The sequence below is a fragment of the Thermasporomyces composti genome (genome assembly GCF_003386795.1).
In the GTDB taxonomy this organism is placed as follows: Bacteria; Actinomycetota; Actinomycetes; order Propionibacteriales; family Actinopolymorphaceae; genus Thermasporomyces; species Thermasporomyces composti.
The window spans coordinates 2,414,563-2,470,262 of sequence record NZ_QTUC01000001.1; the positions used below are offsets into that span (position 1 = coordinate 2,414,563).

General features: G+C 69.8%; 56 protein-coding genes and 4 tRNA genes (2 of these 60 only partly in view). 36 read left to right on the forward strand and 24 right to left on the reverse strand.

Annotation, left to right across the window (positions count from 1 at the left end; all coding sequences use genetic code 11):
• A protein-coding gene (locus DFJ64_RS10365; protein ID WP_245941296.1) for a GNAT family N-acetyltransferase crosses the window boundary here: on the reverse strand, positions 1 to 731 show its 5' portion. 322 nt of this gene lie to the left of the window's left edge; only the first 731 of its 1,053 coding nucleotides appear in the window; its start codon is at positions 729 to 731; its stop codon lies beyond the left edge, outside the window.
• 146 nt (positions 732 to 877) lie between these two features.
• On the opposite strand from DFJ64_RS10365, the gene DFJ64_RS10370 reads away from it, so the two are divergent.
• The 3 genes from DFJ64_RS10370 to cysN all read left to right on the forward strand — a co-directional run bounded on the left by DFJ64_RS10370 (position 878) and on the right by cysN (position 3,960).
• Positions 878 to 1,657: a GNAT family N-acetyltransferase gene (locus DFJ64_RS10370; RefSeq protein ID WP_115850278.1), complete on the forward strand. Its 780-nt coding sequence runs from the start codon at positions 878 to 880 to the stop codon at positions 1,655 to 1,657.
• Between the two features lie 147 nt (positions 1,658 to 1,804).
• Complete coding sequence (cysD, locus tag DFJ64_RS10375; RefSeq protein ID WP_211310561.1) at positions 1,805 to 2,710, forward strand: sulfate adenylyltransferase subunit CysD; 906 nt, start codon at positions 1,805 to 1,807, stop codon at positions 2,708 to 2,710.
• Positions 2,710 to 3,960, forward strand: a complete 1,251-nt coding sequence (gene cysN / locus DFJ64_RS10380; RefSeq protein WP_115850280.1) for a sulfate adenylyltransferase subunit CysN — start codon at positions 2,710 to 2,712, stop codon at positions 3,958 to 3,960. The genes cysD and cysN overlap by 1 nt, the downstream gene beginning before the upstream one ends.
• Before the next feature lie 158 nt (positions 3,961 to 4,118).
• On the opposite strand, the gene DFJ64_RS10385 is transcribed toward cysN, so the two are convergent.
• The gene (locus DFJ64_RS10385) at positions 4,119 to 5,291 is read right to left on the reverse strand and encodes a glycine C-acetyltransferase (protein WP_211310814.1); all 1,173 of its coding nucleotides are present in this window, start codon (positions 5,289 to 5,291) and stop codon (positions 4,119 to 4,121) included.
• Between the two features lie 23 nt (positions 5,292 to 5,314).
• Positions 5,315 to 6,373, reverse strand: a complete 1,059-nt coding sequence (gene tdh / locus DFJ64_RS10390) for an L-threonine 3-dehydrogenase (protein ID WP_115851978.1) — start codon at positions 6,371 to 6,373, stop codon at positions 5,315 to 5,317.
• Between the two features lie 168 nt (positions 6,374 to 6,541).
• Between tdh and DFJ64_RS10395 the strand changes: the two genes are divergently transcribed.
• Entirely contained in the window at positions 6,542 to 6,898 is a 357-nt protein-coding gene (locus tag DFJ64_RS10395; RefSeq protein ID WP_115850281.1) for a hypothetical protein, read from the forward strand.
• Positions 6,899 to 7,396: 498 nt separating this feature from the next.
• On the opposite strand, the gene DFJ64_RS10405 is transcribed toward DFJ64_RS10395, so the two are convergent.
• Positions 7,397 to 9,028 (reverse strand): serine hydrolase domain-containing protein, encoded by a 1,632-nt coding sequence (locus DFJ64_RS10405; protein WP_245941055.1) that lies wholly within the window; start codon positions 9,026 to 9,028, stop codon positions 7,397 to 7,399.
• Between the two features lie 109 nt (positions 9,029 to 9,137).
• On the opposite strand from DFJ64_RS10405, the gene purF reads away from it, so the two are divergent.
• Both purF and purM read left to right on the forward strand, forming a co-directional pair.
• Positions 9,138 to 10,625, forward strand: coding sequence for an amidophosphoribosyltransferase (gene purF / locus DFJ64_RS10410; protein ID WP_115850283.1), 1,488 nt, complete (start codon positions 9,138 to 9,140; stop codon positions 10,623 to 10,625).
• A gap of 86 nt (positions 10,626 to 10,711) precedes the next feature.
• Positions 10,712 to 11,773, forward strand: a complete 1,062-nt coding sequence (gene purM, locus DFJ64_RS10415; RefSeq protein ID WP_115850284.1) for a phosphoribosylformylglycinamidine cyclo-ligase — start codon at positions 10,712 to 10,714, stop codon at positions 11,771 to 11,773.
• Positions 11,774 to 11,793: 20 nt separating this feature from the next.
• On the opposite strand, the gene DFJ64_RS10420 is transcribed toward purM, so the two are convergent.
• Entirely contained in the window at positions 11,794 to 11,997 is a 204-nt protein-coding gene (locus DFJ64_RS10420) for a DUF3073 domain-containing protein (protein ID WP_115850285.1), read from the reverse strand.
• 452 nt (positions 11,998 to 12,449) lie between these two features.
• Between DFJ64_RS10420 and DFJ64_RS10425 the strand changes: the two genes are divergently transcribed.
• Both DFJ64_RS10425 and DFJ64_RS10430 read left to right on the forward strand, forming a co-directional pair.
• Positions 12,450 to 13,235 (forward strand): NAD-dependent epimerase/dehydratase family protein, encoded by a 786-nt coding sequence (locus DFJ64_RS10425; protein ID WP_115850286.1) that lies wholly within the window; start codon positions 12,450 to 12,452, stop codon positions 13,233 to 13,235.
• 93 nt (positions 13,236 to 13,328) lie between these two features.
• Positions 13,329 to 13,997: a ThuA domain-containing protein gene (locus DFJ64_RS10430; RefSeq protein WP_170152569.1), complete on the forward strand. Its 669-nt coding sequence runs from the start codon at positions 13,329 to 13,331 to the stop codon at positions 13,995 to 13,997.
• Positions 13,998 to 14,319: 322 nt separating this feature from the next.
• On the opposite strand, the gene DFJ64_RS10440 is transcribed toward DFJ64_RS10430, so the two are convergent.
• A complete protein-coding gene (locus DFJ64_RS10440) occupies positions 14,320 to 14,757 on the reverse strand; it encodes a RidA family protein (RefSeq protein ID WP_245941056.1) in 438 nt (145 codons plus the stop codon).
• 115 nt (positions 14,758 to 14,872) lie between these two features.
• On the reverse strand, positions 14,873 to 15,979 hold the full coding sequence (locus DFJ64_RS10445) for a Glu/Leu/Phe/Val family dehydrogenase (RefSeq protein ID WP_115850289.1): 1,107 nt from the start codon (positions 15,977 to 15,979) through the stop codon (positions 14,873 to 14,875).
• A gap of 131 nt (positions 15,980 to 16,110) precedes the next feature.
• Between DFJ64_RS10445 and DFJ64_RS10450 the strand changes: the two genes are divergently transcribed.
• From DFJ64_RS10450 to DFJ64_RS10515, 13 genes are all read left to right on the forward strand, one after another.
• On the forward strand, positions 16,111 to 16,944 hold the full coding sequence (locus DFJ64_RS10450; RefSeq protein WP_115850290.1) for a DUF8083 family protein: 834 nt from the start codon (positions 16,111 to 16,113) through the stop codon (positions 16,942 to 16,944).
• Positions 16,945 to 17,184: 240 nt separating this feature from the next.
• A complete protein-coding gene (locus DFJ64_RS10455) occupies positions 17,185 to 17,412 on the forward strand; it encodes a BldC family transcriptional regulator (protein ID WP_115850291.1) in 228 nt (75 codons plus the stop codon).
• A 414-nt stretch (positions 17,413 to 17,826) separates the two neighbouring features.
• The gene (locus DFJ64_RS10465; RefSeq protein ID WP_115850293.1) at positions 17,827 to 18,816 is read left to right on the forward strand and encodes a DUF4129 domain-containing protein; all 990 of its coding nucleotides are present in this window, start codon (positions 17,827 to 17,829) and stop codon (positions 18,814 to 18,816) included.
• Complete coding sequence (locus DFJ64_RS10470) at positions 18,813 to 19,412, forward strand: hypothetical protein (RefSeq protein WP_115850294.1); 600 nt, start codon at positions 18,813 to 18,815, stop codon at positions 19,410 to 19,412. Before DFJ64_RS10465 ends, DFJ64_RS10470 begins: the two co-directional genes overlap by 4 nt.
• On the forward strand, positions 19,409 to 20,398 hold the full coding sequence (locus DFJ64_RS10475) for an AAA family ATPase (protein ID WP_115850295.1): 990 nt from the start codon (positions 19,409 to 19,411) through the stop codon (positions 20,396 to 20,398). The genes DFJ64_RS10470 and DFJ64_RS10475 overlap by 4 nt, the downstream gene beginning before the upstream one ends.
• The gene (locus DFJ64_RS10480; protein ID WP_115850296.1) at positions 20,398 to 21,921 is read left to right on the forward strand and encodes a DUF58 domain-containing protein; all 1,524 of its coding nucleotides are present in this window, start codon (positions 20,398 to 20,400) and stop codon (positions 21,919 to 21,921) included. Before DFJ64_RS10475 ends, DFJ64_RS10480 begins: the two co-directional genes overlap by 1 nt.
• Entirely contained in the window at positions 21,918 to 22,496 is a 579-nt protein-coding gene (locus DFJ64_RS10485; RefSeq protein ID WP_115850297.1) for a hypothetical protein, read from the forward strand. Before DFJ64_RS10480 ends, DFJ64_RS10485 begins: the two co-directional genes overlap by 4 nt.
• A gap of 298 nt (positions 22,497 to 22,794) precedes the next feature.
• Positions 22,795 to 23,664 carry a S1C family serine protease gene (locus tag DFJ64_RS10490; protein WP_245941057.1) on the forward strand — a complete coding sequence of 290 codons (870 nt, stop codon included), beginning with the start codon at positions 22,795 to 22,797 and terminating at the stop codon, positions 23,662 to 23,664.
• A 71-nt stretch (positions 23,665 to 23,735) separates the two neighbouring features.
• Entirely contained in the window at positions 23,736 to 24,389 is a 654-nt protein-coding gene (locus DFJ64_RS10495) for an HAD family hydrolase (protein WP_115851982.1), read from the forward strand.
• Between the two features lie 138 nt (positions 24,390 to 24,527).
• Positions 24,528 to 25,577, forward strand: coding sequence for an MASE1 domain-containing protein (locus DFJ64_RS10500; protein ID WP_170152570.1), 1,050 nt, complete (start codon positions 24,528 to 24,530; stop codon positions 25,575 to 25,577).
• 237 nt (positions 25,578 to 25,814) lie between these two features.
• Positions 25,815 to 26,945: an acyltransferase family protein gene (locus DFJ64_RS10505; protein ID WP_211310562.1), complete on the forward strand. Its 1,131-nt coding sequence runs from the start codon at positions 25,815 to 25,817 to the stop codon at positions 26,943 to 26,945.
• 42 nt (positions 26,946 to 26,987) lie between these two features.
• Complete coding sequence (locus tag DFJ64_RS10510) at positions 26,988 to 27,743, forward strand: SDR family oxidoreductase (RefSeq protein WP_115850299.1); 756 nt, start codon at positions 26,988 to 26,990, stop codon at positions 27,741 to 27,743.
• A 234-nt stretch (positions 27,744 to 27,977) separates the two neighbouring features.
• Positions 27,978 to 29,369 (forward strand): glycosyltransferase family 39 protein, encoded by a 1,392-nt coding sequence (locus DFJ64_RS10515; RefSeq protein ID WP_115850300.1) that lies wholly within the window; start codon positions 27,978 to 27,980, stop codon positions 29,367 to 29,369.
• Between the two features lie 66 nt (positions 29,370 to 29,435).
• Here DFJ64_RS10515 and DFJ64_RS10520 read toward each other — a convergent pair whose 3' ends face one another.
• The 11 genes from DFJ64_RS10520 to DFJ64_RS10570 all read right to left on the reverse strand — a co-directional run bounded on the left by DFJ64_RS10520 (position 29,436) and on the right by DFJ64_RS10570 (position 36,058).
• The gene (locus DFJ64_RS10520; protein WP_170152571.1) at positions 29,436 to 30,077 is read right to left on the reverse strand and encodes a potassium channel family protein; all 642 of its coding nucleotides are present in this window, start codon (positions 30,075 to 30,077) and stop codon (positions 29,436 to 29,438) included.
• Positions 30,078 to 30,334: 257 nt separating this feature from the next.
• Entirely contained in the window at positions 30,335 to 30,718 is a 384-nt protein-coding gene (locus tag DFJ64_RS10525; RefSeq protein ID WP_115850302.1) for an SHOCT domain-containing protein, read from the reverse strand.
• Positions 30,719 to 30,847: 129 nt separating this feature from the next.
• Entirely contained in the window at positions 30,848 to 31,087 is a 240-nt protein-coding gene (locus DFJ64_RS10530; protein ID WP_115850303.1) for a LapA family protein, read from the reverse strand.
• A gap of 196 nt (positions 31,088 to 31,283) precedes the next feature.
• Entirely contained in the window at positions 31,284 to 32,198 is a 915-nt protein-coding gene (locus tag DFJ64_RS10535) for a cation diffusion facilitator family transporter (protein ID WP_115851984.1), read from the reverse strand.
• Positions 32,198 to 32,962, reverse strand: coding sequence for a cation efflux transmembrane domain-containing protein (locus DFJ64_RS10540; RefSeq protein ID WP_211310563.1), 765 nt, complete (start codon positions 32,960 to 32,962; stop codon positions 32,198 to 32,200). The genes DFJ64_RS10535 and DFJ64_RS10540 overlap by 1 nt, the downstream gene beginning before the upstream one ends.
• Positions 32,962 to 33,294, reverse strand: a complete 333-nt coding sequence (locus DFJ64_RS10545; protein WP_342768120.1) for an ArsR/SmtB family transcription factor — start codon at positions 33,292 to 33,294, stop codon at positions 32,962 to 32,964. Before DFJ64_RS10545 ends, DFJ64_RS10540 begins: the two co-directional genes overlap by 1 nt.
• A 27-nt stretch (positions 33,295 to 33,321) precedes the next feature.
• Positions 33,322 to 33,549: a hypothetical protein gene (locus DFJ64_RS10550; RefSeq protein ID WP_115850304.1), complete on the reverse strand. Its 228-nt coding sequence runs from the start codon at positions 33,547 to 33,549 to the stop codon at positions 33,322 to 33,324.
• 389 nt (positions 33,550 to 33,938) lie between these two features.
• A tRNA-Phe gene (locus DFJ64_RS10555) sits at positions 33,939 to 34,012 on the reverse strand.
• Positions 34,013 to 34,053: 41 nt separating this feature from the next.
• Positions 34,054 to 34,127 (reverse strand) — tRNA-Asp (locus tag DFJ64_RS10560).
• A 36-nt stretch (positions 34,128 to 34,163) separates the two neighbouring features.
• Positions 34,164 to 34,236, reverse strand: a tRNA-Glu gene (locus tag DFJ64_RS10565).
• A gap of 211 nt (positions 34,237 to 34,447) precedes the next feature.
• Entirely contained in the window at positions 34,448 to 36,058 is a 1,611-nt protein-coding gene (locus DFJ64_RS10570; RefSeq protein ID WP_147304671.1) for a metallophosphoesterase family protein, read from the reverse strand.
• A 332-nt stretch (positions 36,059 to 36,390) separates the two neighbouring features.
• Here DFJ64_RS10570 and DFJ64_RS10575 point away from each other — a divergent pair, with 332 nt between their 5' ends.
• Positions 36,391 to 36,741, forward strand: coding sequence for a metallopeptidase family protein (locus DFJ64_RS10575; protein WP_115850306.1), 351 nt, complete (start codon positions 36,391 to 36,393; stop codon positions 36,739 to 36,741).
• Positions 36,742 to 36,900: 159 nt separating this feature from the next.
• On the opposite strand, the gene DFJ64_RS10580 is transcribed toward DFJ64_RS10575, so the two are convergent.
• Positions 36,901 to 37,374 carry a GreA/GreB family elongation factor gene (locus DFJ64_RS10580; protein ID WP_170152572.1) on the reverse strand — a complete coding sequence of 158 codons (474 nt, stop codon included), beginning with the start codon at positions 37,372 to 37,374 and terminating at the stop codon, positions 36,901 to 36,903.
• 258 nt (positions 37,375 to 37,632) lie between these two features.
• On the opposite strand from DFJ64_RS10580, the gene DFJ64_RS10585 reads away from it, so the two are divergent.
• Positions 37,633 to 38,205, forward strand: a complete 573-nt coding sequence (locus DFJ64_RS10585; RefSeq protein WP_115851987.1) for a flavin reductase family protein — start codon at positions 37,633 to 37,635, stop codon at positions 38,203 to 38,205.
• Positions 38,206 to 38,261: 56 nt separating this feature from the next.
• On the opposite strand, the gene DFJ64_RS10590 is transcribed toward DFJ64_RS10585, so the two are convergent.
• The gene (locus DFJ64_RS10590) at positions 38,262 to 39,767 is read right to left on the reverse strand and encodes a dihydrolipoyl dehydrogenase family protein (RefSeq protein WP_115850308.1); all 1,506 of its coding nucleotides are present in this window, start codon (positions 39,765 to 39,767) and stop codon (positions 38,262 to 38,264) included.
• 234 nt (positions 39,768 to 40,001) lie between these two features.
• Positions 40,002 to 43,421 (reverse strand): MFS transporter, encoded by a 3,420-nt coding sequence (locus DFJ64_RS10595; protein WP_147304672.1) that lies wholly within the window; start codon positions 43,419 to 43,421, stop codon positions 40,002 to 40,004.
• Positions 43,422 to 43,720: 299 nt separating this feature from the next.
• On the opposite strand from DFJ64_RS10595, the gene DFJ64_RS10600 reads away from it, so the two are divergent.
• The 4 genes from DFJ64_RS10600 (at position 43,721) to DFJ64_RS10615 (ending at position 46,220) form a co-directional block, all read left to right on the forward strand.
• Positions 43,721 to 43,796: transfer RNA gene (locus DFJ64_RS10600), tRNA-Lys, on the forward strand.
• Positions 43,797 to 44,036: 240 nt separating this feature from the next.
• Positions 44,037 to 44,180, forward strand: a complete 144-nt coding sequence (locus DFJ64_RS19440; RefSeq protein ID WP_170152573.1) for a hypothetical protein — start codon at positions 44,037 to 44,039, stop codon at positions 44,178 to 44,180.
• A gap of 242 nt (positions 44,181 to 44,422) precedes the next feature.
• Positions 44,423 to 45,850, forward strand: a complete 1,428-nt coding sequence (locus DFJ64_RS10610; protein ID WP_115850311.1) for a hypothetical protein — start codon at positions 44,423 to 44,425, stop codon at positions 45,848 to 45,850.
• Positions 45,819 to 46,220, forward strand: a complete 402-nt coding sequence (locus tag DFJ64_RS10615; protein WP_245941298.1) for a tetratricopeptide repeat protein — start codon at positions 45,819 to 45,821, stop codon at positions 46,218 to 46,220. Before DFJ64_RS10610 ends, DFJ64_RS10615 begins: the two co-directional genes overlap by 32 nt.
• Before the next feature lie 77 nt (positions 46,221 to 46,297).
• On the opposite strand, the gene DFJ64_RS10620 is transcribed toward DFJ64_RS10615, so the two are convergent.
• Positions 46,298 to 46,471: a hypothetical protein gene (locus DFJ64_RS10620; protein WP_115850313.1), complete on the reverse strand. Its 174-nt coding sequence runs from the start codon at positions 46,469 to 46,471 to the stop codon at positions 46,298 to 46,300.
• A 275-nt stretch (positions 46,472 to 46,746) separates the two neighbouring features.
• On the opposite strand from DFJ64_RS10620, the gene DFJ64_RS10625 reads away from it, so the two are divergent.
• Complete coding sequence (locus DFJ64_RS10625) at positions 46,747 to 47,289, forward strand: dihydrofolate reductase family protein (protein WP_115850314.1); 543 nt, start codon at positions 46,747 to 46,749, stop codon at positions 47,287 to 47,289.
• A 169-nt stretch (positions 47,290 to 47,458) separates the two neighbouring features.
• Here DFJ64_RS10625 and DFJ64_RS10635 read toward each other — a convergent pair whose 3' ends face one another.
• Positions 47,459 to 48,697: a DUF418 domain-containing protein gene (locus DFJ64_RS10635; RefSeq protein WP_115850316.1), complete on the reverse strand. Its 1,239-nt coding sequence runs from the start codon at positions 48,695 to 48,697 to the stop codon at positions 47,459 to 47,461.
• A 142-nt stretch (positions 48,698 to 48,839) separates the two neighbouring features.
• On the opposite strand from DFJ64_RS10635, the gene DFJ64_RS10640 reads away from it, so the two are divergent.
• The 6 genes from DFJ64_RS10640 (at position 48,840) to DFJ64_RS10660 (ending at position 53,144) form a co-directional block, all read left to right on the forward strand.
• Complete coding sequence (locus tag DFJ64_RS10640; protein ID WP_115850317.1) at positions 48,840 to 49,619, forward strand: TetR/AcrR family transcriptional regulator; 780 nt, start codon at positions 48,840 to 48,842, stop codon at positions 49,617 to 49,619.
• A 31-nt stretch (positions 49,620 to 49,650) separates the two neighbouring features.
• Positions 49,651 to 50,337, forward strand: a complete 687-nt coding sequence (locus tag DFJ64_RS19445; RefSeq protein WP_170152574.1) for a YbaB/EbfC family nucleoid-associated protein — start codon at positions 49,651 to 49,653, stop codon at positions 50,335 to 50,337.
• Positions 50,338 to 50,380: 43 nt separating this feature from the next.
• The gene (locus DFJ64_RS10650; RefSeq protein ID WP_147304673.1) at positions 50,381 to 50,671 is read left to right on the forward strand and encodes a hypothetical protein; all 291 of its coding nucleotides are present in this window, start codon (positions 50,381 to 50,383) and stop codon (positions 50,669 to 50,671) included.
• Between the two features lie 10 nt (positions 50,672 to 50,681).
• Positions 50,682 to 51,713, forward strand: a complete 1,032-nt coding sequence (locus tag DFJ64_RS10655; RefSeq protein WP_115850319.1) for a hypothetical protein — start codon at positions 50,682 to 50,684, stop codon at positions 51,711 to 51,713.
• Between the two features lie 8 nt (positions 51,714 to 51,721).
• A complete protein-coding gene (locus DFJ64_RS19450; RefSeq protein WP_170152575.1) occupies positions 51,722 to 52,009 on the forward strand; it encodes a hypothetical protein in 288 nt (95 codons plus the stop codon).
• A 295-nt stretch (positions 52,010 to 52,304) separates the two neighbouring features.
• Positions 52,305 to 53,144 carry a phytanoyl-CoA dioxygenase family protein gene (locus DFJ64_RS10660; RefSeq protein WP_245941058.1) on the forward strand — a complete coding sequence of 280 codons (840 nt, stop codon included), beginning with the start codon at positions 52,305 to 52,307 and terminating at the stop codon, positions 53,142 to 53,144.
• Here the strand turns inward: DFJ64_RS10660 and DFJ64_RS10665 are convergent.
• Positions 53,128 to 54,801, reverse strand: coding sequence for a DUF4855 domain-containing protein (locus tag DFJ64_RS10665; RefSeq protein ID WP_115850321.1), 1,674 nt, complete (start codon positions 54,799 to 54,801; stop codon positions 53,128 to 53,130). The genes DFJ64_RS10660 and DFJ64_RS10665 overlap by 17 nt on opposite strands.
• A 295-nt stretch (positions 54,802 to 55,096) precedes the next feature.
• Between DFJ64_RS10665 and DFJ64_RS10670 the strand changes: the two genes are divergently transcribed.
• Entirely contained in the window at positions 55,097 to 55,327 is a 231-nt protein-coding gene (locus DFJ64_RS10670) for a tautomerase family protein (protein WP_115851988.1), read from the forward strand.
• 13 nt (positions 55,328 to 55,340) lie between these two features.
• Positions 55,341 to 55,700: the 5' portion of a hypothetical protein gene (locus DFJ64_RS10675; protein WP_115850322.1), read on the forward strand. 228 nt of this gene lie beyond the right edge of the window; 360 of the gene's 588 nt are visible here — the first part of the coding sequence; the start codon lies at positions 55,341 to 55,343; its stop codon lies beyond the right edge, outside the window.

Here is a 55,700-nt window from a genome sequence, read left to right on the forward strand (position 1 = left end):
CGCAGGAAGATCGCCGCGCTCGCCACCTCGCCGTCTGGCTTGCGGGCCACCCACAGCTCCGCGTGCTCACCGAGCTCGGTCAGCATGCGCCGCACCCGGGCCTCGTCGAGCAGGTAGGAGTCGGCCGCGTTGTGCTTGGCCATCGTCTCCAGGTAGCAGGTGGTGAAGCCGGTGACGGCTGACGCGCTGTGGTCGCGGACGAACGTCAACCCGTGCTGCGCCGACTTGCGCAGCGCCCGCCGATGGTGCGCCGACGCGCGCGCCAGCCGCTCCTCTCGGCCGAGGGTGAGGTCGACCGCGACGGTCGGCGTGGCCGAACGCGGCACGAACGGCCCGGTCGTGAACAGGCCACTGGCGTCCAGCAGTGGGTTGGTGCGGACGAACACCGAGAGGACCGAGAGCTCGGCGCAGACCTTCGTGAACCAGTCCGCGAACGCCCGTCGCCACTCCTCGCCGAGATTGTCCGCCGGGACGTCGCACACCGGACCCGGGTAGCCGTAGACCGACGTCGCGTCGTACTCGTAGCCGGTCGCTCGTCGGACCTCGGCCGGTAGCGGTCGAAGCGTCAGGGGCAGCGCGACGTGCACGCCCTCGGACTCGTACGTCAGCAGAACCGACGTACACCCGTCGGGTGTGGCGAGCCGCTGGTAGGCGGGCAGGTGGTAAGTGTCGTACCCGCCAGCCGACTCCAGACCGGCGAGCCAGGCCGACTCGTCGTCGAGCGTGATCACAGTGCTCAAACCGATGTGTCCAGGGTTCAAACCGATGTGTCGAGAGTCCATGCCGATGTGGGAGTGGAGGGCCGAAGGATGGTAGGCGACAGCGGCCTGGGCAAGCCTAGAGGTCGTCGTCCCATGCGCGTGGCCGGGTGAGGCGGATGGGGCCTGCCGACCTCGTGGTCCGCGACGTCGAGGACGGGTTCGAGGAGGCGGCGGCGCTGCTCCGACTCGTCGTCCCGACTCCGTGCGCTGGGCTCACGCCGTATGACAGCGACCGGTTCGGACGCTTCCTCGCCGCGGCCCACGCGGTGCCGAGACCACACCGCACTCTGCTGCTGCGCGGGACGTTCGCGAACGACGACCTCGCGGGCGTAGCCGACTGGCGCGTGCTCGGATCCAGCCTCTTCCTCAACGGGGTGGCGGTGGCTCCTGCCTGGCGGAGGAACGGCGTAGGACGACGGTTGCTCCTCGACGGCGTCGCCCTGGCACGCCGTCTGGGCTGTGGCGCGATCGAGCTGGACGTCGCCAGTGACAACGCCGCGGCGGCCGCCTTGTACGAGCGGCTGGGCTTCACGGAGGTGGGCGGTTCGAGCTGGGTCTCGCTCGGTGAGCCGAACGCGGGAGAGGCGCCGGCGGGATCGTCGACCTGGCGGCTCGCAGACTGGCCGGCGTTCGCGGCCCACCACGCCGCCTACGGCTTCGGCGACCTGGGAGTACGACGAGCTGACGCGACCCTGACGGTGCGGGTGCTGCCCGGCGGCTGGCGGCTTGGCGCGGTACCTGGCCCGGGTGAGCTGGCCGCCCTGGTCAGGGACCTGTCGGACGTCCTGCCGGCACCCGAGCGGATGTTCGTCGTCGACGAGTCGGCCGACGTGGACGGCACCCGGCTGGCAATCTTTCGGCGGCTCCGCCTCGAGGTGAAACCTTCCCCCAGGTGAACGCCTCCCGAGCTCCGGCTCGAGGTGCACGCCAGGTCGGGCGCGCTGCCGGGTGCGGTCCAGTCCACGGCAAGGTCGCGGGCTTGTGGCGAAGCCCAGGTAGCATCGCTGGCGACTGTTCGTCCGATTGCCCTACCAGGTGGTGTGATGCCCGTCGATTACCGGTTGTCGAACCTACGGGCGCTCGAGGCTGAGTCGATCCACATCATCCGGGAGGTCGCGGCCGAGTTCGAGCGGCCGGCGCTGCTGTTCTCGGGTGGTAAGGATTCCTGCGTCATGCTCCGGCTCGCGGAGAAGGCCTTCTGGCCGGCGCGGATTCCATTCGCGGTGCTCCACATCGACACCGGCCACAACTTTCCGGAGGTCCTGGAGTTCCGCGACCGTCGGGTGAAGGAGCTCGGCCTGCGCCTGGTGGTGGGCTCGGTCCAGGAGGCCATCGACGCCGGACGGATCCGCGAGCGGCCAGGCCAGAGCCGCAACCGGCTGCAGACCCAGGTGCTCCTGGAGACGGTGGAAAAGCACGGTTTCGACGCGCTGCTCGGCGGGGCACGCCGCGACGAGGAGAAGGCGCGCGCCAAGGAGCGGGTCTTCTCCTTCCGGGACGAGTTCGGGCAGTGGGATCCGAAGAACCAGCGGCCGGAGCTGTGGAACATCTACAACGGCCGTATCCATCCCGGCGAGTCGATCCGAGCGTTCCCGCTGTCGAACTGGACCGAGCTGGACGTCTGGCAGTACATCGCCGAGGACGGCCTCGAGATCCCGTCGATCTACTTCGCCCACCAGCGCAACGTCTTCTACCGCGACGGCATGCTGCTGGCCGAGTCCGACGTCCTGCCTCGCCGCGAGGGTGAGGAGGTGTTCTCCGCGACGGTCCGCTACCGCACGGTCGGTGACATCTCCTGTACGGGCGCGGTGCTGTCCACCGCGTCGACGGTGGAGGAGATCATCGCCGAGGTCGCGACCAGTCGGGTGACCGAACGCGGCGCGACGAGGGCGGATGACCGGTTCAGCGAAGCGGCCATGGAAGATCGCAAGCGCGAAGGGTACTTCTAGTGGATCTGTTGCGATTCGCTACGGCGGGCAGCGTCGACGACGGCAAGAGCACGCTGATCGGGCGGCTTCTCTACGACTCCAAGGCGATCTTCGAAGACCAGCTGGAGGCGGTTGAGCAGACCAGCCGCGCCAAGGGGTACGACTACACCAACCTCGCGCTGCTCACGGACGGTCTGCGCGCCGAACGCGAGCAAGGCATCACCATCGACGTGGCCTACCGATACTTCGCCACGCCGAAGCGGAAGTTCATCATCGCCGACACGCCCGGCCACATCCAGTACACCCGGAACATGGTGACCGGGGCGTCGAACGTCGACCTGGCGCTCATCCTGGTCGACGCGCGCAACGGGATCGTCGAGCAGACCCGTCGCCACGCGTTCCTGGTCTCGTTGCTGCGGGTCCCGCACCTGGTCCTGTGCGTCAACAAGATGGACCTGGTGGGCTACGACCAGGTCGTCTTCGACAAGATCAAGCAGGAGTTCCTGGGCTTCGCCACCAAGCTCACCATCCCCGACCTGGAGGTCATCCCGATCTCCGCGCTCGAGGGCGACAACGTCGTGCAGCGCTCGACGAACATGCCGTGGTACGACGGGCCGTCGCTCCTGCACCACCTGGAGAACGTCCACATCGCCAGCGACCGGAACCTGGTCGACGTGCGCCTGCCGGTCCAGTACGTCATCCGGCCTCAGTCGAACGAGTTCCACGACTACCGCGGGTACGCCGGCCAGATGGTGGGCGGTGTGCTCAAGCCGGGCGACGAGATCATGGTGCTGCCGTCCGGGATGACGTCGCACGTCTCCCACATCGAGACCGCGGACGGGCCGGTCGAGGAGGCGTTCCCGCCCATGTCGGTGACCGTCCGACTCACTGACGACATCGATGTCTCCCGGGGCGACATGATCTGCCGGCCGCACAACGCCCCCCGCTCCGCCCAGAACATCGACGCGATGGTGTGCTGGATGGTCGACGAGCCGCTCCGGCCAGGTCAGCGGATCCTGGTCAAGCACACCACCCGGTGGGCGAAGGCGATCGTCAAGCGGCTGCACTACCAGCTCGACGTCAACACGCTGCACCGCAACATGTCGGCGGAGGAGCTCAAGCTCAACGAGATCGGCCGGGTCAGCCTGCGGATCGCGCAGCCGCTGTTCGTCGACGAGTACGCACGCAACCGGCTGACGGGCGGGTTCATCATCGTCGACGAGGCGACGAACGTCACCGTCGGCGCCGCGATGGTGGTGGACGCGAGCTGACCCCGTTCCAGGCAGCACCGCCCAGGCAGCACCGCCCAGGCGGCGCTGCCAAGGAAGTAAGGAAGTAAGGAAGTACTGCCAAGGAAGCCCTGCCAAGCAAGCACCGTCTCGAGCCAGCACGGTCCCAGCCAGCGCGGACTCAGCCCAACGTCGAGCGCTCAGCCCAGCACGATCGCCCGAGCCTCCGCGAAGGCCTGGGCTGCCCGCTCGAGGTCGTCCCGGGTATGGGCGGCCGACATCTGCGTGCGGATCCGTGCTGTCCCGCGCGGGACGACCGGGTAGGAGAAGGCGGTGACGTAGACGCCGAGGTCGAGCAGGGTCGCCGCCATGCGGCTGGCGACCACGGCGTCGCCGAACATCACCGGGACGATCGGGTGCTGTCCGGGCAGCACGTCGAAGCCCAGCTCCACCATGCGGCTCCGGAAGAAGGCGGTGTTGTCCCACAGGCGCTGGCGAAGGTCGTCGGAGGTCTCGAGCAGGTCGAACGCGCGCAACGCCGCCGCGGCGATCGCCGGCGCCAGGGCGTTCGAGAACAGGTAGGGCCGGGAGCGCTGCCGCAGCAGCTCGATGATCTCCGCACGTCCGCTCGTGTAGCCGCCGCTGGCCCCACCGAGCGCCTTGCCGAGGGTGCCCGTGATCACGTCCACGCGGTCGCTGACTCCGTGCAGCTCCGGCGTCCCCTTCCCGTGCTCGCCGACGAACCCGACCGCGTGGGAGTCGTCCACCATCACTAGGGCGTCGTACTCGTCGGCGAGGTCGCAGATGTCGGCGAGCGGCGCCAGGTAACCGTCCATGGAGAAGACGCCGTCGGTGGCGATCAGTCGGAACCGCGCGTCGGCGGCGTTCTGGAGCTGCTTCTCCAGGTCGGCCATGTCGGCGTTGCGGTAGCGCAGGCGGCGCGCCTTGCACAGGCGGATCCCGTCGATGATGCTGGCGTGGTTCAGCTCGTCGGATATGACGGCGTCCTCCGGCCCGAGCAGCGTCTCGAACAGACCGGTGTTGGCGTCGAAGCACGAGCTGTACAGCAGCGTGTCCTCGGTTCCGAGGAACGCCGAGATCCGCTGTTCGAGCCGCTTGTGCAGCTCCTGGGTGCCACAGATGAAGCGAACCGACGCCATGCCGAAGCCCCACTCGTCCAGGCCCTTTGTGGCCGCGGCGATGAGGTCGGGGTGGTCCGCGAGACCGAGGTAGTTGTTGGCGCAGAGGTTGAGCACCGGTTGACCACCGGCGACCGCGACCCGGGCGCCCTGCGGTGTGCTCAACGGACGCTCGTTCTTCGTCAGCCCTTCGGCGCGGATCTCGTCCAAGGTGGCGCGCAGGTGGTCGCGCATCCGTCCGTACACCGTCGCTCCTCTCACGGTGTCGCGTCGGCCGGGTGGTCGGGCGTCGGCCTCCAGTCCAGGAGGACCTTGCCGCACTGACCGCTCCTGACCGTCGCGAGCGCCTCTTCGTACTCGGCGGAGGGATACCGGTGGGTGATGACCGGGGTGATGTCGAGACCGTCCGCGACGAGGACGGACATCGCGTACCAGGTGTCCATCATCTGCCGTCCGTAGATCCCCTTGATCGTGAGCATGGACAGCACGACTTGACTCCAGTCGACGCTGACCGGGCCGGACGGCAGGCCGAGCACGGCGATGCGGCCCCCGTGTGCCATCGACTCGACCATGGTGGGCAGGGCGCTGGGGTGTCCCGACATCTCCAGGCCGACGTCGAAGCCTTCCTTCATGCCGAGCTCGCGTTGGACGTCCGCCAACGAGGTCGTCGTGGCGTCCACCGCCTTGGTGACCCCCATGCGCTCGGCGAGCCGAAGCCGGTAGTCGTTGACGTCGGTGATGACGACGAACCGCGCGCCCGCGTGGCGCACGACGGCCGCCGCCATGATGCCGATCGGCCCGGCTCCGGTGATGAGGACGTCCTCGCCGAGCACCGGAAAGGTCAACGCGGTGTGGACGGCGTTGCCGAACGGATCGAAGATCGCCGCCACGTCGAGGTTGATGTCGGGCGGGTGCGTCCAGACGTTGCTCGCCGGCAGGGTGAGGTAGTCCGCGAAGGCGCCCGCCCGGGTCACACCGATGCCCTCGGTCCGCGCGCACAGGTGCCGCCGGCCGGCCATGCAGTTGCGGCAGCGTCCACACACCAGGTGTCCCTCGCCACTGACGATGTCGCCGACGGCGACGTCCTCGACACCGGGACCCAGCTCGACCACCTGTCCGACGAACTCGTGTCCGAGGATGAGCGGGGTCGGCACATGTCGGCGAGCCCAGTCGTCCCAGGCCACGATGTGCAGGTCGGTTCCGCAGATGCCGGTCTGCCACACCCGGATGAGGACCTCACCCGCGCCAGGCGTCGGGTCGGGCACGTCCTCCAGCCACAGACCCGGTTCGGCCTTGGCCTTCACCAGCGCACGCATGGCCATATCTCCCGCCGGGGGATCTCCCGCCGGGGGCCGGCGTGGCCCCCAGGTCCTTCTGCCCAAGGCCCGCCCTCCGACACCACCACCCGTGGGTGGTCCTGGCGAACGTCAGGTCGTGTCGTGGCGCGCTGGTGTGAGCCGGCTCCAGACTGCTAGCATTCGAACATGTATTCGAAACCGCTCGATGAGCCTCGAGCGTCGCTCCCCGAGCTTCTCTCCGAGATCGACCCGATAGCCCTGGGGCAGGCGGGTCTGCAGGCCTTGGCGTTGGCGGGCACCGCCATCCTGGCTCGTCACGTTGCGAGTGGCGACTCGGTCGGCACCATCACCGACCTGCGCTCGGTCCTGCCGCGTCAGCAGTGGAGCATCCTTCTGCGGGCGCTCGGCGCTTTCGCGGATCCGCGGGACTGGCCTCCCGATGCCGACCGTCGTCGGGCGGAGGCGGCGACGGTCATGTGCCTGCATGCCCGCGCGACGTTGACGCGTCCGAACCGTACGACCTCCCGCCGGGGCGTCGTCTGAGAGGTGGTGCGAACACCCGAGTGGAACGCGCGTGTGCCACGTATGGCACGCGGATAGCGCCATACGTGGCATGCTGTCCACGAGACCCAGCGAGTCACGAAACTCCGTCCGTCCGCGCTGTCGAGCTCCCCGGCATGCTCCAGCCACGACGTCGGCGGCCCACGGGAGTGGTTCGTCCTTTCTCCGCTTGTGCTCCACGTGCAAGACCGCGCCGCCCCTGAGCGACAGCATGACTTCTCGGGCGTGGTCGAGGTCGACCTCGAACATGGCCGCGCACACCACGGAGACGCCTCCCTCGTCCGCTTCGTCGAAGGACTCGTCCGCCCACGCTCGGCGCGTATCGGTGTGCGCGGCCGCAGGGTAGAGGCCATGATCGACATCCGAGGTGGCTCTGTCGGCCGAGCCGCGTGAGGTCGCCGCCGACACCGACCGCCGGTCGGCGGCAACACCGCGGCCGCCACCGGGCAGCTCGTGGTCGACGGGCGACCTGAGCTCGCGCTATGCCGGCTCGGTCCCTGGCGTGGCCGTGCCGTTCGGTGATTGAGCCGCCCCGCCGCCGGTCCAGCCCTCCTTCGCGACGCCACCGGGAATGGGCGCCGATGGGTCGTACGGCGCCCGGGTGAAGATGAACGACGCGAGATCGAGATGGCTGACTCGACCGTCGGGTCCGCGCACGATCCGGAGCGTCTCGCCGGCGTAGTAGCCGTCCAGGCCGACCCACGTGCCGTCCGGACGTCGGCGGAACCTCGACGCTCGCGTGCCGTGAGCGATCGGCGTCAGCTCCAGCTCGTCGCGGCCGCGAGCCCGCAGGATGAACCCCGTCGGGCCCCAGTACCACGTGCCCACGAGGTCGAGGAGCCCGTCGGGCGGCGATGGCAGGGGCGTCCACTCGTCGGGAAGCCGGGGCTCGTGCTGGAGCAGGATCTCGATCAGATCCGACGCGACGGGGCCCAGCCCTGAGGTGGTGTTCGCCAAGGCGACCGCCCCCACGGCCTCGTCCACGTCGACCCACAGCTGGGCCAGGAATCCCGGCATGGAGCCGCCGTGGCCGACCAGCGTGCGGCCGTTCCGCTGCTGGATCTGGAAGCCGAGGCCGTAGCCCGAGACCCATCGCGGGCCCTGCTCGACGATGTTCGGCTCCCGCAGCTCGGCGAGCGTGTCGGCGGAGAGGACGTCACCGGTGTCGCCGGCGACGAACGCCGCCCATCGGCCCAGGTCGGCGACCGTCGACCAGAGCTGCCCCGCCGCCGCCATCGCGCCCGCGTCGTGGGCGGGCTCGGGGAGCAGGACGTCGGCCCAGGGATGCACGGCGAACCCGGACGCGTGCGGTGGCTCGGGCAGGTACGTCGTCCGGCGCATGCCCAGCGGGTCGAGGATTTCCGCGCGGAGGGACTCCCACCAGGAGCGACCCCGGTGCCGCGCCACGACCTCCCCGAGGATCGCGAAGCCGACGTTCGAGTAGTGGTGACGGCGGCCGGCCCGGTGCCGGAGCGCCTCCGGCCTGAGCTGCGCGGCCAGGTCGGACCAGGGTCCCCCGGGCGTGCGCTCCCACCACGGCCCCTCGGTCTCCGCCTGGAGACCAGATGTATGCGACAACAGCTGGGCGATGGTGCGGTCGCCGAGCGCGGTGCCAGGCACGTGCCGATCGAGCGGGTCGGCGAAGTCGAGCCGGCCCTCGTCACGGAGCCGGGCGACGAGGACGGCGACAAAGGTCTTGGTGATCGACCCGATCCGGTACTGCGTCGAGGGGGTCGGTGGCGCGTCGCCGACCCGGCCGCGTCCGGCCGTCCAGACCAGCGCTCCGTCTCGAACCACGCCCACGGCCAGGGCGGGGATCCGAGAGTCGGCTTGCTCGCGCGCCACCCGGTACAGCAGGGCTCGCCCAGTTTCTGGCAGCACGCTCTCTGGCAGCACGGTCTCTGGCAGCACGGTCTCTGCCGGCACGGTCTGTGGCGGCACGCCTGCGGGCGTCATGGTGCCGTCGTCCCGGCCGTCGCTCGTCCTGACGCTCCTCCTCGAGGCGTCGACCTCCCGCTCCGCCGGGTGCTCGGCCGAGGAGGAGGTCGAACGAGCGCTGGCCGGATCGGTCACCTGGTCGATGTGTCCGGAAGAACCGGTCCCTGGAGGCATGCGGGCAGCGTAGACAGTCACGCGCGGTGCCGCAGCCGGACACTCGCCGGTTCGCGGCGGTGCCCCCGCGGCGTGGGCATGGTGACGACCGCCACGTACACTGCGATGCGTGCCGGCACGCGGCGACGGACGTCTTTCCCACGACCTCGACCCCGCCGACCACACGCCGAAGGACGCCTGCGGTGTCTTCGGTGTCTGGGCACCAGGGGAGGAGGTCGCCAAGCTCACCTACTTCGGCCTGTACGCGCTGCAACACCGCGGGCAGGAGTCCGCGGGCATCGCGGTCAGCAACGGACAGCAGGTCCTCGTCTACAAGGAGATGGGCCTGGTGTCGCAGGTCTTCGACGAGGCGGTCCTGGAGTCCTTGCAGGGTCACCTCGCGATCGGGCACTGCCGCTATTCCACGACTGGGTCCAGCGTCTGGGAGAACGCGCAGCCGACATTCCGGCCCACGCCACGCGGAGGGCTCGCGCTCGCCCACAACGGCAACCTGACCAACTCGGCCGAGCTGCTCGACCTGGTCGACAAGCGAGCGGCCGAGGTGGGCCTCATGCCCCTCCCCGCGCGTGGTGAGCGGGGCACGACCGACACCGACCTGCTCACGAGCCTCCTCGCCTGTCACCAGGACGGTTCGCTGGACGACGCGGCCGCCGACGTCCTCCCTGAGGTGCGTGGCGCGTACTCGCTGGTGTTCATGGACGAGACCACGCTGTACGCCGCGCGTGACCCGCAGGGCATCCGGCCGCTCATGATCGGTCGGCTCGCGTCGGGTTGGGTGGTGGCCAGCGAGAACGCCGCCTTGGACATCGTGGGCGCGACGTTCGTGCGGGAGGTCGAGCCAGGCGAGCTGGTGGCGATCGACGATCAGGGTCTGCGGTCGCGACGCTTCGCGCCGGCGGATCCCAAGGGCTGTCTCTTCGAGTACGTCTACCTCGCTCGACCTGACACGAAGATCGCCGGACGCTCCGTCCACGAGAGCCGGGTCGAGGTGGGGCGGATGCTCGCTCGGGAACATCCCGCCGACGCGGATCTCGTCATTCCCGTGCCCGAGTCCGCCACCCCGGCCGCGATCGGATACGCGGAGGAGAGCGGCATCCCCTACGGCCACGGCCTGGTGAAGAACAGCTACGTCGGTCGGACGTTCATCCAGCCGACCCAGACGATCCGGCGGCTCGGCATCCGGCTGAAGTACAACCCGCTGCGCGAGATGATCGAGGGCAAGCGGCTGGTCATGGTCGACGACTCGATCGTGCGCGGCAACACCCAGCGGGCGCTCGTTCGGATGCTGCGAGACGCCGGAGCTCGTGAGGTGCACGTCCGGATCTCCAGCCCACCGGTCAAGTGGCCGTGCTTCTATGGCATTGACTTCGCCTCGCGATCGGAGTTGATCGCCGCCGAGCGTGAGGTCGACGAGATTTGTGGGGCGATCGGCGCCGACTCTCTCGGTTTCATCTCGCTTGATTCGCTGATCGCCGCCAGCGGCCAGCCGCGAGAGCGGCTGTGCCGCGCATGCTTCGATGGCGCCTACCCCATCGAGATCCCGCAGAGCACCCGCAGGGGCAAGTTCCATCTCGAGGTGGCGATCTCCGGCCGGTGAGGGGTCGGGGTGCCCAGCACCCCGACCCTCCGGCCGGACGAGCGCCACCGGACTGATCCCCCGTCCCCAAGGAAGGACGCCGAGACGTGACGGAGCCGACCAAGCCGATCTCCTACGCCAGCGCGGGGGTCGACATCGAGGCCGCCGACCGCGCCGTCGCCCTCATGCGGAGCTGGGTGGAGAAGACCCGGCGGCCCGAGGTGGTCGGCGGAATCGGGGGCTTCGCCGGGTTGTTCGACGCTTCCGCGCTCCGGGACTACCGGCGGCCGCTTCTGGCCACCACGACGGATGGGGTCGGCACGAAGGTCGCGATCGCCCAGGCACTGGACAAGCACGACACGATCGGCTTCGACCTCGTCGGCATGCTGGTCGACGATCTCGTGGTCTGCGGTGCACAGCCGCTGTTCCTGACCGACTACATCGCCTGTGGGAAGCTCCAGCCGGAGCGGATCTCGCTGATCGTCAAGGGCATCGCCGAGGCCTGTGTGGTCGCTGGCTGCTCGCTGGTCGGTGGGGAGACGGCTGAGCACCCCGGCCTGCTCGAGCCCCACGAGTACGACGTGGCCGGTGCGACCACCGGCGTGGTGGAGGCGGACGAGGTGCTCGGGCCGGATCGGGTGCGTCCTGGCGACGTCGCGATCGCGATGGCGTCGTCCGGCTTGCACAGCAACGGCTACTCGCTGGTCCGGGCGGTCCTGCGTCAGACGGGCCGTCGGCTTGACGAGCACGTCGACGACCTGGGCCGGACCCTCGGGGAGGAGCTGCTCGAACCCACCCGCATCTACGCCAAGGACTGCCTCGCGCTGGCTGAGCGGGTGGAGGTCCACGCGATGGCGCACATCACCGGGGGCGGGCTCGCCGCGAACGCGGCGCGCGTGCTCCCCTCGAACGTCGACCTCGTGCTCGACCGCTCCACGTGGGCTCCGCCCCGGATCTTCACCCTGCTGGGCGAGTGGGGTGCGGTCGAGGACGCCGAGCTGGAGCGCACCTTCAACATGGGCGTCGGCATGCTGGCGCTCGTCGCTGACGAGCACGCAGATGCCGCGGTCGGCCTGCTCGCCGACCGCGGCATCCATGCCTGGGTCGCCGGAAAGGTGCAGCCAGGTGAGGGCTCCGCTGTTCTCGCGGGAAGTTACGAGCGGAGTTGACCGCGAAAGGTCGTCCGCGGTCAGCGGCGACGCGCTACGCGATCGTCCTCGTCGACCCCGTCGTCGTACTCGTCGTAAGGGTCGTCCTCGGCGTGAACGTCACCGTTCTTGCCGCCACGACCGGACAGCTCGCGCTGCAGCGCTTCGAAGTCGGGGTCGTGGGTGCGGTATTTCAGCGCCCGGGCGACCTTCGTCTGCTTGGCCTTAGCTCGGCCGCGCCCCATGGGTCGACCCCCTCGCACAACATAAAGCGGGGCAACACGTCCGAGACGTGCGCCCTCGGGCTCTCGGTTTCATCTGCTCGTGAGTCAACCGTACCGGCTTCTACCTCGATCACGCACGTCGGGTGGGTGTTGAACGCCACACTGTCCGGAAGTTTTCCACAGCTTGTCCACATGTTGTTGACCATGATCGCCCGGAGGTCGTCGCTCCGCGCCCGATCATTCGCGAAACGTAGCGCATAGGACACGCTTAGTGATCAATTGCGGCGGAAAACCCGTCGCGCGGCCAGGTCCGGCAGTCTCGTTCAGCGGACGGAATGCGGCTGCTGATCGCGGTCCAGGTGCGGTAGGAAGGGGGACGCCCGCGCGGCGTCGGGGATCAGGTCGGACCCCGTACACCCTCGGGCCAAGGCCACCGGAAGCGTGGTGGCGCGGACCTCAAGGGAAGCGGTGACATGACGCAGCGCTCGGTGCTCGTCACAGGGGCAGCCGGTCACGTCGCTCGGCTCCTCATGCCGGGGCTGGGTGACTACTCCCTCCGCCTCGTCGACCAGCGGCGTCCCGATCCCGACGTCGCCGACGTCGCCGACGTTCGGCTCGGCTCTGTCGTCGACCGTGCGTTCGTCGCCGAAGTCCTCGACGGGGTGGACACCGTGGTCCACCTGGCCGCCAATCCCTCCCCCACCGCCACGTGGGACGCCCTGTCCGCGCCGAACGTCGACGCCGTGGCGGTCGTGCTGCAGGCCGCGGTGGAGGCCGGCGTCCGCCGGGTCGTGCTCGCCAGCTCGGTCCACGCGATGGGTGCCTACGTGCAACGGGAGCAGCACCCCGTCGATCCGAGCTGGCCGCCGTCACCGTGCTGTCCGTACGGCGCGAGCAAGGCCTTCGGGGAGGCGCTCGGCCGGACCTACAGCTACCGCACCGGGCTGTCGGTCATCTGCCTGCGCTTCGGCGGTGTCCAGCCGCGGCCGTTCTCAGTCGGTGGGCTCGCGAGCTGGCTCGGGCCGGCCGACCTCCGGCAGCTCGTCGTGCGGGCGATCGAGGCTGAGGGTGTCTCCTTCGGGGTCTACCACGGGGTGTCGGCCAACACCCGCTCCGAGTGGGACATCACCAACGCGCGGAAGGAGCTCGGCTACCAGCCAACGTGTGATTCCGAGACCTTCGCGAACGAAGTCCATCCGACGACGACACGAGGTCTGTGCGCGCCAGGTCCCGTGGCCTGGCCGCTCGCGGACCAGTGAGATTCACGACCGACGCACGAGCTGACGAGCGTCGCCAGGGGTGACAGACGACCCCGCTCGCTCCAGAGATCGTTCATGCGGCAGGAGGAGACAGTGGCCGACAAGATCCGCGTGCTGGTGTGGTCCGAGCACACCGCGCCCAAGGAGATGTACCCCCACGACATCAACGGCGCCGTCGCGGACGGGCTGCGCCAGGATCCCGCGAGCTTCGAGGTGAGCACCGCCGAGCTCGTCGACCCTGGCCAGGGTGTGCCGGAGGAGACGCTCGCGCGCACCGACGTTCTCGTCTGGTGGGGCCACCTCCTTCACGGCGCCGTGCGCGACGAGACCGTCGACCGGATCGAACGGCACGTGAAGGAACGCGGCATGGGGTTCCTCGCGCTGCACTCCGCCCACATGGCCAAGCCGTTCACCCGGTTGATCGGGGACGACGGGCGCATCGGTGGCGTCCGGCACAACGCGGGCCCGGAGTCGATCAAGGTGCTCGCTCCCGATCACCCGGTGGCCGCCGGGGTCAGCGACTTCGTCATCGAGGACGAGGAGATGTACGACGAGGAGTTCGGCTGCGGCAAGCCGGACACGGTCGTCTTCCACTCGACTTTCCCGGGCGGACACGAGTTCCGGTCCGGCTGTGCCTACACGATCGGTGCGGGGCGGGTGTTCTACTTCCGGCCCGGCCACGAGGAGAACCCCACCTACTACCGCGAGGACGTGCGCCGCATCATCCGCAACGCCGTCCGGTGGTGCGCCGGTCGCGTCTGACGCGGGTCGTGCCCCGGCGAGGGCGTGTGGGCCGAGGGGCAGACGGGAAGGACAGGGGGTCGGGTGGGGACGACGCCGACCCGACCCCCTGTCTATGTCCAGCACTACCCGCGTCCGCGGCGACGTGACCTCTTCAGGGCCTTGCCAAGAACGGACAGCGGGCCGTCGCACACGCCGCAGGCGCCGTACGACCAGGGTGTCGAGAACGACCAGGGTGTGACGGAAGACCGACTCGCGGGGTTCGGTGTCGAGGAGCTCGGTCGAGGTTGTGATCGCCCCACGACTCGAGCCCCCACCCACGTCGAGGGCCGGGCCTGGGTCGTCAGGTGGAGGAGCTGATGTCGTCGCCTGACACCACGGCTACGGCTTCCACCTCGACGAGGATCTCCGGAGCCGCGAGCCCGGCGACCACGGCCAGCGACTGCGCCGGCCAGTCGCCCTCGGGGAACCACCGGCTGAACGCCTCGCCCAAGGATGCTCGGTAACCGGGCAGGTGCTCGGAACCAGCCACCATGGCGAAGAGCTTGACCAGGTGCTGTGGCTCGGCGCCTTCCGCGCGCAACAGCGTCTCGAGGTTGGCGAGCGCCTGGCGCGTCTGCGCTTCCGCGTCGGCGCCGGCCATCGAGCCGTCGGGCAGCACGCCGATCTGTCCGGAGACATAGAGCGTGCGAGCTCCCGCTGGAACGACTGCCAGGTGGCTGTACCGTCCGACCGGTGCTGCGAGACCCGGCGGGCTCCAGCGGCGGATCGTCCCCGGCACCTCTGTTGTCCTCCCGTCTCGGCGACTCGGTTCGTGCGGATCACCCTAACCGCACCTCGCCAGGACGCACGTCGGTGGACTCGAGCCGGGTACGGAGGCGAGCGATGGCTCCAGGTCACCTCAGTCGGGCGCGGGTGACCCGGACGTCGCGGTCACCGAGCCAGAGCGGACGCAGCCGGCGCGCCTGCGCGATGCGCCGCTCGGCGAGCCGATCGGCGGCCGCGGCCGGCGGGATTCCTTCCGCGGTGGCGATGTCGAGCACTCGCCGGGTGGTGTCGAAGATCCGTGCGGCCCGAGCCTCGGCTCGCTCGAACGAGAACCCATGGAGCTCGTCCGCGACCTGGATGAGGCCGCCGGCGTTGACCATGTAGTCGGGCGCGTAGAGGATGCCGCGCTCGTCCAGCACCTTGTCCAAGCCCGGGTGCGCGAGCTGGTTGTTGGCTGCGCCGCAGACGATGGAGGCACGCAACGCGGACACCGTGGCCGCGTCGAGCGCGCCGCTGAGCGCGCACGGCGCGTAGATGTCGAGGTCGGCCCGAGCCAACGTGGGCGCGTCGGCGACCACATCGACCTGCGGGTAGTGGGCGCGCACCTCCTCGATCGCGGCGGCGCTGATGTCGGTGATCACCACTTCGGCGCCGTCCTCGACGAGGTGACCGACGAGGCGGCGGCCGACCTTGCCGACACCGACCACGCCGACGCGGCGTCCACGCAAACTCGGTGTCCCCCAGCGGTGTTCGGCGCACGCGCGCATGGCCTGGAACACCCCGAACGCCGTCAGGATGGCGGAGTCACCCGACCCGCCTCTATCGGTGGTGCGTCCGGTGACGTAGTCGCACTCCTCGGCGATCAGGTTCATGTCCGACGCTTCGGTGCCAACGTCGCAGGCGGTGATGTAGCGGCCGCCGAGCGACTGGATGAACCGCCCGTACGCCCGAAGCAGCGCCTCGGACTTGTCACGGGCGGGATCGCCGATGATCACCGCCTTGCCGCCGCCCAGGTCCAGTCCGGCCAGGGAGGCCTTGTAGGCCATCGCGACGGACAGGTTGAGGACGTCGCGGAGGGCGGCGTCCTCGTCGGGATACGGGTGGAATCTCGTGCCCCCGAGAGCAGGGCCGAGAGCGGTGGAGTAGATCGCGATGATCGCGCGTAGTCCGCTGGCTTCGTCGGCGCAGAAGACCACCTGCTCGTGGCCGCTGTAGCGGCCAAAGACCTCGGTCACGGTGGTGACTCCTCGTCCGGTCGGCTCGCTGTTGGCGCCCCGGCCACCTCCTCCACGATAGACCGCTTGGCGCCGGGATGGATCTCTCTGGACAGGTGCCGCGAACTTGGGGAGAGGTGCACGATGGGTGTATGCGGACTTCCGTCGTGCCGCCGTACAGCTGCTACCTGCGGGTCTACGAGCCGGTGGCGGCGTTCGGGCGGGACGAGCGGGAGCTTCTCGCGCCGTGGCTGGAGGGCGTCGAGCGGCCGTCCACGGCCGCGTTGACAGTGGCCGAGCAACGGGTCTGGCTCGCGGCCTTGCTGCCGGCCTTTCCCTCCGACGCGATGATGACGGAGCGCCGCGCGTACGTGGTGGAGGTCGACGGCGTTCGCTTCGTCTGTCCCGATGAGCCCGCCTTACGGATCCGTCAGGCGCTTCGCGACCTGGTGTCCGTGCTGTCGGATGACGTGCTGCGGGTGTTGATCCCCGCAGGAGGGCTCGACGGCGTCGACTTCAGCGTCCTGTGCGAGGACGATGCGGGCAAGGATGATTTCCCGCACATTTTGACCGCTCGATGGCACGTTCCGCTGGCCTGGTTCGTCATCTTTAGTGAGGACCAACGCACGGTTCGGACCGAACCAGAGCGTTCACTCCGGTACCTGACGCCGATGGTGGACGCTCGGCGCAGGATCGCGCGTGCGTACCGGTTGCTCCGCCGAACATGGCCGGACTGGGACCTAGGGGCCCTGGTGGACTTGGGACGCTGGTTGGAGGCGTTTCATCCCCATGCGTGGGTGGAGCTCGACTATGGCGGGCTCGTCCACCTCGTGAGCCCTGAGGCTTTGGCCGAGGACCAGTCGGCCAAAGACGTGACTGCCGCGCTTCAGGCGGTCGCAGAGGGTAACGACGAGGAGGCGCTCATCGTCTACCGTCGACTACGGAAGCGATGGTGGTCCGTGCGCGCGAAGGAGCGTGCGTCGTGAGACATCGGATCCGGGCCGGTAGATTCTGGAAAAACTGGGCGCAACGCCTGGGTTGCGAGTTACGGTGAGTCACGTGAGAAGGGGTGGGCCGAACCGGATACGTCACGTGGGGGATGTATGACGCGACGTAGTCGCGGTGTGACGTATCCCGGAGCAGCCCATCCTCCGACCAGATGAGAGCACCAAATGGAGGGTGCGGGACGGACGAGAACCGTCCGATTCTCGTGGAGGAGGCCGCTCATGACGACACGTTCGCCGGAGACGGAGTCTCTGCTGACGCCGGCAGAGGTCGCGGCCATGTTCCGGGTCGACCCGAAGACGGTGACCCGGTGGGCCAAGGCCGGCAAGCTCAGCTCGATCCGGACGCTGGGGGGACACCGGCGCTACCGCGAGTCCGAGGTGCGTGCGCTGCTGGCAGGCGTGCTCCCTGAGCAGCGCGGGGGAACGGGGGAAGCGGAAGGCCGCTGACCAGCGGACCTTCGGTGACATGCTCAGAGACTCGTCACAACGCAGAGACGACGAACACGATGGCGGTCCACCCGATGGTGGACCGCCATCCTCATGTCCGCCACGATCCCTGGCACGTCGTCCCGCCCCACGGCTCCCAGGCGTGGACGACGGAGGTTCCGCTCAGTGAGCCCGAGAGTCTGTCGTTCTCCCCAGGTCTCGGCGCCTCTCGTCTCCGCTCCTGGTGGCGGGTGGCAGGCCGCATGAGCGGACACCTGCGAGGCCGGTGACAGACAGTAGTAGAGAGATCGCAAAGTAGTCACAGAGCGTCGCGATCAGGCGGTCGTGGCCGAATCGGTACCAATCGAGGGCTCCCCAGCACGATCACCACGCCCTACAGTGACCGCCAGGGCGGATCCACGAGGAGGTGCGACCGTGCGTGAGGACCCGCGACCTCGCTGGTTCGCCCGCACGGGGGCCCTCGTGGGTGTCCTCGGGCTGCTCGCTCTCGGAGCGCTCGGGCTGAGCTGGCAGGAGCGGGTCACCGTCGAGGCCGATCGCATCCCCGCGAACGTGCTGGTCGCGCTACTCGGCGTGGTGTTGGGCGTCGGGCTGGTGGTGGTCGTCGTGTCCCTGATCTTGGCGCGAGGCCAGGGTCTCCCGGGTCCCGCGCCGAGGCGCACGAGCCGTTCCGTCCTCATCGCGCAGGGGATCCTGCTGCTGGGTGCGATCTTCCTCCTCTACCACTACCGGGACCGCATGGGCCGTCGAGCCGACGGCTCCGGTGTCCCACCCCCGCCCGTCGCCACGCCCATCCCCGCGCCCCAGGAGGGAGGTCCCGGGACGCGCGCTCCGGGTCTCGAGCCGACCTGGTCCTGGCCGGTGGCGATCGCGGCTGGTGTCGTGCTCGGTCTCGTCCTCCTCGCCGCGGCCTGGGTCCTCCGCAAGACCGCCACCACGACCGAGCCAACCCGCGAGCTGACGGCGGCCGACGTGCGGCGTGTCGTCGCCGCCGGGCGGGCGGCCCTCGCCGAGATCGACGCGCCTCGCGCCGCGGTGATTCGGGCGTACGCCGCGATGGAGCAGGCGCTCCGGGACGTCGGCGTGGAGCGGCGACTCGCCGACACCCCCACGGACCTTCTGCGCAGGGCTGAGGCGGCCGGTCTCCTCAGCGACACCGGGAGCGCGGCGGCCCGTGACCTGTCCCGGCTGTTCCAGCGCGCCCGCTTCTCTCGACGCCCACTACCTCCGGACGCGCGCTGGCAGGCGTCCGCCGCCCTCGAACGGCTGGAAGCCGAGCTCCGCAGGACGTCGGCGGCTGAGGTCGGCGCAGCCGAAGCCTCCGTGGCCGGGTCACGTGTGGCGACGAGTCCGGTGCCGCACGGGGGCGTCCACGGTGAGCGGGAGGGGAGGAGCGGCGGATGACCGAGCTGCGCGGCCTCCTCGGGCTCCTCCTCGTCTTCGCCGTCCTCGCCCAGGGGCTGCGCGGACTGCTGCTCGGCCTCACGATCGTCGCCCTCAACGAGCTGCTACACCAGCTGCTTCGCCTCGAACGACCATGGCGGAGGCCGCGCTCGCCGGGACCGCAGCGAACGTCTCGAGGGCGGTGGCTCCGGCCGCCATCCTGGCTGCGGCGAGCCTGGTCGCGACGACCCCGCTGGCTCCGCCTGCCCTCGTGGCTTCGGCAGGAGCGCTCCCCGTCCCGGACCGGCTTCCCGAGCTACGACCGCATCCTCGGCGAGATCGCTTGGGCGAGCTACTCCCGACGAGACTTCGACACAGGCCTGCGCGTCCGTCTCCTGGACGCCCTCGCCGTCCGGCTCGCCGACGAGCACGGTGTCGACCTCCGCGCACAGCCTGACCTGGCCCGCCAGCGTCTCGGCGACGACGCGTGGGCGCTCCTGGCGCCGGACCGACCGCCCAGCCGAGACCGCGACGCGCCGGGTGTCGACCTGCCGGAGCTGGACCGTGTCGTGACGGCGATCGAGCGTCTGCGACGCACGCACGAAAGGAACGCATGACCACGACCACTCCGACGCTGAACCTCGACCAGACCCGCGAGCGCGCCCTCGCCATTCTCGACGAGGTGGAGCGGGTCATCGTGGGCAAGCGCGACGCCGTGGAGCTCGTGCTGCTGGGCATTCTTGCCGGTGGGCACGTCCTGCTCGAGGACCTCCCGGGTCTCGGCAAGACGATGCTCGCCCGATCGTTCGCGCAGGTGCTCGGGCTCAGCTTCGACCGAGTGCAGTTCACCCCCGACCTGCTGCCGCAGGACCTCACCGGCGCCTCGGTCTACAACCAGAAGACGGCCGAGTTCGTCTTCCGTGAAGGTCCCGTCTTCACCCAGCTGCTCCTCGCGGACGAGATCAACCGGACACCCCCGAAGACCCAGGCCGCGCTGCTGGAGGCGATGGAGGAGCGGCAGGTGTCCGCCGACGGGGTGACCCGCCCGCTGCCCCGCCCGTTCGTCGTCCTGGCCACCGAGAACCCGATCGAGTACGAGGGGACCTACCCCCTGCCCGAGGCGCAGCTGGACCGGTTCATCCTGCGAACCCGCCTCGGTTACCTGCCGGCCGACCAGGAGGCCGAAGTGGTACGCCGGCGCCTGCGGCGCGGGTCGGCTCCACCGGCGTTGACGAAGATCGTCGACGACACCGAGCTCCTCGCCATGATGGAGTCCCTGGAGCTCGTCGAGGTCCACGACGACGTGCTGGAGTACGTGGTGCGCGTGGTCCGGGCGACACGTGAGCATCCCAAGGCCCAGGTGGGCGCGAGCCCGCGCGGCACGCTCGCGGTGACCCAGCTGGCGCGGGGCGCGGCGATCCTCGCCGGTCGGGACTACGTAACCCCGGAGGACGTCAAGCGGGTCGCGGTCGCCGCCCTCGGACACCGGCTGGTGCTGCGGCCGGAGCTGTGGGTTCGTCGGCTGTCCGGGGACGACGTCGTGGCCGAGGTGCTGGAGGAAGTCCCGACGCCGTCGACGCAGATCCTGGAATCGACTCGGTGATGAGCGCTCCACCGGTCCCCGTTCCCACCTGGACCGACGGTGGGCGGGTCGGGGCGCTCTCGCTGCCTCCGGTCGACGTTGTCCTGGAGTGGCACGTGAGCCGCCTGGCCTGGCGGTTGGCGTTGGTCGGCGTTCTGGCGGTGGCGCTGGGGGTCATCACCGCGCGACCGGAGCCCGTCGTCTTGGCGGCGCCGTGTCTGGTGGCGGTCGTCGTCGCGCTCCGGCAGCCGCGTCCGGCGTCGGTGACCGTCAGCGCGGAGGTGTCGGAGTCCCGCACCTTCGAGGACGAGCCCGTCCAGGTGACGGTCCGCCTCCGCGCGCCCCAGCGGCTCGGCACGATCACTCTCCACCTCGACCTGCCGGGACCGCAGACACCCGTTCGCTCCGAGGACCCACGTCAGGCGTCCGCGACGACCCGCGGTGGGCCCTCGCCCGCCCAGGACGGCTCCTCCACCGCGGACGACTCGTCCGACGCCACGCCGACGACGGCGACCGACGGGGACGTCGCCCCGCCGGGGAGGCCGGGATCGTTCGACGTGCCGGATGGGCGCGTCCGCCAGGCGTTCGCGGTCGCTGAGCTCGTGGCGCGGTGGACCGTCCGAGCCCAACGCTGGGGGCGATGGCGGCTGGGACCGCTGCGGATCCGGGTGCGCACGCCTGGCTGGGGTTACGTCGGGGTCGCCAACCTTCGGCTCTCGGAGCTCACGGTGTTCCCGCCACCGGCGCGGGCGCGCGACATCACCATCCCACCCATGCTGCTGGCCCGGCTCGGGACGCACGTGGGGCGGCGAGCCGGGTCGGGGAGCGAGTTCATCGGGATTCGGACGTTCGCCGTCGGCGACGCCGTCCGACGGATCAACTGGCCGGTGAGCACCAGACGGATCACGTCCGGGGAGCTGTACGTCAACGAGTACGCCGCCGAGCGCGCCGCCGACGTCGTCGCGGTCGTGGACACGACGACGGACGTGGGTCCCGCTGGCTGGTCCAGCCTCGACATCGGTGTGCGAGGCGCTGCCTCGGTCGTGCAGGCGTACCTGCGGTACGCGGACCGGGTGGGCATCGTGGCGCTCGGCGGCCGTGTCCGGTGGCTGAAGCCCGACGTCGGGACCCGGCAGTACTACCGCGTGGTCGAGACCCTGCTCGCGTCCCGGCTCGACGGCAGTTTCGTCGAACCGGATCTCTTCCGACTGCCTCGGCAGGCGCTGCCACCGGGTGCGTTGGTCTTCGTCTTCAGCCCGCTGCTCGACCCCCGCGTCATCGATGTGATCCGTGACCTGCGCGAGCGTGGCCATCCGGTGGTGGTGGTCGACGTGCTCACCACCGAGCCTCCCGTCCGTGGTCGGCGCGTCGGGCCGTGGACGGAGGAGCAGCGACACATGGCGTTGCGCATCTGGCGCTTGGACCGGGAGGTGCTCGTCCGGGAGCTGGAAGTCATCGGCGCCACCGTCGTGGTGTGGGACGAGACGGCCGGTGTCCCGCTGGAACGGGTCCGGCTGCAACCATTGCTGCGAGGTGGTCGGTGACTGTCGCTCGTGTCGTCCGACTTGCCTCAGGCGGATCTGGGCTCGGGCTCGTCGCGGTGGCGCTCACCGTTCTGCCGTCGGACGCGCGATGGCAGGTCGGCGGCTTCGCGGCGATCGGCGTGGTGCTCGCGACGCTGCGCACTCGGATGGCGTCGCTCGTCTCCTGGGCCCTGGTCGTCTTGCTCCTGGGCGTCGCGTTGGCCGCCGACTCTGGCCGGGTGCCGGTGCCGACGGCCGCCGTCCTCGGTCTGCTCGCCTGCGTGTACGTGGCGCTCACGGAGCTGGCGGAGGAGCTGGACGACCGTGAGCCGCAGCGACGCGGGACGGGGGAGCCTGCTGGCGAGCTCGTCGAGCGGTCGGACGTCAGGGAGGTGGCCGGGTGGCTGCGGTCGGCGGGACCGCTGCCTGGCGCCGCGCTGCTGGGAGCCGTGGCGTTGGCCGCCGCGGTCGTTCTGCCGGCGCCGGCCGGTGTGGTCTGGCTGGTCGTCGTCGCGCCGCTGGCGCTGGTGCTCGGGGTCGGGGTGGCTCTTCGCCAGCAGGGAGCGTCGCGGCGTCAGGCGTCTGACGATCGATGATCCGGCGAGCGACACGGAGCGCCGCCCTTGGCGCTCCGCACTCAGCCCACAGGCCTCCCCCAAGCGCCCAGGACCTGAGGCCCGTTGGCCCCGGTCCCTCCTGTCGTCTGACCGCATCCTGAAGAGGGTGACGACCCGACCTGACGGCGGCGCTGAGCCGCCCGAGCGTCCGGCCGAGCGGGATCGTCCCGGCGAGCCGCGTCGAATCGGCGAAGCGCCACGCGAAGCGGATCGACCCGGCGGATCCGGACCGGGCGAGCGTTCGCGCGTGCCTCACCCACGTCGCCAGCCTTCGCCCGTGGCGCCAGCCGAGCGTGCGCACGACGAGCCACCCGGTGATCAGGTGGGACGCCGCCGAGAGGGGCTGGCCCGGCCGCGAGATCGGCACTCGGCATGGCTGGCGCTCGCCTTCGCCGCCGTCGCGCTCGTGGCGGCCTGCCTGGGCGGCGTCGTCGGCGGGATGATCGGCGCCGGCACGGTGCGCGAGGAGCCGCAGACCCGAGCCACCCAGCCCGCACGAGTCGACCAGGCCGTTCTGCCTCGTGTGGTGTCGGCTGTCGCGCCGAGCGTGGTGGAGCTGCGGGTCACATCGTTGGCCGGAGCGGAGACCGGATCGGGGATCGTCCTGTCCGACGACGGTGTCATCCTCACCAACCACCACGTCGTGTCCGGCGTCGACGGCGGTGAGATCACCGTGCGCTTCAACGGCGAGCGCTCCACCGCGTCCGCGCGGGTGCTGGGCACGGACGCGCGGCGCGACCTCGCCCTCATCCGCGCCGAGGGCGTGTCGGGACTACGACCGGCGAAGCTCGGCGACTCCTCGCGCGTCCGTGTGGGGAGCCCCGTGTTGGCGATCGGCTCGCCCGAGGGACTGGAGGGAACGGTCACCGCGGGCATCGTCAGCGCGGTCAATCGGGACCTCCGCGTCGGAGGCGACGACGGGGATCCACCGGTGACCTACCGAGCCATCCAGACCGACGCCTCGTTGAACCCCGGCAACTCCGGTGGGCCGCTCGTCAACATGGCCGGCGAGGTCATCGGGGTCAACTCCGCCATCTACGCAGGGAGGACGGCGGAGGAGCGCACCGGGCTCGGCTTCGCCATCCCCATCAACGAGGCGAAGAAGGTCATCGACCGGTTCGACCCGATCGATCGTCCAGGGCGCTGACGAGGGTCCCAGCCCACGGCAGGAAGGGGTGGGTGGCGGACCCGGCGGGGGAACGTCCTAGGGTGCCGGCCGTGTCCGCGACGTACAAGCTCATCATCTTCGACTGCGACGGTGTCCTGGTCGACAGCGAGCCCATCGCCCTCCGGGTCGACGCCCAGCTGTTCGCAGAGCTCGGGTGGCCGCTGTCGGAGGAGGAGATCGCGCGCCGCTTCACCGGCCGAACGACCCAGTACATGATGGATGAGCTGGCCCGGCACATCGGCCGACCCGTGCCGCCTGACGTCGTGGCCCGATACAACGCACTCTTCCGCGAGCTCATCACCACCGAGCTCAAGCCGGTGGACGGCATCCTGGAGGCCCTGGACAAGATCACCACCCCGACGTGTGTGGCCTCGAGCGGCAGCCACGAGAAGATGCGTCTCACGCTGGGTGTGACGGGCCTGTACGAGCGGTTCGAGGGGCGCATCTTCAGCGCGACCGAGGTGAAGGCGGGCAAGCCGGCGCCCGACCTGTTCCTGCACGCGGCGGCGTCCATGGGCGTCGACCCCGCAGACTGCGCTGTGGTCGAGGACAGCGAGTACGGCGTCGCGGCGGCTAGGGCCGCCGGGATGGCGGTGTTCGCCTACGCCGGTGGGGTGGTCCCGGTCGAGCGACTGGAAGGCCCCGGAACGGTCATCTTCACGGATATGCGTGAACTGCCCCGCTTGCTCGGGGAGGTGCGATGAGCGACGAGGGCGGAGCGGGCTCGTTTTGATTTCCGATTCCGCTTGAGTTTTCATTTTTGTGCGCTGGTTCGATAGCGCACGGGGCGTCGAATCGGCGCTTGGAGTGAGACCAATGAGCGCGCGCGTATTATCGGACCGGTGGTCGAAAAGCCGCCGAGACGGAAGCTGTCCGGGGCCGCGCGCACTCTCGTGTGGATAGCGCTGCTCGCGGGCGGCTACTACGCCCTCGGGCTGCTCGCGCTCCAGGAGGAGATCGGCGGCGTTGAGACGCGTCTGCTCTGGGCACCGACCGGGCTCTCGCTCGCGGCGCTGCTCTACCTCGGGCCTCGCGTGTGGCCTGGTATCTGGTTCGGGTCGATGCTGATCAACGTCTCCCTGGAGCGCCCGATCGTGCCCTCGTTCCTGATCGCCACGGGCACCACCGTCGGGCTGTTGTGCGCGTACTGGCTCATGCGGCGCGCTGGGTTCCGGAACGAGATAGATCGCGTCCGGGACGTGCTCGCGCTCATCGGCCTGGGCGCGGGGCTGGGGATGGCGATCGGGGTCACGCTCAATACCACGGTGCTCACGACCTATGGCATCGGAGTGCCGCTGGAATACCTCCCGCGGTGGTTCGACGTCTGGACGTACTTCGCTTTGGGTGTCCTCGTCGGCACCCCCATCTTTCTCGTCCTTTGGCAGGTTTTCCCGATTCGTCGAATTCGGCTGCTCCGGGCGATCGAGGCGGTCGCGTTGCTGGGCTGCACGGTCCTGGCGGCTCTCCTGGCGACCAACAGCGCGCAGCATCCGTTCTACCTCGTGTTTCCCGTCATGATCTGGGCGGGGCTGCGGTTCGGGTTGCCGATGGTGGCGCCCTGCGCGGTGGTGGCGTCGACGATGGTGATCGTCGCCGCCGAGCAGGGGCACGAGGCTTTCGCCGGGGAGTCGGACATCCCGCGGGAGGCGCTGATCCAGGCCTTCATCGCCTCACTCACGTTGACGGGGATGGTGCTGTCGGCGGCGATCAGGCAGCGGGACGCCGCGCACGCCGAGGTGGAACGCACGGCGACGGAGCTGGTCGGCGTCATCCACCAGCTCGACCGTCGGCTCCGCCCGAGGATCACTCCCCCTCGACGTGCGGCCGAATCCTTGAGGTCTCCACCCGAGCTCACGCCGGGGCCTCGTGGACGTGACCCCACCACACAGTGACGCGCCGCGGCATCGCCGCGTCGTCCTCGACGTCGCGCCTCGCCGCTGACGGAGGAACGCTCAGCCGCGTCGTGGAGGTCGGCGTTGGCGGGTCCTTGGCTACGGGCGCCCGTCCGCGCACAGCTCCCCCGCATGGGGGAGGGGCGGCCGTCCCTACGTCCTGGTCCCTGGTGGCCCTCGGTCATCGGCTCGGCGTTCCCGACCGACGCGATGTCCCGGGGCACCACCATGGGGGACGTGGTTCCCGCGAGGCGAACCGCCCACGGGCGGGACCCCTACCTCGACCTGCTCCGCGCCCTCGCGCTGGTGCGGGTGCTGGTCTACCACGCCTTCGGGTGGGCGTGGCTGACGTTCGCCTTTCCCGCCATGGGCGTGATGTTCGCGCTCGCGGGCTCGCTGATGGCGCGGTCTCTGGACGCGCGCCCGCCGATCTCGGTCGTGGGTGGGCGCCTGCGTCGCCTCTTGCCGCCTTTCTGGGCGTTCGGTCTGTTCGTCGTGCCCGCGATGCTCCTGCAGGGGTGGTCCCCAGCGGCCGACGACAGCCACGGGGATTGGTGGGCCAAGTTGGTGTACTGGCTGTTCCCCCTCAACGACCCGCCGGGAAGCGCCGAGGCGAGCCAGGTCGTCACGCCCCTGTGGTACGTGCGCGCGTACCTGTGGTTCGTCCTGCTCTCGCCGGTTCTCTTGCTGCTGTTCCGTCGCTGGCCCTGGCCCACGGTCACGGGTTCCCTGGTCCTGGTCGGGTTGTTGCAGGCGGGACTGTTCCCGCTGTCCGCGCAGGGCCTGTCGAACGTGGTCTGGACGCTCGCCATCTTCGGCGCGTGCTGGCTGGTGGGCTTCGCCCACCGCGACGGACTGGTCGATCGCCTGCCGCACACGCGTGTCCTCGCGCTGGTGGCGGGCGCTCTGCTGGTGGGTGGAGTGTACGCGCTCACCCATCCGGGCGACCAGGGATACGACCTCGGCGGGATCCCCGTCGCGCAGGCGTTCTGGTCGTTCGGCTTCGTCCTTCTCCTGCTGCGCTTCCGCCCACGCGATCTGCGCTGGCTCGCTCGACTCCCCGGTGTCGAAGCGCTCGTGTCGCTGCTGAACCAGCGCGCGGTGACGTTCTACCTCTGGCACCAGGTCGCCCTCATCGGGGCGGTCCTGCTCATCGACCAGATGTGGGCGGTGCCCGCGTTCCAGCAGGCGCTGCCGTTGGGCACGGACTGGTGGAAGCTCGTCGTCACCTGCCCGCTCATCGTCGTCGCCCTGCTGGCATTCGGCTGGGTGGAGGACCTCGCCGCACGGCGTCCGCCGCGCCTGTGGCCGGTCACCGGCCGACGCACGACGACGCCAGGGATGAGCCGGCGCACCGAGACGGCGTGACGCGGCGGTCGGGCCAGTCCCCAGCGCGCTACGCTCGCGGCCATGTCGAGTCACCGTGGAGTCGCTGTCGTCACAGGCGGAAGTCGAGGTATCGGTGCCGCCACCGCCTTGCTGCTCGCGCAGCGCGGGTGGGACGTCTGCATCGGGTACCACAGCGCCCAGGACGCGGCCGAGGCCGTCGCCCGAGCCTGTGAGGAGCGGGGTGCCAAGACGGCCGTGGTCCGCTGCGACGTGGCGGTCCCCGACGACATCGCCGCGCTGTTCGCCGCGGCCGACGCCCTGGGCACGGTCACCGCGCTGGTCAACAACGCCGGCATCGTCTACAAGAGCGGCACCCGGCTCGACGAGATCACCCCGGAACGGCTGGAACGCATGCTCGCGGTCAACGTGGTCGGCGCCTTTCTGTGCGCTCGCGAGGCGGTCCGGCGGATGTCGAGCCGGTACGGCGGCTCCGGTGGCGCCATCGTGAACGTGTCCTCGACGGCGGCTCGTCTCGGCGGACCCGGCGAGTACGTCGACTACGCCGCGAGCAAGGGGGCCGTGGACTCGATGACGGTGGGTCTGGCTCGGGAGGTCGCGGAGGAGGGGATCCGGGTCAACGCGGTCCGCCCGGGCCTCATCGAGACCGAGATCCACGCCAGCGGTGGCGACCCGGACCGGGTGCGGCGGAACGCTGGCCGGGTGCCCATGAAGCGGGGCGGTCGGCCGGAGGAGGTCGCCAACGCGATCGTCTGGCTGTGCTCCCCGGAGGCGTCCTACGTCACCGGCGCGCTGCTCGACGTCAGCGGCGGCCGCTGACCCGCTCCCACCCTCCGTCAGAGGGCCTCCGCCCAGGGGGATGGCCGCCGGGTCCCATCCGCCATGTCGCAGCCCCGCGGGCGGGTGCCTGGGGCAGGCGCCCGCGCGTGAGGAACGTACGCCGGGTTCACCCCGATACGTGACGCTGATCCTCGCCGGCGACACCCGCCCTCACCGGCCCGACCGGCTCCTGGCCGCGAAGGCGTCCGCGGCGTTGTGTCATGCTCGGCGACCGTGAAGGGCAGCGGGGCATCGCTCGTCGGCCAGGCTCACCTCGGATCGGTGCGGTCGGGCTCCCCGCGGTGGCGGCGGCTCCTCAGCACGGCCAGCCCGCCGCCGCTGCTGGTCGGTGTCGCCGCGGTGGCCCTCGCGGCCTTCACCTGGCGCATCGGCCGTCCAGCGTTCTGGCTGGACGAGGTCGCCACGGTGCAGGACGCGAGCAAGCCACTGCCGGAGCTGCTCGCCTTCCTTCGGCAGCGCGACGCCGGCCTCGGACCGTACTACCTGGCGATGCACGTCTGGCTGCGCTTCGGTGAGGCGGAGTGGTGGGCCCGGCTGCCGTCCGCGCTGGCCATGGTGGTCGCCGTCGTGGCGGCCACCGACGTGGCTCGCCGCCATGCCGGGCAGTGGGCCGGCCTGCTCGCTGGCTTCTTGCTCGTCCTCTCGCCGGCGGCGACCCGCTACGCCCACGAGGCGCGCCCGTACGCGTTCGCGATCGCGTTCGCCGTCCTCGCCGTCTGGGTGCTCGACCATCTCGACGGCCGACGCCGCTGGTGGGCGGTCTACAGCGGGACGGTCGCGCTGCTCGGGCTGAGCCACGTGGTCGGCCTGGTGACGCTCGTGGCCCACCCGCTGTTCGTCTGGGCATCCGGTGATCGGCGGTTCGGGCGGTGGTTGGTCGCCGCGGGCGTGGGGGTCCTGCCTCCCGCCGTGGTGGGCTGGTTCGCGTTCCAGGCTCGCTCGACGGTGGCGTGGATCCCGAAGCCGGACCTGGAGCGGGTACGGCTGGCCTTCGCGGAGATCGTCGGCGGGTGGGAATACCTCACGCTCCTCGGAGCGCTCGCCGTCGTCGCCGTGGTCCGCACACGGGACCGGTGGACCGCAGGGCTCGTCGTCTGGTTCGCTGTGCCGCCGCTGCTGCTGGCGCTCGTGGGCTTGGTCACCCCGTTGTTCCTGGCGCGCTACCTCGTCGTCTGCACCCCCGCGCTCGTGCTGCTGGCGGCCACGGCCGTCCGGGCGCCGTGGCAGGTCGCCGCCGGCGTCGTGGCTGCCGCTGTGGTGGCTGCCACCGTCATCGCCTGGCCGGAGCACCAGCGGCTTCGGCTGCCGTACGGGCACGGGCCCGACTACCGTGCCGCCGCCCGCGCCATCGCGGCGGACTGCACCGGTGGCGTCGCCGGTCGACACAGTCTGGCGGCCGTGCGGACCATGCCGTACTACGTCGAGCGTGAGGGGTGCGAGCTTCCCTGGTTGAGCGGAGCCGTTCCTGCGCACGTCGACCGGATCTGGGTGGTCCAGTGGGACTGGGACCGGAGTGAGCCCACACCGGGCCCGGGGGCGACCGTCTTCCGGATGGTTGACGATGTCACGGTCCCAGGTCTGCGGCTGACCTTGTGGCGACGGTAGCGAGGACTGATCGCGCGAACGGTCGCTGCCAGGCGCGGCGGCGGGGGCGCCGCCCGCGCGGGGCGACTACGCGGCCCCGCGGTGGACGCCCGGGCGCCAGCCGCTGACGACCGCCGCCACGACCGAGACGAGGTAGAGCTGGCCGACCACGGCTTCGAGCACGGTGACCATGCGGGCGAGGTTGCTGACCGGGCCGATGTCGCCGATCCCGACGGTGGTGATCGTGATCACGCTGTAGTAGAGGCAGTCGCCCGGGCTGGGCGGTGCGCTCGTGCCGCCCAGGTACGGCGCCACGAGCGCACCGCCGATCTCGTGGAGCGACGAGAACAGCATGGCGATGAGCAGGTAGATGCACAGGACGCCGAGCACCGTGGCGAGGTCGACGCGGGCGCGGCGGACCATGAGGTATCGGATGACCAGGCTGCTCGTCACGGTCACCAAGGCCAGCGTGGTGCTCGCGGTGAGCACGGTCAGGACGGTCCCGCGGGCGAAGGCGGTGGCGAGGGCGGCCACGACCACCGCTGCCGCGCTGACCACGGCGATGGCGCCCGTCCGTCCGCGGCTCAGGCGGCGGATCCGGAGCGCGGCGAGGAGGACGAGGGCGAGCGCGACGGTGCGGGCGAACGAGCCGAGCAAGCGCTCGCCCGTGGTGATGACCAAGGCATAGGTGACCAGCAGTCCGCCCAGCAGCCAGGAGAAGGCGACCACGCGCTGTCGTTGAGCGTTTCGACCATGGGCCCCGGTGGATCCACCACGCGGCGAGACCGGTGCGTTCTCGCCTCCAGTGCTCATGACCTCCCTCGCTCGGGCAGCGGATCCGGCTGACCCTGCCGGCGACCCGCATGCGCTATCCAGGAGTACCCAGGTGGCTGCCTGACCAACCTTGCGAGCGGAGCGCCGGAGAGCGCCTTTCGTCGAGACCGAACGCGGGCATGACCCTGGTCTCTCCTCCTAGCAGGATCTTCCTAGCTCAGGATCTTCGCCTTGGCCTCCTGGTACTCGGCCGCGGAGATGTCTCCCCTCTCGCGAAGCTGCGCGAGCTTGCTGAGCTCGTCCGCCTGACTGGGGACTCGCGCCGTGCTGCGCACGTAGCTCTGGAACGCTTCTTCCTGCCGCTGGAGCTGTGCCAGGTCTCGTTCACTCATCGAGCGGCCGTGCGCCACCAGGTAGGTGAGGACGCCGAGGAACGGGAGAACGAGCACGAACAGGAGCCACCCTGCTTTTCCCCATCCCCCCAGATAGTGATTCCGGAAGATGTCGGTGATCGTGCGGATCAGCAGGAAGATCCACAAGACCCAGACGAAGAAGAGGGTCATGGTCAGAAATGCGCTGAGCAATGGGTAATCCATGTCATCCCCTCACGGTCGGGCGAGCCGGTTTTCGACCGCATTGCGGTCTGTCGAGGACCGAGTCGTCGAGGTCGTTGTGGGCCGCGTAGGCGGGGGCCGGTGTGCGATTCGCGCTTTGATCGTCCTTTCTCAGCGGCGTCGCCGGACCGTGAACATGCTGGACAAGAGCCCCAGGATCCAGGCGATCGACAGGGCCGCCCACAACGGGATCGTCACCTCAGGAATGAGCAACCGTACGGTGGTGGGCGCGGAGTTCTCGAAAATGAAGATCAAGCTGATCACCGCGAGCAGGACGAAACCCACAACACGGCGAGAGCCCAGACGGGCCAGGAATGAGCGGTGTTCTGGCTCCTGCTGAACGCGGGTCATGAGCCCTCCACCCGGGTGAGCGCATCAGGCCTTCGCTTCCACCGTGCGCTCGTCGTCGTCGGCGCGGCAAGGGTCGAGAGCACAGAGTTTCCAGGCACGAGCGACGCGCGTGGCCAGCGCATCGGACAATCCTGGCTTCAGGGTTTCTCAGTGCCGCGAGATCTGACGTGGCCGAGCGCACAGGAGCCGCCGGGCGTCACCAGCCGAGCTCGTGGCAGCCCGTGTGGTCGGCGGGTTCGACCTGCAGGGTGGCGTGGGCGATGCCGTGGCGGTCCCGCAACAGCTGCCGAGCGCGGTCCAGCACCGCGTGCCCACGAGCGAGGTCGTCCGTCACGAGGTGCACCGTCGCGACGTGCATTCCCGAGGTCAGCGTCCACAGGTGCACGTCGTGCACCTCCTGGACGCCCTCGATGCTGGCGAGATCCGCGCTCACCGCGCGGGGGTCGATCCCGGCGGGGGCGTGTTGCGCCAGCACATCCCAGACCTGCCGGCCGAGCCCGACCGCTCTGACCACGACGAAACAGCCGATCGCGACGGCGACCAGCGTGTCCCACAGCGCCATCCCGGTGGCGGCGACGAGGGCCGCCGCGACCACGACCCCGACGGAACCCGCGGTGTCCGCGACGACTTCCAGGTAGGCGCCCTTGACGTTCAAGCTCTCCGACGCGCCCGACCGCAAGAGCAGCATCGCCGCGATGTTCACGCAGAGCCCGATACCGCCGACGACCATCATCGGCCCTGTGGCGATCTCGACGGCGGTGCGGTCGAGTCGTTCGACGGCCTCGCTCACGATGGAGACCGCGACGCCCAGCATCACGAGCACCGCGAAGCCGGAGGCGAACACCTCCGCCCGATACGAGCCGTAGGTGCGGCGCCCGGTCGGCTCCGACCGGCCCGCGACGCGTGTGGCGACCAGCGCCGTCACCAGGGTCACCGCGTCGGCCGCCATGTGGCCGGCGTCGGACAGGAGCGCGAGCGACCCGGACAGGAGCCCGACCGCCAGCTCCACGCCCAAGAACGCCCCGACCAACGCCAGGGCGGCCGCGAGCCGCCACCGATGCCGTGTCCTGGCGTGGCCGATCGCGGCTCCGTGGTGGTGCTCGTGTCCCATCACGCCTCCCGCTGAGTGTGCGTGCCGGCGCAGCAGTCGCATCCCGGCTCACACCGGCAGGCTGCCTCGTCCGTGAGGGCGTCGACGGCCATCGGCGCCGCGCAGCAGGAATCACCTCGCCAGGCCTCGAGGCCTTCCTTGACCGCGACCCCGGCGAGGACGAGTGCCGCGGCCGAGTCCGCCCACGACCAGCCGAACAGGCTGTTGAGCCCCAAGCCGGCGAGCAGCACCGCCGAGAGGTAGGCGCACAGCAACGTCTGCTTGGAATCGGCGACGGCGCTCGCCGAGCCGAGCTGCCGCCCCGCGCGACGCTGCGCGTAGGACAGCCCGGGCATGACGAGGAGCGACAGCGCCGCGAGCACGAGGCCGACCGTGGAGTGCTCCGGCTCCCCGCCTCCCAGCAGGCTGCGGGTCGACTCGACCGTCACGTAGGTGGCGAGCGCGAAGAACGAGACCGCGATGACGCGCAACGCCGTGCGCTCCCGTGCCTCCCGAACGGCGTGGTCGCGGGCGGAGAACTGCCAGGCCACCGCCGCGGCCGAGGAGACCTCGATCAGGGAGTCCAAGCCGAAGCCCACGAGGGCGGTCGACGAGGCGCGAGCGCCCGCGGCGATCGCCACGATCGCCTCGACCACGTTGTAGGAGATGGTCGCGGCGACCAGCCACCGCACCCGTCGCGCCAGCCGCTCTCGTCGCTCGGGTGACGTCGCCACCGGAAGGTTCGCGGTCGACAGCTTGGCGGCGAGGGCCTCCAGCGGTGCCATCAGCAGCACCCCCTGGTCGCGGCGTCCGGGCAGGCCGCGGGGTCGGTGACCAGCACGAGCCTCACGAGGTCGTCCAAGGCGTGCGCCAGTCTCGGGTCGGCGAGCTCGTAGCGCGTCCGCCGTCCCTCTGGCATGGCGACGACCAGTCCGCAGCCGCGAAGGCAGGCCAAGTGGTTCGACAGGTTCGTCCTGGACACTCCGAGCGTCGCCGCCAGGTCTGCCGGGTAGGCCGGTGCCTCGCGCAGCGCGAGCATGATCCGGGACCGGGTCGGGTCGGACAGGGCGTGGCCGAAGCGGGCGAGCGCCTCGGCATGGGTCGCGGTCGTCAGCACGGGCGCACTATACAGCGGAAAATGAATTCAGTAAAGAATGAACTTTGCTTCCTCGCGCGGTGTGATCGGCGTGAAGACGTCGCGAACGCTGATCACCATCACGTCGTCCGGCGCGTGGACGGCCTCGTCGCCGGCGCAGACAGCGAGCTCGATGTCATCAGGACCACCCGGCGGCGCCGCGACCTTGCGGCGGAGCCCAGCGACGATCCGCCGCCCGTCGACACGCCTGCTCCACTCGACTTCCGTCGACGACACACCTGCTCCACTCGACCTCCGCGGCGAAGACAAGGGCTCGGTCGCGACTACCAGTCGGACAGGGGGGATGCGAGCTCGCGCTGCCGCTTCACAAACGGCACGGACCCGGCCTACGACGTGACTTGCACCTGCTGCACGTTCCGTCAGGTGTCAGGAGTGTGCGAGGTAAGCGTGCGAGGTAAGCGTGCGAGGTAAGGAGGTGCGGCGCCATCGCCGTGATCGTTCTGCGGCAGACCGGATCAGGTCGCAGTGTGATCGGGTGCGGTGCCCTTGTGGGTTGCCATCAGGTCGCCGGACACGCCACGTGCTGCCGCACAGTCTCGGCAGGATCGTCAGCGATGAGGACCACGAACGGGGCGAGGACTGCCTACCGCTGGCAGTGGGACCGGTGGGCAGGGGCGGGATCGAACCGCCGACCTTCCGCTTTTCAGGCGGACGCTCATACCAACTGAGCTACCTGCCCCCAATTGGCGATGATGGCCGGCGTTCGCCGGCCACTCGCAGCGACCCCGACGGGACTCGAACCCGCGACCTCCGCCGTGACAGGGCGGCGCGCTAACCAACTGCGCTACGGGGCCACGTTCGCGACCGCATGCTATCGCAGTGCCGATCGGTGCCCCCAACGGGATTCGAACCCGTGCTACCGCCTTGAAAGGGCGGCGTCCTAGGCCTCTAGACGATGAGGGCAAAGCTGCAGCGGGCTCGCCCGCCGTCAGGGACCGCCCAAGTCTACGGGTAGGCGGTCGCCTGCGCCAAATGGGCCCGCCTGAGTCCGTTCACCGGGACGCCCGGAACGCGCCGCGCGTTCGGTGGCTGACCCAATCATGACGTGCCCACCCTGAGGGCGCGGCAGGCGGGTGAACTGGCGGAGCTCAGTTCGATGGCCGTCGCTCGGGTCCTAGCGACCCACGGGCGCCGGCAGCGCGCCCGGCTGGCCCGGCCCGACCGTCTCCGCCGATTCCGGCGTTCCCTCAGGCGCTGGGCTGCCCTCGCCTGGCGTGGTCGGCGCGCCCGGCGAGGGCGAGGTGGGTTCCGGTGTCGGGGTGGGCGTTCGGGTGATCGTCGGCGTCGGCAAGGGAGTGTCTGGCAGCGGCCCGGTGGGCGTCGGGATCGGGCTCGGCGTCATCGGCTCCTCGGTCGGCTCGACCAGGTGACGGTCGATCCGCGCGGAGGTGAGGCCGAGGCCGCCAAGTGCGATGTCGTCCCACGCCTCCAGCTCCAAGGTCTTGCGGTTGATGTAGAGGACGGACAGCTCGATCGGGGCGGGCTCGTCCTTCTCCAGAGCGCGCAAGCCGGCGCCGCCAGTCGTTCCCTGCTGCATGAGCCGGCTGCCCTTGGGCAGCACGGCGGTGTACCGCTTGTGGCCGTCACCGGTGAGGATGAGCGACGCCTTGCCGTCGAGGAACGAGGCGCCGTCACTGGAGTGGTAGACGATGATGTCGACCGGCGGGTCAGCCTTCTCGGCCACTCTCGCGATCGCGATGGCCTGAGCCGCGACGGCCTCGGTCTCCCGCTTGACGTCCCGGTTGCTGCGATCGGGCGTGAACCTGGGGTCGCCCGCGCCCAGGAACCGGATCCCCTTCACGGTCCGGACCGTCCCGTCGAGGACCACCACGTTCGGCAGCTGGCGCATGGCCTGCTCGGTCGCCATCGAGTCGTGGTTGCCGCGAACCCACACGTACGGCACCTTCAGCGACGGGATGCGCTGGAGGAAGTAGTTCTCCGCCTCGGACCCGTGGTCGGTGATGTCGCCGGAGTCCACGATCAGGTCGACGGAGTACTGCCGGGTCACCGAGCTGATCACGTCCCACGCGTGCTCGCCCAGGTGCAGGTCGGAGACATGCAGGAGCCGGATCACGTCGTCGCTCGGCTCGTACGACGGCAGGTTCGACGTGACGTCGTACAGCTTCGTCACGTTGGTGACCAGGCGCACCAGCTCCTGGCTGTAGGCGCCGAAGTTCTCCGCGAGGTCCTGAGCGTTGCCGATGAGGGACGGCGCGCCGGTGAGCAGACCGGAGTACTTCGGCTCCGCGATCGCGCGAGGGTTCAGGGTCTGGGCGGCGACGCCGAAGACGGCCGCGATGGCGACCGCCGCGACGCCGCCGGCGACGAGGGTGGCCCGGCGGCGTCGCACCACGATGAGGGTGGTGAGCGTCGCGCCGAGGGTGCCCACGACGAAGCTCTTGACCGCGGTGGCCTGGACGCCCTCGCGGATGTCCGTGACGATCTGCTCCTCGAGGGTCTCGAGCACTCGCGGATCCCGGACGATCTCGGCCGCGCTCTCCTGGTTGATCCGGTCGACGGTGACCTCGAGCTGGATCGGGCTGTCGTGGGTGTCGAGGGTGAGGGTGCCCAGCGGCGGGATGGACAGGACCGACTCCCCGGACCAGGACGGCAGGAGCCGCATGGTCGTCTCGACGGGTCCGACGGGTCGGGATGTCGCGCCGACGTAGGCCATGGCGGCCATCGCGCCCCCATAGGCCAGCACCGCGACTCCCAGGATGATCACGGGTCGGCGGATGCGACCCCAGACGGCCCGGAGAACCTCCGACAAGAACCGGAGAAACCCCGACATAAGCCGCAGGCACTGTCGTGCGAGTCTCACAGCGCGTCGGGGCCAGCCGTGCGGGCCGGGCGCGGGGAGAGGCTCGGACATCCACTCCGTTGTACCCCACGCAGTGCGATCACGGAGTCACGGGGACATGCGGAGGCCGCGAGCGGCGTGCCGCGGCACGCCGCTCGGACGTGCCCGACGCCCGGGACGCGACGCCCGGGAATGGCGCCGCGAGCGGTGGCGCACCGGCATGGGGGTGTCGCCGCCCGTGAGACGACAATGAGCACGTGCTCGACATCAGCAGGGAGCGGTTCGAGGAGCTGGTGAGCGAGGCGCTCGACCAGATCCCGCCTGAGCTGGCGGAGCTCATGGACAACGTCGTCGTGCTGGTCGAGGACGACCCGCCACCGGACGACCCGGATCTCCTCGGCGTCTACGACGGAACGCCCCTCACCGAGCGCGGCTACTCCTACGCCGGTGTGCTGCCTGATCGCATCACGATCTTCATGAACCCCACGCTGCGGATCTGCGAGACGTACGAGGACGTCGTCGAGGAGGTGCGGGTGACCGTCGTCCACGAGGTCGCCCACCACTTCGGAATCGATGACGAGCGTCTGCACGAGCTCGGCTACGGCTGAGCGAGCCAACACGCCGGGCGGCCTGGCGCCGAACCTCTGGCACCAGGCCGCCGGAGAGGGCTCCCACGTGGGCGTCGGAGTGTTCCCCGCGCCCTTCGAGTCGTGTTGCTCCCGCGCCTTTGACCAGGGAGCCCGCAGACGCGACGGAGACGTCCTCGGTCAGGCCGCGCGGACCTCCACGATCTCGACCGTCATCTTCCCCGCCGGAGCGTCGTAGGTGACCTTGTCGCCGACCTGGTGGCCCAGCAGGGTTCGGCCCAACGGGCTCGTAGGCGTCAGGGCGACGACATCGCCGTCCTGCTCCTCGATGAGCCCGACTTGGTAGGTCTCGGTGCTGCCGTCGTTGAAGCGGAGGGTCACGACGGAGCCGACAGCCACGGTGTCCTCTGGCGCATCAGAGACGACGGTGGTCGCTGACAGTAACTCCTCAATCCTCGCCAGACGGCGGTCGATGTTCTCGATCTCCATCTGCTGGGTCGCGAACCACGCCTGGTCGACCAGATCGCCGCCCTTCTCGCTGCCCTGCTCGGCGAGGAGCTCGGCACGTCGACGCGTGAGCTCGGCCGCCTCGTTCTGCAGGCGCTTGCGCGCGGATTCGGAGAGCTGGTGGATCTGATGGTCGAGGAGACTCATGGCGACCACACTCCCTCGTTCTCCAGACGGTCCCGGGTCGCGCAGGACACGCGTAGCCAACCCCGGTCCACCGTCGTTGATGAAGGTCACCATCCTCTCACGGAGCGTCGCTTTTCGCCGAGGAGTATCACTGCTTGGACGCCCTACGTGAAGATTTGGTCACACTACGCATGCTTTGAGGCGTAACGCCGCCTGAGGACGGGTCGTCAGGCCCTGGTCCCCGCCACGACCGTGACCACGCCAGGCATCCTGGGGTCGATGTCTCACGACCGTCCCGACGCGACCGGCGGCGCCATTCACGGCGACCACCCGTTCCTACCGCCGCCCGAACAGCGCAACCCCATCCGCCGACTTCGAGGACGGCTGACCGCACCGGTGACGCTGTGGACGGCCGGCACAGCGTCCGATCCCACCCCGGGCGCGCGGGCCGGACTTCCGGTTTCCTCGCTTCTGGTCGCAGATGGGGAGCCGGGCCTCGTGCTCGGGCTCGTCGACGACAACTCCGAGCTCTGGGAGGTCCTGGAGGCCACCGGACGGTTCGCGATCTCCGTCCTGCGGTGGGAGCACCGGGCGCTCGCGGACGCTTTCGCGGGAGTGGAGCCGGCGCCGGGTGGGCCTTTCCGACTGACCGAGTGGACCGCCACCGAGTGGGGGCCCGTGCCGACGACGGTCCAGACGTGGGCGGGCTGTCGGCTCCTCCAGGCGCGTCCTTTCGGGTGGGCGCTCGCGGTCGAGGCCGAGATCGAGCACGTCGTCCTCGGGGACGAGACCGACCCTCTGGTGCACCGTCGCGGGCGGTACGTGCCATTGCCGTCGGCCGAGCAGCGCTGACCCCTGGCCAGATCGGCCGCGCCGGCGAGGATCGGAGCGTGGGTGCGCTGTCGGCGTCACAGGCCGTACGCCTCGAGAAGGCGCAGCCAGACCTCGCTCACCGTCGGGAACGCCGGCACGGCGTGCCAGAGGCGGTCCAGTGGCACCTCTCCGACGATGGCGACGGTGGCCGCGTGGAGCAGCTCTCCGACCTCGGGTCCGACCGCCGTAAACCCCACGACCACCAGCCGCTCCTGGTCGACGACCAGCTTGGCGCGCCCGGTGTACCCGTCGGCCCGTAACGCTGCGCCCGCGACCTGGCCGAGGTCGTGCTCGACCGCCCGCACGCTGATCCCCTCGTCGCGTGCTTGCGCCTCGGTGTAGCCGACGGTCGCGACCTGGGGGTCGGTGAAGACGACGGCCGGCACCGCGTGGTGGTCGGCGGTGGCGGCGAACGGTGACCACGCGACCGGCGAGGCGTGCTCGCCCCGCGCCCGGGCCGCGATCGCGTCCCCACACATCCGCGCCTGGTACTTGCCCTGGTGGGTGAACAAGGCCCGGCCATTGACATCGCCCGCCGCGTACAACCAGCCGCCCTCCACCGCGGTGACTCGGCAGCTGTCGTCGACGTCCAACCTGGCGTCGGGTTCCAGGCCGACGGTCTCCAGACCGAGACCAGCCGTCCGCGGCGCCCGGCCGGTCGCGACCAGCACCGTGTCGGCGGTGATCTCGCCGTCGTCCGTGGCGAGGGTGACCGGACCCTCGCCCTCGCGGGACGCCGACCGCAGCGCGACTCCCGTCCGTACGTCGACACCGTCGGCGCGCAACGCGTCGGCGAGAAGGTCGCCGACGAACGGCTCCAGCGCCTCCAGGACCCGCTCACCGCGCTCGAGCAAGACCACCTGCGAACCCAGCCGCGCCCACGCCTGGGCCATCTCGCACCCGACGACGCCACCGCCGACGATGGCCAGCCGCTTGGGTACCTCCTTGGCGCTCGTCGCCTCCCGGCTGGTCCACGGCCGGAGCTCCCGCAGTCCGGGAATCGGGGGGATCGAGGGCTGCGAGCCCGTGCACAGAACGACGGCGTGCCGGGCCTCCACCGGTCGTTCCTCGGTGTCGCCGGAGAGCTGGACCACGACCCGGCGAGGGCCGTCGAGCCGTCCGCGTCCACGGGCGACGGTGATGCCCGTCTGCTCGGCCCACCGCACTTGGGAGCTGTCGTTCCAGTTGGAGGTGAACGCGTCACGGCGTTCCAACACGGCCCGGACGTCGAGGTCTCCCGTCACCGCCTGGGCGGCCCCCGGTACGGCTCGGGCCGCTCGGAGCACCTCGCCGGGCCGAAGCAACGCCTTGCTGGGCATGCACGCCCAGTAGCTGCACTCACCGCCGAGAAGCTCCTGCTCGATGAGCAGGGCGGAAAGCCCGCGCTGAACGACCCGGGCGGCCACGTTCTCGCCAACCGCGCCGCCACCGATGACCACGACGTCGTACGTCCGGTCCAGCGGTGTCTGCTCCGCCCCTGTCTGGCGTGGTGGCTCCTCTGCTCTCGTGTGCGGTCGCTCCTCGGACGCCGAGTCGCTCATGGCCAGCCACCCCTTCCGTCAGACCGGTCGCTATCTCCCGCCTCGGACCTGACACGTCGTCGCGACGTTCCTCGTAGGCAGGCCATGGCGTGGCCACCGTGGTGGTCAGCGAGGCGGGCCTGCTCTCCTCATGCCCTTCCCGGGCCGCCTTGGCGCACTACCGGCGGCTCGCGCGTCGGTCCGACGTGAGCGGAGGGTCGATCCGCCCGTGGCCGCCGAGCTTCGGACCGCTGGTCAGACGTCGGGGTAGGACAGTTCCACGTCGTGCTGGTGGTTGCGACCGCTCACGACGTAGACGCCGCTGGCCGTCGGTGGGTACATCGACGCGACCAGCGTGTACGAGCCTTCGGCGATGTCGTCGAAGCGGTAGTGGCCCGACGGTCCGGACGCCGTGACTCGGACCACCCGTCCCCGGGAGTCGAGCAAGGTGATCTTCGCGTCGGCCAGCGGTTGTCCCTTCATGTTGCGGACCGTGCCATGCAGCTGGCCACCGCCCACGAGCTCCACGTCGTGGCGCACTCGCGTCGCGTCCGGGACGTGGACGATGTGGGCCGTCGGACGGTATCCGGGCGCGTTGATGGTCAAGGTGTAGCTGCCGGGCATGAGGTCGTTGAGGGTGTAGGAGCCGTGAACGCCCGTCGTGGCCGACGTCACCACGTCGCCGTGGGCGTTGGTGAGCGTGACCACCGCGCCCGCGACCGGGTCTCCGACGGCATTCCGGACGTCGCCGTGGATACCGCACGCGGCACGCAAGGTGATGTTGACGTAGGCGAGACGGTCGTACACGTCGACCACCTGGGCGTGCGGCTGGTAGTCCTCGGTGCTGGCGATGAGCAGGTACGAGCCGGGCTCAGGAGCCGCGAGCTCGTACCGCCCATCACCGGCGGCGGTGCTGCGCGCAACCTCGTTGCCGGCGAGGTCGCACAGGGTGAGGACGACCCCCGCGATCGGTCGACCGTCGGTCTGCCGGACGTGGACGTCGATCCGCACGTCGGCACTGTCGAAGTCGTCGGCGCCTTCGAAACCGGTCGACTCGAGGTCCTCGCCGTCCGGCGCGGGGTAGGGCGGGTAGGCGCCGAGGTGCGCCTCGAACTGGGGGTCGATCTCGGGCTCGACGAGATCGTCGGCGGGAGGCTCGGCGTCCGCGAGCGCGCTGTCGTCGAGCTCCGTCTCGTCGAAGTCGGGGACTTGCGCCGGCGGAGCCTCGGCACCGTCGGTCTCAGTGGCCTCATACGTCTTGGCGGCCTCATACGTCTCGGCCCCGTGGGTCGTGCCACGGTACGCCGGCTCGCCATGCGCGCCGCCGACCTTCTCTCCAGGGTCGTGGGCCACCTCTCCGGGGATGGCGACGCGATGGCTTGGCGGACGGTCGGGAACGTCCGCGTCGCCCGGGAACTCAGGGTCAGCCGACCAGAAGACGACCGTCGGTGCAGACGCGGACTCCTCGTCGGTCGACGACAAGGGCTCGAGCTTCAGGGGATCACCACTCCAGCTCGGATCCACCGGCTTCGGCGACATGTCCCGCAGCAGAGCCGAGAAGACGACGGCGCAGCCGAGCGCCGGCGCTCCGTAGAGGAGAGCCGGTGACACGGCCTCGACCAGGTCGGTGGCGAGCTCGGGCCGTAGGTGCGGGGGGAGGAAGGCGAGGGTCTGCGGCGCGAGACCGGTCGGACGCGCCAGACCGTCCGGTGGGGTGAGCCCACCTTCCACTGCCACGGGATGGTCGCCCAGTCGGTAGGTGATCAGCGCGCCGAGGGCGGCGGTGCCGATGCAGGCGCCGAGCTGCCAGGCGTAGCTGATCGCGGCCGTAGCGGCGCCCACGTGTCGCGTCGGTGCGGCGCTCTGCGCGGTGAGCAGGAGAACCGGCACGACGACTCCGGCGCCGACACCGAAGATCGCCATCGCGGTGCTGTCCCGCCAGGACGGCGAGGTCGCGCCCAGGAAGGACAGCAGCCCCAGGCCCGCCGCGGCGACGACGACGCCGAGCGAGCCCCAGAGCGCGTACCGGCCGGTGCGCGCGATCACCGGCCCCACGATGAGCGCGGCGACCACGACTCCGGCGGCGAACGGCGCCATGAGCACGCCTGACTCCCACAGCGTCACAGCGCGCACGACTTGCAGGACGACAGGGAGGAAGGCCAGCGTCCCGGCCACCGTGAGTCCCCCGATGAGGGCGAGCAGGCCCGCCATCGTGACGCCCCGGCCGCGGAAGAGGGTGAGGGGGACCAGCGGCTCGACGGCGTACTTCTCGATGATCAGGAACATGGCCACCAGCGCGACCGTGCCGCCGGCCAGCCCCAGGATGACGGTGGAGTCCCAGGGGTGGGTGGTGCCGCCCCAGACGGTGATCAGGACGACGCAGGCGGTCGCGCTCGCGAACAGCAACGTGCCCAGCATGTCGAGGCCTCGCCGACGTGGGCGCTTCGGCAGCGTCAGCGCGACGAGGCCGAGCAGGAGAGCGACCGTGGCCATGCCGCAGGTGACGTAGAAGCACCAACGCCAGTCCTGGCGCTCGAGGAGGTAACCGGCCAGCAGCGGACCCAATGGGAAGCCGACCACCCAGGCTGCCCCCAGGAGAGACAGGAAGCGGCTGCGCCGCCGGACCGGAACGAGGTCGGCCATGATCGCCGGCGCGAGGGCGATCAGACCGCCTGCTCCGACCGCCTGGATCGCGCGGAAGACGAGGAAGTCAGGTCCGCTCTCCGCCCAGATGGCCGCGAGAGCGCCGCCGATCGCGAAGACGGCGGCGGCGGCGACGAACGGCCACTTGCGTCCCACCAGATCGCCGAGCTTGCCGAAGATCGGCATGGCGAGGATCGTGCCGAGCAGCGGAGCGGTCACGATCCAGGACAGCTCGGCCTCGGCGTTCAGGTCACCGACGATCGTCGGCAGCGCGGCCATGACCGTCGGGAGGTCGATGGTCGCGGCGAGCGTCGCCACCAGGAGCGCGAGGAAACTGATGCGCACCCGGGCATTGCTCACCGAGGGCAGAGGGCTCGCGTGGTGACGAAGGACTCGCGCCGGCGCTGCGACGGGGTCGGGTGAGGGTGTGCCGGCGTGGCTCGACACGTCGGTCGAGGACGTCGCGGTCACGTCGGCGTCACCCGGGCGGGTGCGTTCGACGGGGTCGCTCGGCTCGCCGTCTCCGCCGGGGTCGCGCGAGGGATCCACGCCCTGTGGCGCCGCTGGGCCGGGTGGTGGAGCGGCGAGGGACCCCTCGTCCGTCCCGGCGACGTCTGGCTCGTCCGTCCCCCCGCCGGGGACCGGCGAGCGGGCGGCGAGGTTAGGCGAGCGGGCGGCGAGGTTAGAGGAGCCGACGTCAGTGTCGGGGGAGCCGGTCTCCGAGGCGAGGTCGGCTTCGGCGTCGTCTGCGCCGCCCGTGCCCGCGACGACACCAGCACTGTGCACGGTGGCGTCGCCGGTTCCGTTCCCGACCGACGGAGCTGGGACGTCCCTGACCGTCCGATCATCGGTCGCGTCCGCGTCGTCGCTTCCCGGTCCCTCGATCCGATCGCCGTGCGGGACACCGTTCCCGGGCCGCCAGGTCGTCCTGGCGGTGGTGCCGTCCAGCGCGTCAGGCGGCTCCCCGGGGAGCCCGGACGGAGTGGTGGTAGGGGACGGCATCCTGCTGGTGTCGCCGTCGCTCGTGGTCACGGTCGCACCCCCGGAAGACTCCGTTGACCGGATCACTCTACGGCGCTCCCCTGGCGCCGCAGCCGACCTCGACGCGGCGTGCCGGATACGCGGGTGCGATCACTCCGGTCTCTGCCGCCCGCGACGGTGGCCCACGGCCCGGCGCACGCGCCTCAACCCTCTGGCGGGCCAGGGCCGCACGCGGCTCCGACCTGCCGGGGCGCGCGGCAGACTGGGGTAGGCATCCATCCCCCGGGCGGCTCGACGGGCGGCAGCAGGGATGGCATAGGCTCCCGGGGGACCGGGTTCACCCGGAGGCCGGGCCGTTAGCTCAACTGGCAGAGCAGCGGACTTTTAATCCGCGGGTTCTGGGTTCGATCCCCAGGCGGCCCACCACCAACACTGCAGGTCAGAACCACCGCGGGAGGGCGCATCGGCCTTCGCGGGGATTCGGTCACAGCGTGGTGACGGGCTGGGCACCTCTCAGGATGCTTCGGGGCGCACGCGGCTGGGCGTCGACGACTGGTTGAGAGAGTCGACACCAGTGACTGCGACGTTCCACCGTTCCGCGGTCACAGCATGGATGTGGTGCCGCTCCGTTGGACGTTCTCGACGCCACAGCATGATCACGATCTGATGAATCCAGGTCGTCCCGGCTGGGTGGCGGTGGTCAAGGTCGAGAACCCCTCCGCGGCGTACGTCTCCTTGCGTGCGGAAGTCCTCGACACCAAGCGCAACAAGGTCGAGCAAACCATCCCTCGTGCCTATGCGCTGAAGTAGCGCTCTGGCCTGATCGACGCGAGCCCAGCGGCTCGGCAGGACCGCTGGGCTCGTTCGTCGTGTCCTCACGGCGTGACCAATCACAGCACCGCCACCGTCGCGATTCCCACGATGGTCGGCTCGATGCCCGTCGCCACGTTTACGCACAGGCGGTTCCGTCGCGAACACCGTCGGACACGGCTGGTCGATTACCGTGAAAGTGATCATGGGCCGGCTCGTGGACGACGTCGACGGGATGGGGCATGGCGCGCCGTGTGCGGGTGGGTTGGGTGCGTGGGTGGCTCATGGCCGCGCTCGTCGTGTTCGTTGTCGTGGCGGAGGTGGGCCCAGCGTTCCTGGAGGCTGCACGGCTGTCGTGGTCGCCGCTCGTGGTCGCGGGGGTGGTGGCGGCGCTGACCGGAGCCGTGAGTGTGGTGAAGCCCATCGCCGACGCGTATGCGCAGGCATGGGCACGGTGGCCAGTCCGATGGGTGGAGCGCGCCCAGCGCCGGAAGGAACTGGTGGAGGCGGTCACCGGCGGTCGCGGCTTCCCGCGCATTCGCGATATTCGGGACCATGATCGTTCCTTGCTGGGGATCCACCCAGCGATTCCACTCCCAGCTGACGCCGACCCGAGCCTGTCGGTGGAGCTGCCTACGTACGTCCTCCGGGACATCGACACTGGCTTGCGTGCGTGGTTGGCCGAGCGCCAGCACACGGGTGGATTCCTGTTGCTGGTCGGCCCGGCCGCCGCCGGTAAGACGCGCACCCTGTACGAGGCGCTGCGTGTCGTGGTGCCGAAGTGGCGGCTGATCCTGCCGATGTCCGGGGCACAGGTCAACGAGCTGGCGGCCGCAGATGTCGACCTCAGCCGGACCGTGGTGTGGCTGAACGACATCCCCACCTTTCTCGGAGCGGAGGGGTTGACCGCAGCGACGGTGCGGCGGCTCCTGGCCGACCGCGAGCGCCCGGTCCTGTTGGTCGGGACGATCTGGCCGGACTTGTTCGACGCTCTCACTCGCCCGGCCGCCACCGACGGCACACAGCAAGATCTCGGTCGGGACGCGCGCGAGATCCTCAGCGTCCTCGCGACCCGCTTCGACCTCACCTCCGACTTCAGCCGTCACGAGCAGGAGCGTGCTCGAGCCTTGGCACACCATGACCCACGCCTAGCCGAAGCCACCCACCTGAACGATCCACACATCGCCCAGACCCTCGCCGCCGCCCCCGAACTGATCCGCCGCTGGCGCAACCCCGCGAACCCCTACGGTGCGGCCGTCATCACCGCAGCCGTCACCGCGCGCCGCTGCGGTCATCCAGAACCCATCCCCGAGAGCGTCCTGCGGCCACTCGCCGAACACGTTCTCGCCCCCACAGAGCGGGCCACCGCGCCAACCGACTGGTTCACCGAAGCCCTCGACTGGGCACGCCAACCCGTGCGCGGTAAAGCCGCCCCCCTCACCCCCCCACGCCTCGTCCGTGGGAACAATCGACGGTCACCGTGTCTCCGACGTCCTCGTCGAGCACGCTGCCACCAATCCGGACGCACCTGGTCACACGATCAGCGCCGAGTCCTGGCGTCTGCTCCTCGCTCACGCCGCGCCTGGAGCGTGCGCGGATATCGGACGGAGTGCCTACCTGGAACTCGAGAAACCAGACATCGCGCAGCGTGCGCTTTTCAGAGCCGCTGAGGCGGGCGACGCCCGCGGCATGTTCAATCTGGGGTATCTCTTGGAGAAGCGGGGGGACGAGGCCGAGGCGGAATCGTGGTATCGGCGAGCAGCGGATGCCGGAAACGCCGCCGCGATGACCAACCTGGGAATCCTGTTGAAGGAGCGGGGGGATGAGGCGGCGGCGGAGGTGTGGTGGCGGCGGGCAGCTGCCGCTGGCAGCGCTGCCGCCATGTTCAACCTGGGATACCTCCTCGAAGAGAGAGGGGACGAGGCTCAGGCGGAGTCGTGGTGGCGGCGGGCAGCCAAGGCGGGCAGCACCTTCGCCAAGTCGAGGCTCGGGCTGCGGCTGAGGGAGCGACAAGGTCGGGCAGGGGAGAAGGACGGGTAGCTGTGCCTCGGCAGCAGCCAGGTGCCGGGGAGGCTGGGTCGACTCTGTCGCATGCCGAGGCCGAGCACCGTGGCGAGTCAGGACATGACGTGGGCGTTGTGCGCGCGAACCAGGCTCAGGGGTGCCGGTAGCCGAGTGACGTCGTCACTGCCGGCGAGCATCATCACCGTGCCGCAGGTCCGGACGAGCGCCCGGCACACCGCCTCAGCGCCGCCGTCGACGTGACCGAACGACCGTGGCGAGGCGTGCACCCGAGGACGACGCGCTCAGCCCTAGTCTGCGCAGGCCCTCGGCGATCTCGGCGTCTGTGACGACCGGCCCCTCGCCCATGGCCACCGATTCGAGCATCGACGCGTGCTGTCGTCCAGCGAGTTTCGACCGGCAGCCCTGAGCATCGTTGCGTGACGTGGTGCGTCGATCACACAACGGATCTGTGTGGCAGGCGCCGGGTATCGCCGATGAGTTTGGTGGACCCGGGTCGTCTACATGGGTGACTGATCCACGCAGACGAAAGGTAAGCCTGACCATGACCCGCAGGACCACCGCCCACCTCTTCGCGTCCGTCAACGGCGTCGTCGAGTCGCCGGATCGCTTCCAGTTCGACGCCTTTGGTCCGGATGAGGGCGAGCTGATGGGTCGGGCGTTGGCGAACGTCACCGACGTCATCATCGGTCGCAAGCTCTGGGAGGAGTGGTCGCAGTACTGGCCCGACGCCGACGACCCGTTCGGCGCCTTCATCAACCCCGTCCGCAAGCACGTCGTGACCAGCACCCTCTCCGGCGACATCGGCTGGAACAGCACGGTGATCGATGGCGACCCGGTCGCCTATGTGCGCGAGCTGCAGAAGCAGGGTGACGGCGAGATCGCGGTCGTCGGCGGCATCGAGACCATCCGCTCGCTCTTTCTCGCCGGCGTCATCGATGCCCTGACCTTGACGGTGCATCCGGCGGTGACGAACGAGGGTCGGCGGCTGTTCGACGAGACGGTCCCGCTCACCCGACTCACGTTGCTGGAGGGTGTGACGACGAGCGTCGGCAACGCCGTCCTCACCTACGGCCTACGTCAATGACCCGAGGTCAGCGTTCCACATCCTCGGAGGCGACGCGTGACGTGCGCCCGCGAGGCGAGGACGACGTCGTGCGCCGTCCCGTCGTTGCGCGACAGCGGAGCCAGCAGGGTGCCCGCGATGGAGTGAGTCGCGGGCACCCTGGTTCGCAGCCCCGACCACGGCACGTCGGTCACCGCCCGTCTGCTCTCGCTCGGGAGCGCCCGTACGCCAGTCGCCGTAGGACGAGCTCGGCGGGTCCCCGGTACCCGCGGCGTCGCATGAGGTCGGCTCCGACGAGGGTGACCAGCCAGACGGCGATCGCCGAGCCGACCGCGACGAACGTGGTGCTGCCCGTCCTCGTGCCGAGTGCCAGGGTGTAGGGCGATGCCAGCACCAACCAGGCGACCGACTGACACAGGTAGCCGGTGAGGGAGCGCTGACCCAGCGCGGTGAGAGCGGTCAGGAATCGGGAGCGTCGGCGAGACGTCGATGTCAGCCGGGCGACGACAAGACCGAAGAGGCAGACGTAGCCGAGGCCGCCGAAGATCCCCGAGACCTCGTGGAGGAGCTTGGCCCACGGGGCTGTGCTGGTGTCGACGGCGAGGAGGCCGCCGGCGAGCAGTGCCATCGGGAGTCCACCGAGGATGCCGGCACTCCACCCGACCACGGCGCCGTGGTGAAGCAGCCGGTGGTGACGCGCCGGTTCCTCGAGCACGCGACGGCGGGCCGCCCACACCCCGACCCACACGATGGGGAAGTACGCCAGGAGGAGCATCACGTTCGTCGGCCATTCCGTCCACCGGAGGTGAACGGACGCGACGTAGCTGTCCGCGGCGACCGACGGGAAGGGGGTCGTCGGCACCGCCGCTCGTGGTCCGGCGCCCTCGATGAGGCCGACGGCCACGACGACTGAGAGCGCGACGACGTAGACCCCGAGGAGGCCTAGCAGCCACAGTGCGGCTCGGTGAACCCGGTCGCCGCGATGCAGGAGGACGAGGCCGAAGATCAATCCGATGAGGCCGTACGTGCCGAGGATGTCACCGGCGTAGAGCAGGATGCCGTGGACGGCGCCGAAGGCCAGGAGTGCGCAGCTCCTGCGCAGGAGCACCGCCCGGACGGCGGCCGGTGAGCTGCCGGCCGCCTCCTGGCGTCGGGTGAACTGCACCAGGCTGTACCCGAACAGGAAGGCGAACAGCGGGATGGCCCGGGCGTTCACGAGCTCCAGCTGGGCGATGGTGACCAGCCGTTCGAGACCTCGCGGTGTCGGCTCCACTCCGGGCGTGCTCGCGAAGAAGACGCCCGTACCGTTCGCGAGCGCGATGAGAAGCAGCATCGCGCCACGGGCCAGATCGGGTGCGAGGGCGCGCTCCTTCTGGTTTGTCGGGCCGCGGGCTGTGCTCGCGACGAAGGGACGGCTCTCGGTGACCATGGGGACTCCTCGGTGGCAGGGGATCGATCAGGCGAGTGCCAATGGTGAACATAGTTTATGATAGAAACTTTATCAGATAAACTAAATCCGCGAGGAGACCCCCGCCGAAGCGTTCTCCCCCGGCAAGGAGAGACTGCCGGCCATGGTCGAGGAGGAACTGCCAGGTCGGCTGGTGCGCCTGTGGCGCCTGCGCAGCGAGCCGCGACTGGGACGGCCGGCCGAGCTTGACGTGGAGCGGATCGTCCGCACCGCGGTCGATCTCGCCGACCGTGACGGGCTGGCCGGTGCCACGCTGCCGAAGATCGCGCGGGAGCTCGGGGTCACGACGATGGCGCTGTATCGCCACGTCGGGTCCAAGGACGAGCTCGTCGTCCTCATGAGTGACTACGCCTACGGTCAGCCGCCCACGCTCCACGTCGACGACGGGCGGTGGCGTGAGGGCTTGCGGCAGTGGGCTTCCGCCATGGCCGTGGTACTTCGCCGCCACCCGTGGTTGGCGTACGTGCCGATCTCCAATCCCCCCTCGGGTCCGCACGCGATCGCGTGGATGGACGCCGGACTCACCGCTCTCCGAGAGACCGGGCTGGACTGGCTGGAGAAGGTCGGCATCCTCAGCCTGCTCGGTGGCTACGTCCGCAGCGCCATCCAGTTGAGTCTGGACCTTGCGAGCGGGCGTCGCGAGACCGGCGTTGACCAGGCGCAGGTCGAACGCGACTACGCCAGGGCGATGGAGAGGCTGGTCGACCCCGAGCGCTTCCCTGAGGCGGCACGGCTCTTCGCCTCGTCCGTCTTCGAGAGGCAACCCGTCGGCGAGCCAGTGGAGGTCGCGGACCGGGAGTTCGAGTTCGGCCTCAACCTCATCCTCGACGGAGTGGCCGCCGCGATCGAGGCTGCGAGGCGCCGCGACACGACCGACGGCTGATCGCGTTCGCCGCGCCCACCGGAAGGTCGGTGTGGCCGTGTGGCCGTCGCCAGCGAACCCGAAGACCAACCCTGGGGCGTGCGCGAGGCCACCGTCCTCCATCCCGACGGCAACAGTCTCACCTTGTCCGCACCGCTTCCGAGCTCCTGACACGAGGGGTGTCCCGTTCGCCGACGTCCCGGGCAGCGTTGGCGCTACCACACCCCAGGCCGCCGTCAGGGCACTCACGTCCCTGACCTGGCGCCTGCCGTCGTTCGACGACCTCGAAGCCGAGGCGGACGACAGCGACCTCGACGACGTACCCGAGCCAGAGCTTCCCCCTGAGTGGGCGGACCGCCCTGTTCCACCGGAGTTCGCCACGTCCCTCAAGCTCGTGGAGGAGCTGAGGGTGGAGGCGCGCCGACAGCGGGAGGCCTACGAGAGGTTCCGCGCCGACCTCACCACGCTCACCAGCACCGCCACGTCAGCTGATGGCGAGGTCGAGGTCACCCTCCGGGGTGGTGGCGAGGTGGTCCGCATTGACATCGACGACAGTGCCCTGCGACACGGTGCCTCCAGGGTCGCCTCCCTGGTGCTGGGCACGTTGCATCAAGCCCAAGCCACTCTGGCGGCACGTCTCGCCGAGGCCGCTCAGGAGGTCGCGGCGCCTCGGCTCAACCTCCGTGACCTGGTGAGGAGCTACCTTCCCGACGACTTCGAGAAGGAAGGCCATGGGTAGTCCAGAGGGAGCGAAGTACAGCACCGACGAGATCATCACGTGTATGAGCACGCTCGCTCAACTCCAACGGCGGACGAAAGACATCCTCGAGCTCGCCATCGACGCTGATCCCGACTGGTACACCTGGGGAGTCATCGGCATCCCGTTCGCGGTCTGGTACGGGAATACGGCTGACGATGTCTACAGACATCTCAGCATGATCGGTGAGTGCCTCAAGAACAAGGTCGACGCACTGGACTGCGTCTCACAGAGCTATCGCGCCCTGGAAGAGGGAATCAGCCGCGCTATGGAAAAGATCGAAGAAATGCTCGACAGTGGCCCTTTCATCGGCTGAGGAGGGCGACGTGGCCGACGATCCGAAAAGGGACAGCGACGTCACCAGCGACGAAACCGGCAGTGATATCTCTTTCAGCCCCGACGGTTTCGACATCATTCGGTTCGACCCGTCGAAAGATATCCCGGTCATCTCGTCCGGTCCGATCTCTGCCTACGAGGCATACAAGAAGTACCAGGAGGAAGGCGACTGGGCGGAGCTGACCAACATCGCAGCTGCTGCGGCTGACCTCGGAATCAACGTCGTCACGTATATGGCTGACCCGCTCAACTTCCTCATCGGCGCGGGTCTGGGCTTCCTCATCGATGTCATCCAGCCTCTGGAGGATGCATTGGGGCTGGTGACAGGGAATCCCGAGCGCATGGAGACGGAAGTCTCCAAGTGGGAGCGTATCGAGAAAGCGCTCAAGCCGTTGGCCGATGAGATCCGCGCGTCGGCAAACGAAGGCCTCATCAGCTGGGAGGGCAAGGCAGCCGAAGCGGCGAAGACGCGGATCAACCTCTTCGCTGATGGTGTGGAGGCGGCCGGCAACGAGGTGAAGCAGATCGTCTCCATCCTCAATATCGCGAAGACCGTCATGGACATCGCCCAGGCCTTCGTCATCAGCCTGATGGCGACCTTCGTGGAGTGGCTCGTCTGGACCTGGACGCCGGCGCTCGCAGCGGCCGGTCCCACGTTCGGCGCCTCCACCGCGGCGGCGGGAGCTGCCACGACTGCCCAGGCAGGTATTGTCATGAGCCGCCTCTCGGCGTTCCTTACGAAGGTGGTCATGATTCTGCGACGCCTGCGCAGAGTGCTCTATCGGATGCACGGAAAGCGCATGCGTCGAGTCCAGGTGACGTTCCAGATGCGTGAAGGCGGCCGATTTGGGTCGTGGATCAGCGCGCAGCAGGCGCTCATAAACTCGCTCAAGGATTATCGGACCTATCTTGGTACCATCCAAAAGGCTGCGAATACCACGATCAACGAGACCAAGAGCTACTACGAGAATATGTCGGACCGACAGGATGACGTCGACAGCAAGCTAGATCCCAATAGGTGATGAGCCGGATGCCAGCACACGACGAACCACCGTCGCGGCGCTCTCCGAAGTGGGACGCTCGGCAGGCCTGGCGTCAGATGCCCGTGTCAGCCGCGGTCGTCCTCGGGGTCGGCGTTGGCCTGCTCGTTCAACTGCTCTACATCATCGGTGTCGAGCTGGCCGGTCGGCCGCTCGGCTCCCTGACCGCCCCGGTGGGGTGGGGTCTCTTTCTGGTCGCCGGAGGGGCGTTCTTCACGTGGTGGTGGCGCTGGTCTCGGGAGACGCGGGAACGACGGTCGCGACGGAGACGACGCTAGCCGTGAATCCGCGGCGGTGGAATGTCGCCAGCGTGAACCCGTGGGATGGTCGCCGCTCTCCTCGTGCGTCTTGTTGTTCCACGCACCGAGCGGTCGTGCATGCGACCGTGGGCTGGTTCCTCACGGCCGGAGGGGGCCGCGGTCTTGTCCGGGCGTCACCGCGAACCGATAGTGAGAGACGTCTGCTCACCTCGACGATCGCGACGGCGCCCTTCGCGACAGCGGTCGTCCGGGCAGTTCGACCGTCGAGCAGCCACGGCCAAGGCCGCCCTGGGCCCCGGCGTTGGAGCCAGCGATGCCTGACGACCACATGGACATGGCCACCGCCCTTCGTGACCTCGGCGTCCACGAGGACACGCTGACGACGGAGGAGAAGGAGCGGCTCGATCGGGACGGTTACCTACCGCTGTTCGGCATCCTCAGCGCCGACGAGGTGGGGGCCATCAACCGCCGGCTGGCGGAGCTCATCGCCGAGGAAGGAGACCGGGCGGGACTCGAGGTGCACCAGGAGGTCGGCACGGACCGGCTGGCAGACCTGGTCAACAAGGATCCCTTGTTCGAGGTCTGCTTCAGCCACCCGAGGGTGCTGGCCGCCATCTGGCACGTCCTGGGCGAGTTCCGGCTCTCGTCGCTCAACAGCCGGGCGGCGCTCCCCGGGCAGGGGCACCAGGCGCTCCACGCCGACTTCGGAGAGCCGGTGCCGCCAGGCGAGTACCGGGTCTGCAACTCGATCTGGCTCCTCGACGACTTCACCCCGGAGAACGGGGCGACGCGCGTCGTTCCCGGCACCCACCGCAGCGGAAAGATGCCGGCGGAGGTGATGGCTGATCCCGCTGACCCGCATCCGGACGAGGTGGTGCTGACGGCGCCGGCGGGCACGGTGGTCGTGTTCAACAGCCACCTGTGGCACGGCGGCACCCTGAACCGCTCGCCGAGGCCGCGTCGGGCGATGCACTCGTACTTCTGCCGCCGTGACGTGCCGCAGCAGCTCGACCAGGCCGCCTACATCCGCCCGGAGACGTTTGCCCGGCTCAGCCCAGCGCAACGGTTCATCCTGGACGTCACCGAGGAGGACGCCCGGCGCAACGCCACCCGCGGCGTCGCGCCGGCGCCCGGTGCTACGGGCGCCGGATGAACTCGTACGCCGCGTCGTACGTCGCCCGCACCTCGGGCTCGCTGCTCCGGGCCACGCCGAGAATCACGTCCCGAGCTCCCCAGTAGTAGGCCTTGAGCGCGCGGTCCGCACCGGTGCGTCGGAACGTCTCGAGGTAGTTGAGGAACTTCTGCCGCGCGCCCGGGTCGGTGAGCATGCTCCGGTCACCTTCGATCTCCACACCCTGCCCGGACCAGCGGGCCAGGTCGCTCGCCTGCTCCAGCCGTCGCGTGTCCTGCGGTGGCAGGGTGGCGTCGAAGAAGAAGTTTGGCTGCAGCATGGACGCGTCGAACCCGTACGACCTCCAGAACTGGAAGCCGGGCGCCTGGTAGTACGGGATCCAGTAGAACCGCAGGGTTCGTGGCGTACCTCGACGGATGCCGTGGAGGAGAGTGGACACCTGCCGGGTCAGCTCGGCGTCCGCGGAGCGAGGGATCACCGTCTCGCGCATCCAGTAGAAGCCGACGAGCTCGAGCCGGTCGCGCTGGGACCGCTGGTAACGCCTGAGCGCCTCGTCGACGTACCAGCGCACCACGCGGAGACGGTTGCGAAGCGAGGCTTCCTCGCCGACCCGGGTCGGGTTGAGGTCGAGCTGCTCGCCGTCGAGCGTTCCCCACGGCGTGGCCGCGTCGGGGACGGGGTTCGGGATCGGCAGGATCACCTTGACACGGTGGCGTCCGGGAGCGCCGAGGGCACGGGTGGCGCGCCTGGTCGCCTCGTTGAGCGCTGTCACGTTCACCTCAGGGGCGAAGAGTCGATCCAGCAGGTCGTCCCACTCCGCCTTGGTGGGGTAGGCGTCCCGCTCGGATCCGCCGGCCATGAACAGAACGGTGTCGAACATCCAGTCCGTCGGCGTGCCCTGGTCGTCGACGTGGGTGATGACGGGGAGGAAGTCCTCGGCTCGCCAAGTCCCGAGCTCTCCGTTGGGGGACCGAGTGTCGTAGGTGTAGGCGAGGTAGACGTTGCGGACGCCACCGACCTGCTCGACACCCTGGGGGAGGAAGTCGCCCGGCTGATCCTCAGGCTCGAGCGGTCCGCTCGGCGGTCGTGCCCCGTGCTCGATGCCATCGGTCCCGTAGGCGTTGATCTCGTCGACGAAGGCCCAGACGTTGACGTCGAACGTCACCTTGAGGTAGCGGGCGTAGGTAGGGGTGATGGTGACGTCGACGGTGCGGCGTTCGACGTTCGTGCCCGTGTTGTCGCCTGGCGCCTCACCGGCGACGCGCCACGTGCTGCCGTCGAGGGAGAGGGAGTAGCGCACCGTGCCGGGCAGGTGGATGCCGAACTCGGGCGCGTACAGGAAGTCGGTGGAGAGCGAGCGGAGGGTTTTCACCTCGCCGAGGTCGAGCACCACCTCGCGGGATACCTGGCGTAGGTAGCCCACCCAGGCCGGGTCGGTGAAGTCGAGGCTGGCGTGGACGCCGTCGGTGAGCTCGAAGCCGTCGTCGGGATAGCTGGCGCGCTCGGTCTGCTGGTAGTTCGGGTCCGGGAAGCGGGCGCTCACCGTGTAGGTCGCGCCCTCCGCGACATCGCGCGGTCCCGCGGCCGCCGCGGACGGTCCGGCGAGGGTCATCGAGGACACGACCACGAGGGCCACCCCACTGGCCACAGTGGCTCGACGAGGCACGAACGGCACCATCCCGGCACTCCTCACGATCGGCGAGCTGCCGGAATGGTACAGACCATAGGTATCCCGATGGAGTGGTACGACACAAGCCGGCCGCTCGTGGCCGTCGCTTGTCCGCCACGGCATTCCGACCGTTCGGGCCCGCCGGCTGTCTGCCCGTCAAGCCGGGCACCGTCCGAGCTCCTGGGTGGCTTCTGGGTGAGGGCAGTCCCCCGGTGGCTGACTAGCGTCGGGACGCGACGGGAGAAATGCACGCCGTCGAAGCTCGAGCTTGTCCGGGCTCGCGCTCGTCGTCACGGAGGGTCCGATGCCCCTGATCAACGTGAAGCTCATCGAGGGAGTCTTCGACGAGGCACAGAAGGCTGAGATCGTGCGGGCCTTGACCGACGCGATGGTCGGTATCGAGGGCGAGCACATGCGGCCCGTGACGACGGTCATCGTCGAAGAGGTCAAGAGCGGCGACTGGGGCATCGGCGGCAAACCGATGACGACCGAGGACGTGAAGGCCCTGGCCGCCGGCACCACGGACGACGGGTGAGGGGACGTTCGCGATGAACGACAGCGACGACAACCGGCAGCGCAGCTTGGAGGAAGCGTCCGCACAAGACTGGCTCGGCGCCAATCCGGACCCTGATGTGTTGCTCAGCGTTCCCGATCTCGGCGTCGACAAGATCACGCTGAACGTCGAGGACCTCGAGGCCGACGTCGACTTGCACGCGAGGGTCCTGCAGGCGGTGGAGATTCACGTGGGAGCCCAGGTCACCCTGGGGCGGGTGGAGCTGGAGATCGAGAACGTCCATGCCAAAGCGATGTTGAAGGTCAAGCTCGACAAGGTGGCACAGATCGTCGACCGGCTGATGCGCACCATCGAGGCGAACCCGGAGATCATCACGAGCTTGACCGCGCCCATC

Excerpts from the sequence above, each read along its gene's own strand:
- DFJ64_RS10370 (WP_115850278.1), top strand. The coding sequence starts at position 878 with ATGGGGCCTGCCGACCTCGTGGTCCGCGACGTCGAGGACGGGTTCGAG.
- cysD (WP_211310561.1), top strand. The coding sequence starts at position 1,805 with ATGCCCGTCGATTACCGGTTGTCGAACCTACGGGCGCTCGAGGCTGAG.
- DFJ64_RS10385 (WP_211310814.1), bottom strand. The coding sequence starts at position 5,291 with ATGCGCGACCACCTGCGCGCCACCTTGGACGAGATCCGCGCCGAAGGG.
- tdh (WP_115851978.1), bottom strand. The coding sequence starts at position 6,373 with ATGCGTGCGCTGGTGAAGGCCAAGGCCGAACCGGGTCTGTGGCTGGAG.
- DFJ64_RS10395 (WP_115850281.1), top strand. The coding sequence starts at position 6,542 with ATGTATTCGAAACCGCTCGATGAGCCTCGAGCGTCGCTCCCCGAGCTT.
- DFJ64_RS10405 (WP_245941055.1), bottom strand. The coding sequence starts at position 9,028 with ATGCCTCCAGGGACCGGTTCTTCCGGACACATCGACCAGGTGACCGAT.
- DFJ64_RS10420 (WP_115850285.1), bottom strand. The coding sequence starts at position 11,997 with ATGGGGCGCGGCCGAGCTAAGGCCAAGCAGACGAAGGTCGCCCGGGCG.
- DFJ64_RS10425 (WP_115850286.1), top strand. The coding sequence starts at position 12,450 with ATGACGCAGCGCTCGGTGCTCGTCACAGGGGCAGCCGGTCACGTCGCT.
- DFJ64_RS10450 (WP_115850290.1), top strand. The coding sequence starts at position 16,111 with ATGCGGACTTCCGTCGTGCCGCCGTACAGCTGCTACCTGCGGGTCTAC.
- DFJ64_RS10455 (WP_115850291.1), top strand. The coding sequence starts at position 17,185 with ATGACGACACGTTCGCCGGAGACGGAGTCTCTGCTGACGCCGGCAGAG.
- DFJ64_RS10470 (WP_115850294.1), top strand. The coding sequence starts at position 18,813 with ATGACCGAGCTGCGCGGCCTCCTCGGGCTCCTCCTCGTCTTCGCCGTC.
- DFJ64_RS10475 (WP_115850295.1), top strand. The coding sequence starts at position 19,409 with ATGACCACGACCACTCCGACGCTGAACCTCGACCAGACCCGCGAGCGC.
- DFJ64_RS10480 (WP_115850296.1), top strand. The coding sequence starts at position 20,398 with ATGAGCGCTCCACCGGTCCCCGTTCCCACCTGGACCGACGGTGGGCGG.
- DFJ64_RS10510 (WP_115850299.1), top strand. The coding sequence starts at position 26,988 with ATGTCGAGTCACCGTGGAGTCGCTGTCGTCACAGGCGGAAGTCGAGGT.
- DFJ64_RS10525 (WP_115850302.1), bottom strand. The coding sequence starts at position 30,718 with ATGGATTACCCATTGCTCAGCGCATTTCTGACCATGACCCTCTTCTTC.
- DFJ64_RS10530 (WP_115850303.1), bottom strand. The coding sequence starts at position 31,087 with ATGACCCGCGTTCAGCAGGAGCCAGAACACCGCTCATTCCTGGCCCGT.
- DFJ64_RS10535 (WP_115851984.1), bottom strand. The coding sequence starts at position 32,198 with ATGGGACACGAGCACCACCACGGAGCCGCGATCGGCCACGCCAGGACA.
- DFJ64_RS10540 (WP_211310563.1), bottom strand. The coding sequence starts at position 32,962 with ATGGCACCGCTGGAGGCCCTCGCCGCCAAGCTGTCGACCGCGAACCTT.
- DFJ64_RS10580 (WP_170152572.1), bottom strand. The coding sequence starts at position 37,374 with ATGAGTCTCCTCGACCATCAGATCCACCAGCTCTCCGAATCCGCGCGC.
- DFJ64_RS10585 (WP_115851987.1), top strand. The coding sequence starts at position 37,633 with ATGTCTCACGACCGTCCCGACGCGACCGGCGGCGCCATTCACGGCGAC.
- DFJ64_RS10590 (WP_115850308.1), bottom strand. The coding sequence starts at position 39,767 with ATGAGCGACTCGGCGTCCGAGGAGCGACCGCACACGAGAGCAGAGGAG.
- DFJ64_RS19440 (WP_170152573.1), top strand. The coding sequence starts at position 44,037 with ATGAATCCAGGTCGTCCCGGCTGGGTGGCGGTGGTCAAGGTCGAGAAC.
- DFJ64_RS10610 (WP_115850311.1), top strand. The coding sequence starts at position 44,423 with ATGGCGCGCCGTGTGCGGGTGGGTTGGGTGCGTGGGTGGCTCATGGCC.
- DFJ64_RS10625 (WP_115850314.1), top strand. The coding sequence starts at position 46,747 with ATGACCCGCAGGACCACCGCCCACCTCTTCGCGTCCGTCAACGGCGTC.
- DFJ64_RS10635 (WP_115850316.1), bottom strand. The coding sequence starts at position 48,697 with ATGGTCACCGAGAGCCGTCCCTTCGTCGCGAGCACAGCCCGCGGCCCG.
- DFJ64_RS10640 (WP_115850317.1), top strand. The coding sequence starts at position 48,840 with ATGGTCGAGGAGGAACTGCCAGGTCGGCTGGTGCGCCTGTGGCGCCTG.
- DFJ64_RS10650 (WP_147304673.1), top strand. The coding sequence starts at position 50,381 with ATGAGCACGCTCGCTCAACTCCAACGGCGGACGAAAGACATCCTCGAG.
- DFJ64_RS19450 (WP_170152575.1), top strand. The coding sequence starts at position 51,722 with ATGCCAGCACACGACGAACCACCGTCGCGGCGCTCTCCGAAGTGGGAC.
- DFJ64_RS10660 (WP_245941058.1), top strand. The coding sequence starts at position 52,305 with ATGCCTGACGACCACATGGACATGGCCACCGCCCTTCGTGACCTCGGC.
- DFJ64_RS10665 (WP_115850321.1), bottom strand. The coding sequence starts at position 54,801 with ATGGTGCCGTTCGTGCCTCGTCGAGCCACTGTGGCCAGTGGGGTGGCC.
- DFJ64_RS10670 (WP_115851988.1), top strand. The coding sequence starts at position 55,097 with ATGCCCCTGATCAACGTGAAGCTCATCGAGGGAGTCTTCGACGAGGCA.